Here is a 57,671-nt window from a genome sequence, read left to right as displayed (position 1 = left end):
CCCCCGCCGCCTCCAGCAGCGCGGCCCCCTGGCAGTCGGTGACGAAGAGGTCCGGCTCGCGCCACGCCACCACCACCCGCGGCACGCCCGCCGCGATGAGCAGCCGGGCGCACGGCACCGGCCGCGAGGCCCGTCGGCCGCACGGTTCCAGCGAGCTGTACACGGTCGCGCCGCGCAGCCGCGGGTCGTCGGCCGGGAGCTTGCCGAGGGCCGCCTCCTCGGCGTGGGCGTGCGCGTCGACCTCCCGGCTGTAGCCCTCCGCCAGCACCGAGCCGTCGGCGCCGACGATCACCGCGCCGACCGAGAAGGCGGTCTCGGACGGCGGGCAGCTGCGGGAGAGTTCGACGGCCCGGCGCAGGTGGTCGAGGTCGGTGGTCACGCGGCGGACTCCTTCGGGGCGTACCTGAGCAGGACGACGTCGCCCACCGTACGCGCCTCCAGCAGGCGCATCCTCCGGGCCGGTCCGCCGGGGAAGGCGGCCGGGCGGACGAACCGCGGCGCCCCGGCCTGGCCGACCAGCAGCGGGGCGACGGCCAGCTGCAGTTCGTCGGCAAGCCCCTGCGCGAGGAACTGGGTGTGCACCCCGCTGCCGCCCTCGACCATCAGCCGGCGCACCCCCCGCGCGCCCAGGTCGTCCAGCACCGTGCCGAGGTCCACCGACCCGCCGAGCGCCACCACGTCGGCCAGGCCGTCCAGGCGGGGGCGCAGCACCGCCGCGCCGGCGTCGGTGGTGTAGGCGAGCTTGGCGCCCCCGGTGTGCCAGAAGCGCAGGCCGGCGTCGAGGGCGCCGCTCGCGCTGAGCGTCACCTTCAACGGGTACGCGGGGCGGCCGGCCGCGAGCCGGGCGGCCCGGCGGTCGGGGTCGTTGACCAGCAGGCGCGGGTTGTCGGTGCGCAGCGTGTTGCCGCCGACCAGGACCGCGTCGGCGGCCGCGCGCTCCGCGTCGACCCGGTCGAAGTCGGCCCGGTTGGAGAGCAGCAGGCGTTCGGGGGAGGCGTCGTCGAGGTGTCCGTCGAGCGACACGGCGGCGCTCAGCAGGACGAAGGGGCGCTGGCCGGGCATGGCGGGTGACCGTTCTGTCGGGTGGGCCTCCACGGTACGGCCGGCGTGGGTGCCGGGGCGGTCGAGTGTTCGAGGAATGAGACGAATCTTCTCGGAATGTGGATGACCGGCTAGCGTTCGGAGTGTCGCGGAACCGACCACGTCCCAGGGGGGATCCCATGACCGGACAGCAGCCCGTCGTCTACACCCACGGTCACCAGGAGGCGGTGCTGCGCTCGCACCGCTCCCGGACGGCGGCCGACTCCGCCGCCTACCTGCTGCCCGAACTGCGCCCGGGGCAGGTCCTGTTGGACATCGGTTGCGGCCCCGGCACGATCACCGCCGACCTGGCCGAACTGGTCGGCCCGACCGGGCGGGTGGTGGCCGTCGACACCTCCGCCGAGGTGCTGGCGCAGGCCGCCGGGTACGTGGCCGAACGCGGCCTGGCCAACGTCGTCTTCGAGGTCGCCGACGTGCACCGGCTGCCCTTCCGGGACGGCGGGTTCGACGTCGTGCACGCCCACCAGGTGCTGCAGCACGTGGCCGACCCGGTCACCGCGCTGCGGGAGATGCGCCGGGTGGCGGCGCCGAGCGGCGTGGTCGCGGCCCGGGACGTCGACTACGCCTCGATGACCTGGTTCCCCGAGGCGCCGGCGCTGGACCGCTGGCTGGAGCTGTACGAGCGGATCGCCCGGGCCAACGGCGGCGAGCCGGACGCCGGGCGGCGGCTGCTGTCCTGGGCCCGGGCGGCGGGCTTCGCCGACGTCACGGCGGGCGCGAGCACCTGGACGTACGCGACGCCCGGGCAGCGGGCCTGGTGGGGCGGGATGTGGGCGGACCGGGTGACGGGCACGGCGATCGGCCGGGCGGCGGTGGAGCGGGGGCTGGCGGACCGGGCCGAGCTGGAGTCGATCGCGGCCGGCTGGCGGGAGTGGACCGCCGAGGACGACGGCTGGTTCTCGATGCTGCACGGCGAGATCCTGGCGCGCGGCTGACGACGCGGCTGACTGCGTGGCCGGCGGCGCGGCGGGCCGGGCGGGTGCTCCCGCGGTCGACGGGTGGCGGCCGTCGGCCGCCCGGTGCGCGGTGGACCGGGGAAAACGTTCGCGCGGACGTTCGGAAAGATCGGATAAAGTCGCGCGTCCGCTCGACCCGGACTCCTTCGGGCCGCTCCGGCCCGCTGCCGGGGGCGGGCCGACGAGTCGCACTGCCGAGCTGATGCCCGTACCGGCGGGCCGGGGGAGTCCACGTGTCCAAGCCTGAGTCCGAGCCGCCCGTGTCGGGGCCGGAGCCCGCCGCGGTGGACCTGCGCAAGCCGGCCGACGCGGCACCCGCCCAGCCCGCCCCGCCCGTGCCCACCGCTGCCCCGGAGCCGTCCCCGTCCGCCGACGCGCCCGCCGACCCGTGGGCCGCGCCCGCCGGGCCCCCCGCACCCGCCGTGCCCGCCGCGCCGTGGCCGGCCCCCCAGCCCGCGCCCACGCCGCCCACCCGTGGCGGCTGGGCCGCGGTGCCCCCGGCCGCCCAGTCCGGCTTCCAGCCCGGCTTCGCCTATCCCCAGGCCGCCCCCGCCACCAACGGCTTCGCGGCCGCCTCCCTGGTCACCGGCCTGGTCCTGGTGGCGCCGCTGGCCCTGCTGTTCGGCATCATCGGGCTGGTCCAGATCAACCGCCGCGGCGAGCGCGGCTTCGGGATGGCGCTGACCGGCCTGGTGCTCGGCGGGGTCGGGACGGCGCTGATGTCCCTGGCCGTCGTCGGGCTGTCCGTCGACGGCCCGGACGACCGGTCGGGCCGGCCCCCGAAGGCCCCGGCCGGCTCGGTCGCCTGGGCCGCGCTGAAGTCCGGGGACTGCTACAACACCCCCGAGAACGGCAGCCGGAGGGATCCCGCGGGCGGCGACGAGACGCTGTTCTGGGTGCGCCGGGTGCCGTGCTCCGCCCCGCACCACGGCGAGGTGGCCGGGACGGCCATGATCCCGTCCCCCCACGGTCCGTCCTACCCGGGCGAGAGCCGGGTCCGCGAGGTGGCCGCCGAGCTGTGCCGCAAGGTGCTCGACGACTACGCGCTCGACCAGTGGGCCGTCCCGGACGGCATGGACGACGTCTACCTCTACCCGACCCAGGGCAACTGGAAGTCCGGCGAGCGCTACGTGACCTGCGCCTTCGAGGACCGCGAAGGGGACCACCTGGGGACGGTCCGCACCGACCGGAGCAAGCTGACCCCCGCCCAGCTGGCCTACCTGGACGCCGTCCGCGGCTTCAACGACGTCTACGGGAAGCAGCCGAAGAAGTCCGTCGCCGACGCGCCGTCCGAGTACCGGGACTGGGCCCGGCTGATGGCCCTGGCCTCGCACGCCGAGGCTACGGCGCTGGGCAAGGACTCGACCGGGTGGCCGGCCGAGGTCAAGCCGACGGTCGACCGGCTGGCCGCCGCCCAGCGGGCGGCCGCCGGCTCCTGGGACGCCGCGGCCGCCGGCGCCGACCTGGAGGGCGACGTCCGCCGGGCCAGGGCGCTGGTGACCAAGACGGTGCCGCTCAGCGTGGAGATCCGGCGCGGGCTCGGCCTGTCCACCGGCGAGCAGGTGCCCGACCTCCAGGTCTGAGACGCCGCCCGCCCGCGGCGGATTCGGTTACCCGCCGTTAACACCGCCCGTACTCGCCGGTAGCGCGCCGCGCGTAGCCTCGCGGCGGCGGATCCCCGGCCAGACCCCCACGCCGGCCGGGGATACGCTCCCGCCATGGACGCCTTTCGGGTGATGCGCCAGGACGACAACGGCAACCGTTACCTCGTCGCCGGGGGGCTGGAACGGGCCGAGGCGGAACGGCTGGCGGCCGAGTTCGAGGCCCGCGGCCACAAGCAGCTGTACTGGGTCGAGGACGAGGCCGCGGGTGCGCCCGGGGGCGACCGGGGCCCGGGCCGGCCGGGGGCGGGCGCGCCCACGCCGTAGGGTCGGGGCCATGGACCAGGCCAGCGGGACCCCCACCGGAACCAGGATCGTCGTCGGCGGCGCGCTCATCCACCGCGGGCGGGTGCTCGCCGCCCGGCGCAGCGCGCCCGCGTCGGTGGCCGGGCGCTGGGAGTTCCCGGGCGGGAAGGCCGAGCAGGGCGAGACCGAGGCGCAGGCGCTGGAGCGGGAGCTGCTGGAGGAGCTGGGCGTCCGGGCCCGGGCGCTGCGGCGGCTGCCGGGCGCCTGGACCGTCCGGCCGGGCCTGGAGCTGCGGTTCTGGGCGGCCGAGCTGCTCGCCGGTGACCCGCGTCCGCTGGAGGACCACGACGAGCTGCGCTGGCTCGGGCCCGCCGAGCTGGAGGGCGTCGACTGGATCGACCACGACCGGGACGTCCTGCCGCACGTCGCCCGGTTGCTGGCCGGCTGACCCGACGGACCGACCGGTGCGCCCGCCCGCGTGTCGGGGTGCGACGCGCTGGGCACGGGGTAGGTCAATCGGACAAGACGACCCGCCGTCCGGGATAGCCTGGGTCCTGCTGGGTATGTCACGTTTCGGGACCATTCGTCACCATCGGTGAGCCGCCCCAGCCGGCGACGCCGATCCCGACCAGAGCCGGAGGCCCCGTCGGTGTCGAGTACCGGGAACGGCGGCGCGGGAGCACGGCGGCCGGGCGCCGCAGGGAGCGCCGCCGCCCGCGCCCGGCTGCGCCGGGGCACCCCGCCCGGCACCCCGCAGCCCCCGGTCGGCCGCCGCCGGCGGGAGACCGGCGAGGGCCCCGACGTCCCGGGCCCCGAGCAGCCGGGCCCCGCCCTGGCCGTGCCCGACCCGGGCGCCCAGCCCGGCCTGCGCAGCCGCCCCGGCCGGCCCTTCCCCGGCGGCCCCTCGGACGCCCCGCGCGGCACCGGCGCACCGACCGAGGGCAGCCTGCTGGACATGCTGAAGGTCGCCATCGCGATCCTGGACACCGCCGGGCGGGTGGTCCTCTGGAGCCCGGCCGCCGAGGAACTCCTCGGCTGGCCGAACGAGCTGCTGGTCGGCCGCCGGATCGAGGAACTGATCCCCGACCAGGAGCAGGTCTCCCGGATCCGTTCCGCGGTCCAGGACACCCTGCGCAACGGCCGCTGGGCGGGCAACGCCGAACTGCGCGACCGGGACGGCGCACCCGTCGCCGTCGAGGCCCGGATCTCCCTCCTGGTGGACGGCGACGGCACCCCGTTCCTGCAGGTCAGCCTGGCCGAGGCGGCCGCCGTCCGGGCCGTCGAGCGGGACCTCGCCGTCCGCGACGCCCTGTTCGAGCAGTCCCCGCTGGGCATCGCCATCCTGGACACCGACCTGCGCTACACCGCCGTCAACCAGACCCTCGCCGAGATGAACGGCGTCGCCACCGACGACCACGTCGGCCGGACCACCGGCGAGACCCTCCCCGAACGGGCCGCCGACGAGATCACCGCCATCCAGCGCCAGGTGCTGGCCACCGGCGAGCCCGTCATCGACGTCACCCTCGCCTCCCCGGTCACCGCCCGCTCGGGCTACCGCTCGATCTCCTACAGCCGGATGACCGACCGTGCCGGCCGGGTGCTCGGCATCTCCGGCACCGTGATGGACGTGACCGAGCGCTACCGGGCCGTCGCCAAGGTCGAGCACGCCCGGCGCCGGCTCTCGCTGCTCAACGAGTTCGGCTCCCGGGTCGGCGACCTGCTCGACGCCTCCCGGATCGCCCAGGAACTCGCCAGCTCCGTCGTCCCCCGCCTCACCGACCACTCCGCGGTGATCCTGCTGCAGGCCGTCGCGCACGGTGACGACCTGCCCCGGCACGGCCACGACCGGCGCACCTCGCTGCTCCAGCTCGGCACCGCCTCCGTCCAGGACGGCCCCGAGGTCGAGGTGATGCTCCGCCGCGGCGCCCGGATCACCTTCGCCGAGGACTCCGCCTGCGGGCGGGTGCTGCGCACCGGCGTCCCCGAGCTGCTCTCCGGAGCCGACCAGCTCGACGACGTCACCTACCCGGGCGATCCGAAGATGCAGGCCGCGCACGACCTGGGCGTGCACTCGATGCTGGTCGTGCCGCTGCGCGCCCGCGGCATCGTGATCGGCCTGCTGCTGGTCAGCCGGGCCGGCTACCGCGAGGGCTTCGACCGGGACGACCTGGCCTTCACCGTCGAGCTGGCCGACCGGGCCGGCAGCTCGCTCGACAACGCCCGCCTCTACGCCCGTGAGCGCACCGCCGCGCTCACCCTCCAGCGCACCCTGCTCCCGCAGCAGGTCCCGCAGCCCACCGGCGTCGAGGTCGCCTACCGGTACGTGCCCGGCAGCAGCGGCACCGAGGTCGGCGGCGACTGGTTCGACGTCATCCCGCTGCCCGGCGACCGCACCGCCCTGGTGGTCGGCGACGTGATGGGCCACGGCCTGCGGGCCGCGGCCACCATGGGCCGGCTGCGCACCGCCGTCCGGGTGCTGGCCGCCCTCGACCTGCCGCCGGACGTCCTGCTGCGGCACGTCCACGAGCTGGCCGACGACCTGGCCCAGGGGCCGGACGAGGCCCTGCTCGCCACCTGCGTCTACGCCGTGTTCGATCCGGGGACGGCCAGGCTCACCGTCGCCAAGGCCGGACACATCCCGCCCGTCCTGGTGGTGCCGGGCGAGGAGGGCGAGGAACCGACCCGGACCGGCGGCCCGCTGCCCGGCGGCACCGGACGGATCCTCGACCTGCCCTCCGGCGCCCCGCTCGGCGTCGGCGGCGTCCCGTTCGAGTCCGTCGAGCTGAAGATCCCCGAGGGCAGCCTGCTCGCCCTCTGCACCGACGGCCTCGTCGAGTCCCGGGACAAGGACCTCGACGTCGGCCTCGGCCGGCTGGTCACCGTGCTCCAGGCCCCGCACGCCTCCATCCAGGCCGCCTGCGAGGCGGTGCTGGACACCATGGAACAGGGCCGCGAGCCCGACGACGTGGCGCTGCTGCTCGCCCGGCTCGGCCACGGACAGGCCGGCACCCCGACCGCGGGCTGGACCCTGCCCGCCGAGCCCACCGCCGTCTCCCGGGCCCGCCGGCTGGTGCGCTCCACCCTCGCGGAGTGGGGCGTCGAGCAGCTCACCGACGTCGCCGAGCTGCTGGTCAGCGAGCTGGTCACGAACGCCGTCCGGTACGCCAGCGCCCCCATCGGGGTGCGCCTGACCCTCGGCGAGACGCTGCTGGTCGAGATCTCCGACCCGCTGCCCGACCCGCCCCGGGAGCGCCACGCGGCCGAGGCCGACGAGGGCGGCCGGGGCCTGGAGCTGGTCCGCCGGCTGGCCCTGCGCTGGGGCGCCCGGGCCGAGGGGATCGGCAAGGTGGTCTGGTTCGAGCAGGCGCTGCCGGGTAATGAGCCCGACGGGTCGTGAGCGGGGCGCGGCGAGCGGACCACCGAGGGTGTGCGCGCCGGGCCGGAGACGAGGAGAACAGTGCGGCACGTGCCGGTAGGCGGCCGGGGGGAGCGCGCGCTCCGGAAGGGGGCGCGGGCGTGGCATTGTGGTTGCGCGGGCGGTAGGACAAAAACCTTCGCCCGATCTGATGTTGTGATGTTGAGGGCGTGTGAACGTACCCCTCGATGATGAATACTCGGTCTTCTCGACATCCGGACGGTCGCGGGTTGGAGGGGTCGGTCCGTTGAACAGCACCCCGGCGCGGAACGCGCCGAGCAGCAGCGGTCATGCCGCCGTGCCCGGGCAGGTCGGCGCACCACAGCTGCCCGTGCGCGCCGCCCAGGCGGGCGGCGACGGCGCGAGCCGCATCCGCACCGGCCGCCCGGCGGCCGACGGCCACCCGTGGGGTGCCGGCGACCCGGGCTCGATCTACGACTACATCCGGGTCGCCACCTTCGCGATCGGCCCCGACGGGCGGATCAGCCAGTGGAGCGAGCGCGCCGCCGAGTTCTTCGGCGTCCCCGCCCCCGACGCCGTCGGCGCCGACCCGATCACCACCTTCGTCCCCCGCGAACTCTGGCAGCGCGGCCGCGCCCGGCTGGAGCGCACCCTGGCCGGCGAGGAGTGGGTCGGCACCACCCCCTACCGGGACGCCGCCGGCGGCGAGGGCCTCGCCGAGCTCTACCTGATGCCCGACAGCGCCCTGCCCACCGCAGGGGCCACCTGCCTCGCCGTCGACCTCGGCCGGCTGCGCCGCATCGAGACCGACCTCGCCGCCTCCGAGGCCGTCTTCGGCCAGACGCCCACCGGCTTCATCCTGTTCGACGACCGGCTGCGCCTGCAGCGGGTCAACGACGCCTTCGCCTCCGGCATGGGCCTGGCCCCCACCGACCTCGAGGGCCTCACCCCGCACGACCTCTTCCCGCCCTCCGAGGCCGACCGGCTCACCGCCGCCCTGCGCAAGGTCCTCGCCACCGGCGAACCCGTCTTCGACCTGCGCTTCCACGGCGCCGTCCCCACCCGCGAGGGCAACCGGCTCTGGGCCGTCTCGCTGTACCGGCTCAACGGCACCGCCGGACAGCCCATCGGCGTCGCCGGGCAGGTCTCCGACGTCACCAGCCGGCACGTCGCCGAGCGCGAGGCCGACGGCGTGCGCCGCAACCTCGCCCTGCTCAACGAGGCCAGCGCGCACATCGGCTCCACCCTCGACCTGGAGACCACCGCCAAGGAACTGCTCGACGTCGTCGTCCCGCCGTTCTGCGACCTCGCCACCGTCGACCTCTACACCGCGCTGCTCTCCGGCGAGACCGTCCCCAGCGCCGGCCGCCTGGGTGACACCGTGCTCACCGACGGCAGCGGCGAACTGCGCCGGGTCGCCGTCTCCAGCGTCGTCGGCGGAGCCTCCTCCGTCCTCGGTTCGGTCACCGGCCTGCCCATCGCCGAAGCCGGCGGGACCCTCTGTTACCCGCGCCGCTCCCCGCACGCCAGGGCGCTGCGCACCGGCCGCAGCGTCATCCCCGAGCCCGGCCCCGACCCACTGCTGCGCTCCACGCTGATCGTCCCGCTGGTCGCCCGCGACCAGGTGCTCGGACTCGTCCAGCTGTCCCGCGCCATCGGCAGCGAGCCCTTCGACGCCCGCGACGTCGCCATCGCCGAGGAACTCGTCGCCCGAGCCGCCGTCTGCATCGACAACGCCCGGCTCTACCGCCGCGAGCACGAGCGCGCCCTGATCCTCCAGCGCAGCCTGCTGCCCCCGGGCAACCCGGCCGCCAGCGGCCTGGAGATCGCCTGCCGCTACCTGCCCAGCAACAACAACACCGAGGTCGGCGGCGACTGGTTCGACGTCATCCCGCTGCCCGGCAACCGCACCGCCCTCGTCATCGGCGACGTCATGGGCCGCGGCCTGCGCGCGGCCGTCGCCATGGGGCAGCTGCGCACCGCCGTCCGCACCCTCGCCATGCTCGACCTCGACCCCGCCGAGGTGCTCGGCGCCCTCGACGAGATCGCCCGCGGCCTCGGCGACGACTCCGCGCCCGCCAGCCCGCCCACCCAGTACGGCCGGCTCACCTCCACGGCCGACGAGGAGGCCCGCGAGGTCTACCTGGCCACCTGCGTCTACGCGGTCTACGACGCCGTCACCCGGCGCTGCGTCTTCGCCAACGCCGGCCACCTGCCGCCCGTCCTGCTCAGCCCCGGCGAACCCGCCCGGATGCTCGACGTACCGCCCGGCCTGCCGCTCGGCGTCGGCGGCGAGCCCTTCGAGGAGGTCGAGCTGACCCTCCCCGACGGCGCCGTCCTCGGCCTCTACACCGACGGCCTGGTGGAGAGCCGCAAGCACCAGCTGGACGAGGGCCTGCGCGCCTTCCGCACCGCGCTCTCCGCCGAGGGCCGGAGCCTGGAGAACCTCTGCGACCACGTCCTCGGCGAGCTCAACCCGCACCACGGCGAGGACGACATCGCCCTGCTGATGGCCAAGGTGCACGCCTTCCCCGAGGACGCCGTCGGCAACTGGTTCCTGCCGCCCGAGCCGACCTCCGTCGCCAAGGCCCGAGAACTGGCCTGCAGCTGGCTGCTCGCCCGCGGCCTGGACGAGCTCGTCGACACCACCGAACTGCTGGTCAGCGAACTCGTCACCAACGCGCTCAAGCACGGCCGGGGCGAGATCCGGCTGCGACTGCTGCGCGAGCGCAGCATGGTCTGCGAGGTCTGGGACGACGGCTACGCCCAGCCCCGGCAGCGGCGCGCCCAGGAGACCGACGAGGGCGGGCGCGGCCTGCAGCTGGTCAGCCTGCTGGCCGAGCGCTGGGGCAGCCGGCGCACGCCCAAGGGCAAGATCGTCTGGTTCGAGCTGGGGCTGTAGCCGGATCGGCCGTCCGGGTGCAGTCGCCCGGCGGCCGCCGTGTCGGCCCCGGGCGGGGCGCCCGGTCGGCGTTCCATGGCCGCCATGCGCGTCCGCCAGCTCACCGCCGCAGCCGCCGCGCTGCTGCTCGCCGCCGTCCTCGGCGGCTGCTCCGAGGACCAGGCCCCGGCCCGCACCCCGGCCCCCGCCCCCGCACCCACCTCGGCCGACCCGACCACCAGCACCGGGGACGTCCGGCCCGCCGACCGCACCGACGTGCGGGACGGCGGCACGCTGCGCTGGGCCGTCGACGGCGTCCCGGCCACCCTCGACGTCTACCAGGACGCCGCGACCGCCGACTCGGCGCTGATCGCCCACGCCCTCTACCCCTCGCTGTTCCGGCCCGACGAGCACGGCCGGCTCGTCCCCGACCCGGACTACCTGGAGGGCGCCGAGTCCACCCCGCCCGGGCGGCTGCCCCAGGTCGTCACCTACCGGCTCAACCGGCACGCCGTCTGGAGCGACGGCACCCCGCTCTCCGCCGCCGACCTCACCGCGCAGCGGGCCGCCCTCTCCGGCCTCGACCCCGCCTACCGGGGCGCCCACCCGGCCGGGTACGACGCCATCGACTCGATCACCGCGGGCGCCGACCCGCACGAGGTCAGGGTCACCTTCCGGCGGCCCTGCGCCGAGTGGCGCGCCCTGTTCGGGCCGCTCTACCCGGCCGCCGAGACCGCCACCGCGGACGCCTTCAACCGGCCGCTGACGGGCGGGCCCCACCCGACCGCCGGTCCGTACGCGGTGTCCCGCTACGACGCCGCCGGCGGGACGGTCACCGTCGTCCGCAACCCGCTGTGGTGGGGCGACCGGCCGAAGAGCGACCGGATCGACTTCCTCGCCACACCGCCCGAGCGGCGCCTCGACGCCCTCGACCAGGACCGGCTGGACATCGCCCCGCTCACCGCGGCGGTCGACCGGGCGGCGCCCGCGCCCGCCACCGCCCCGGCCGGGCTCACCCCCGTACCCGTCCCCGGCGCGGTGCCGCCCGCCCCCGTGCCGCCCGCCGCCGCACCGGAGGCGGCGGCGCGGGCCCTGCGGCGGGCCGAGGCGCTGCCCGGCGTCACCGTCCACCGGGCCGCCGCCGCCTCGCTCACCCAGCTCACCCTCAACGCCGCCCGCGCCCCGCTCACCGACCCGGCCCTGCGCCGCGCCCTCGTCCGCGCCGTCGACCGTCGGCGGATCGCCGAGGCGGCACTCGGCCCGCTCGGTCTGCCCGCCGCCCCGCTCGGCAGCCACCTGCTCGCCGGCGACCAGGACGGCTACCGCGACAACAGCGCGGCCGCCGGCCCCGACGCCGCCGCCCGGCTGCTCGACCGGGCCGGCTGGAAGCGCCCCGGCGCCGGCCGCACCCGGGCCAAGGACGGCCGGGAGCTCGCCCTCACCCTGCTCGTCCCGGCCGGCTCCGCGACCGCCGGGCGCACCGCCGAGGCGCTCACCGCCGACCTCGCCGAGTCCGGCGTGGCGGTGCGGGCGGTCACCGCGCCCGCCGACACCTTCGTCCGGGACCACCTCGCCGCCGGGGACTACGACCTCGCCCTGTTCTCCTGGCCGGCCGGCGCCAGCCCCGCGGGCGAGCAGCGGCCCGCCTACGCCAAGCCCCGGCCCGACGCCGACGGCGCCCTCGACCCCGGCGGCAACTACGGCCGCAGCGGCACCGAGGAGATCGACCGGCTCTTCGACCGCGCCGCCGCCGAACTCGACCCCGCCGCCCGCCTCGACCTCCTCCAGGAGGCGGACGTCCGGATCTGGCAGCTCGGGCACTCGGTGCCCCTCTACCAGCGGCCCGAGCTGGTCGGCGTCCGCACGGACCTCGCCGGCGCCGGCGCCTGGGGCTTCGCCTGGCCGCGCTTCCAGGACATCGGCCGGAACGCCTAGGACGGGGCCCCGGACGTGATCCAGCTGTGATCTTGATCCCGCCCGACCTGGTCGTTTCTGCTCACCTGGGCGGTTCCCCGTACGATAGGAGGAAGCCGAGGCATGTCCATATGCCCGGCGGGTGGACCGGTAGTAGCAGGCGGAACGGGCGGCGGCGATCAACAGGGATCGCAGGTCGGCGTCTCGCGGCCGGGCGCCGCAACCCACGATTCCGGGAGAATCAGCTAGGCATGCCCACGCGCAACGACATCCGCAACGTCGCCATCGTCGCCCACGTCGACCACGGCAAGACCACCCTGGTCGACGCCATGCTGAAGCAGGCCGGCGCCTTCGCCGCCCACCAGCAGCTGGACGACCGGATGATGGACTCGAACGACCTGGAGCGCGAGAAGGGCATCACCATTCTCGCGAAGAACACCGCCGTCAAGTACCACCCCAAGGACGGTGGCGCGCCGATCACCATCAACATCATCGACACCCCGGGCCACGCCGACTTCGGTGGCGAGGTCGAGCGCGGTCTGTCGATGGTGGACGCGGTCGTCCTGCTGGTCGACGCCTCCGAGGGTCCGCTGCCGCAGACCCGCTTCGTGCTCCGCAAGGCGCTCACCGCGCGCCTGCCCGTCATCCTCTGCATCAACAAGACGGACCGCCCGGACTCCCGGATCGACGAGGTCATCAACGAGACCTACGACCTGTTCCTGGACCTGGACGCGGACGAGGACCAGATCGAGTTCCCGATCGTCTACGCCTGCGCCCGTGACGGCGTCGCCTCGCTGACCAAGCCGGAGAACGGCACCGTCCCGGCCGACAGCACCAGCCTGGAGCCGTTCTTCTCCACCCTGCTGGAGCACGTCCCCGCGCCGACGTACGAGGAGGACGCGCCGCTGCAGGCCCACGTCACCAACCTCGACGCCGACAACTTCCTCGGCCGCATCGCGCTGCTGCGCGTCGAGCAGGGCGAGCTGCGCAAGGGCCAGACCGTGGCCTGGATCAAGCGCGACGGCTCGATCCAGAACGTCCGCATCTCCGAGCTGCTGATGACCGAGGCGCTCACCCGCAAGCCGGCCGAGGTGGCGGGCCCGGGTGACATCTGCGCCGTCGCCGGCATCTCCGAGATCATGATCGGCGAGACCCTCGCCGACACCGAGAACCCGATCGCCCTGCCGCTGATCACGGTGGACGAGCCGGCCATCTCGATGACCATCGGCACCAACACCTCGCCGCTGGTCGGCCGCGGCGGCAGCGGCAAGGGCGCGGACGCCAAGTCCGGCGCCAAGGTGGACCGCAAGGTCACCGCCCGCCAGGTGAAGGACCGCCTGGACCGCGAGCTGATCGGTAACGTGTCGCTGCGCGTGCTGGACACCGAGCGCCCGGACGCCTGGGAGGTGCAGGGCCGCGGTGAGCTGGCGCTGGCCATCCTGATCGAGACCATGCGCCGCGAGGGCTTCGAGCTGACCGTCGGCAAGCCGCAGGTGGTCACCAAGGAGGTCAACGGCAAGACCCACGAGCCGGTCGAGCGACTGACCGTGGACGTGCCGGAGGAGCACATGGGCGCGGTCACGCAGCTCATGGGCGTCCGCAAGGGCCGGATGGACAACATGTCCAACCACGGCTCGGGCTGGGTCCGGATGGAGTTCGTGGTGCCGTCCCGCGGCCTGATCGGCTTCCGCACCGAGTTCCTGACCAGCACCCGCGGCACCGGCATCGCGCACTCGATCCACGAGGGCCACGAGCCGTGGTTCGGCCAGCTGTCCACCCGCAACAACGGCTCGCTGGTCGCCGACCGCGCCGGTGTGGTGACCGCCTTCGCGATGACCAACCTGCAGGAGCGCGGCGTGCTCTTCTGCGAGCCGGGCACCGAGGTGTACGAGGGCATGATCGTCGGTGAGAACTCGCGCTCCGACGACATGGACGTGAACATCACCAAGGAGAAGAAGCTCACCAACATGCGGTCGTCGAACGCCGACGTCGCGGAGTCGATCGTCCCGCCGCGCAAGCTCTCGCTGGAGCAGTCGCTGGAGTTCTGCCGCGAGGACGAGTGCATCGAGGTGACCCCGGAGACGGTTCGCATCCGTAAGGTCGTGCTGGACCAGAAGGACCGCGGGCGCACCGCTTCGCGCGCCAAGAAGGCGTGATCAGGTCGTCCTGAACGGCCTTTGGCCGAAAGTTCGCCCCCCTTTCCGATGGAGAGGGGGGCGAACTTTTTCAACTACCGCAAGTTGTCGACGCGCGTATAAACGGAATATCGCTTACCACAGCCGGGTGTCCGCTGAGCGAACACGACACTCCGTCATGCATGACGACTGTCCGTTTGGTACCTGTCTGGCTATGTCTCTTATGTCCGGTTTTCGAAACTTACCGACCGTTCATGTGACCTAATTGAGATCGGCATTGGTCACTTTCGTGTCCGTGCGTGACGGATAGTGGAGCCAGTCAGGCTCGGGTCAAGGGTTAACGCGCAGGGGTGCGCGCCGAAACCACGAGCGCGGACGGCACAGCGGATCCGGTATCAACCTTCCGCGGTGCTCTCCTCGTTGGATAGTCGATTTCAGGAGGCATCCCCCATGCGCGGTGCAACCACGACCAAGTGGGTTGTCGCGGCTACCGCGATCGCCCTTGCGGCGACCGCTTGCAGCACGAGCTCGAAGAGCAGCGACAAGGCCGCGTCCGGCGGCGGCAGCATCGCCGTCCAGCTCGGTGAGCCGCAGAAGGGTCTGATCCCGCAGAACACCGCCGAGTCCGAGGGCAACCAGGTCCTCTACGCGCTGTTCACCGGTCTGGTCGACTACGACAAGAAGACCAACGCCCCGCGCCTGCAGGTGGCCGAGTCGATCGAGACCACGGACTCCAAGGTCTGGACGATCAAGCTCAAGGACGGCTACACCTTCCACAACGGTGAGAAGGTCACCTCCAAGTCCTTCGTGAAGGCCTGGAACTGGGGCGCCAACCAGGACAACGCCGCCGAGGGCATGCCGTTCTTCGACAAGATCGAGGGCTCCGAGCAGCTGGCCCCGGGCAAGGACAAGAAGCCCACCGCCACCGAGCTGTCGGGCCTGAAGGTCGTCGACGACAAGACCTTCACCGTCACCCTGAAGAACCCGTTCTCCCAGTTCAAGACCATGCTGGGCTACAGCGCGTTCTACCCGCTGCCCGACGCGTTCTTCGCCGACCCGAAGGCCTTCGGCGAGAACCCGATCGGTGACGGCCCGTTCCAGATGGACGGCGCCTGGGAGCACAACAAGCAGATCAAGATCAAGCGATTCGACAACTACGGCGGCACCAAGGCCAAGCTGCAGAACGTCACGTTCAAGATCTACGACAACCTGGACACCGCGTACAACGACCTGCGCGCCGACAACATCCAGGCCACCAACAAGCTCCCGATCTCCGCCATGTCCTCCGTGGCCAGCGAGTTCGGTGACCGCTACATCAACAAGCCGGAGTCGGGCGTCGGTTACATCGGCTTCCCGATCGCCTACAACCCGGCCTACGCCAAGCCCGAGATCCGCAAGGCGATCTCGATGGCGATCGACCGGGACCAGATCACCAAGACGATCTTCGCCGGCACCCGCGTCCCGGCCTCGGACTTCATCAGCCCGCTGATCAACGGCTACCGCAAGGACGCCTGCGGCGACGCCTGCAAGTACGACCCGGCGAAGGCCAAGGACCTCTTCACCCAGGCCGGCGGTCTGCCGAACAACACCCTGGAGCTCGGCTACAACGCCGACGGCGGCCACAAGGAGTGGATCGAGGCCGTCGGCAACCAGCTGAAGAAGAACCTCGGCGTCGAGGTCACCTTCAAGCCGTTCGAGAAGTTCGGCAAGATCCTGGACGCGCTGCAGGCCAAGCAGTACCAGGGCGCCTTCCGCATGGCGTGGCAGATGGACTACCCGTCGATCGAGAACTACCTCCGTCCGATCTTCTCGAAGGTCGCGATCGAGAGCGGCTCGAACTACGGCGGCTACGTTAACGAGGACTTCGAGAACCTGCTGAACCAGGCCGACCAGGCGAAGACCGAGGACGAGGGCATCAAGCTCTACCAGCAGGCCGACGACATCCTCATCAAGGAGATGCCGTACATCCCGGTCTACAGCTACCAGGCCTCGGCGGCGTACACGAAGAAGATCAAGAACTTCGACACCGACGCCCAGTCGCGTTACAACCTGGCCGAAGTCGAGCTGGCCGGCTGATCCGGTAGTCAGACGAATGGGGGCGGGTGGACCGGACCACAGTCCGGCTCTGCCCGCCTCCCTTCCTTGTCCGAAAGTATGGAGGTCTGATGGGCCGCTATGTGATCCGCCGACTGATACAGGCAATCCCTGTCCTGCTCGGCGCGACGCTGCTGATCTACGCGCTCGTCCACTACCTGCCCGGTGACCCGGTGCAGGCCCTGGCGGGCGAGAAGCGTGCCGACCCGATCGTGGCGGAGATGATCCGTCAGAAGTACCACCTGAACGACCCGTTCCTCGTTCAGTACTGGAACTACATCTCGGGCGTCTTCCAGGGCAACCTGGGTGAGAGCCTGACCGGTCGCTCGGTGAGCGAAATGATCGGCGACGCGTTCCCCTACACCATGAACCTCGCCCTGGTGGCATTCATCATCGAGGCGGTCGTCGGTGTGGCGGCGGGCGTCATGGCGGCCCTTCGCAAGGGCAAGTTCCTCGACCAGCTGGTCCTCATCAGCACGCTGCTGGTCATCTCCGTCCCGGTCTTCGTCACGGGCTTCATCCTCCAGCTGGTGCTCGGCGTCCAGCTGAAGAACTCGTACGGCATCGACTTCTTCTCGGTCTCGTTCAACGAGGACGACGGCCTGCGGGCCTACCTGCTGCCGGCCTTCGTGCTCGCCTCGCTCTCGCTGGCGTACGTCGCCCGTCTGACCCGCACCAGCCTGATGGAGACCATGCGCGCGGACTACGTCCGCACCGCGGTCGCCAAGGGTCTGAAACGCCGTCGGGTGATCGGCCGTCACGCCCTGCGCAACGCGCTGATCCCGATCGTCACGTTCCTCGGCGCCGACCTCGGTGGCCTGATGGGCGGCGCGGTGATCACCGAGAAGATCTTCAACATCCACGGCATCGGCGGTCTGCTCGCCCAGGCCGTGTACCAGAAGCAGGGCACGATCATCGTCGGCGTCGTCACGCTGCTGGTGATGATCTACCTCGTGACCACCCTGCTCGTGGACATGCTGTACGCCGTGCTCGACCCGAGGATTCGCTATGAGTGAGACCATCACCAAGGACGCCTCGGCGCCGGCCGGGGACAACAGCCCGAAGGCCGCGCCGGCGAAGGCGAAGCCGGAGCGCGTCGCCAGCCTCTGGTCGGACGCCGTCCGCGACCTGCGCCGCAACCCGCTGTTCATCATCGGCGGCGTGCTGGTGCTGGCGCTGATCGTCATCTCGATCGTGCCGCAGTGGTTCACCGACGGCAGCCCGTTCTCCAACGGCGCGTGCGACCTGTCGCACTCGCTGGAGCGTCCGAGCGCCGAGCACTGGTTCGGTTACGACGTCCAGGGTTGCGACAACTACACCCGCACCATCTGGGGTGCCCGCAACTCGATCATCGTCGGCATCCTGACCACCACCACGGTCACCCTGGTCGGCTCGCTGCTGGGCCTGCTGGCCGGTTGGAAGGGCGGGGTGATCGACTCGATCCTGTCCCGCTTCACCGAGATCTTCTTCTCGATCCCGACCCTGCTCGGCGGCATGCTGATCATGTCGATGCTCGGCAAGGGCAACGCCTACACCGTCTCGCTGGTGATGGCCGTCCTCGGCTGGCCGCAGATCTTCCGCATCATGCGCGCCTCGGTGCTGGCCAACAAGAACAACGACTACGTGATGGCCGCCCGCGCCCTGGGCGCCGGCGCCGGCCGGATCACCTTCCGGCACATCCTGCCGAACGCCATCGCGCCGGTCATCGTCGTCGCCGCGATCAGCCTGGGCGTCTACATCGGTGCCGAGGCCGCGCTGTCCTACCTGGGCATCGGCGTCCAGTCCCCGGAGATCTCCTGGGGCCTGATGATCAGCGACGCCCAGGTGCGCTTCCTGGCGGCCCCGCACGTGCTGCTCTTCCCCGCTGCGGTCCTGAGCGTCACCGTGCTGGCCTTCATCATGCTCGGCGACGCGGTCCGCGACGCCCTCGACCCGAAGCTCCGCTGAGAGAAGAGGTGACGACCCGATGACCACCGTGATCGAGAAGAACCAGAAGAGCGGCCGGCTCGAAATCGGCACCCCGCTGCTGGAGGTCAAGGACCTCCACGTGGAGTTCCACACCCGGGACGGCGTCGCCAAGGCCGTGAACGGCGTCAACTACTCCGTGGCCGCCGGCGAGACCCTCGCGGTGCTCGGCGAGTCCGGCTCCGGCAAGTCGGTGACCGCCCAGACCATCATGGGCATCCTGGACATGCCGCCCGGCAAGATCAGCCAGGGCCAGATCCTCTACCGCGGCCAGGACATGCTGGCCATGAAGGAGGAGGAGCGCCGGCTCATCCGCGGCCAGAAGATCGCGATGATCTTCCAGGACGCGCTGTCCTCGCTCAACCCCGTCATGACCGTCGGCGCCCAGCTGGGCGAGATGTTCCGGGTGCACCGCGGCGCCTCCAAGAAGGAGGCCCGGGAGAAGGCCGTCGAGCTGATGGAGCGGGTGCGCATCCCCGCCGCCAGGCAGCGCGTCGGCGACTACCCGCACCAGTTCTCCGGCGGCATGCGCCAGCGCATCATGATCGCCATGGCGCTCTCCATGGAGCCCGACCTGATCATCGCGGACGAGCCCACCACCGCCCTGGACGTCACCGTCCAGGCCCAGGTGATGGACCTGCTCGCCGAGCTGCAGGCCGAGTACAACATGGGCCTGATCCTGATCACCCACGACCTCGGCGTCGTCGCCGACGTCGCGGACAAGATCGCCGTGATGTACGCGGGCCGGATCGTCGAGACCGCCCCGGTGCGCGAGCTGTACGCCAACCCGGCGCACCCGTACACCAAGGGCCTGCTCCGCTCGATCCCGCGCCTGGACCAGAAGGGCCAGGAGCTCTACGCGATCAAGGGCCTGCCCCCGAACCTGCTGAAGGTCCCGGCCGGCTGCGCGTTCAACCCCCGCTGTGACGTCGCCACCGACCTGTGCCGCACGGAGATCCCGGCGCTGCACCAGGTGACCGACAAGGACGGCAAGGAGCTCACCGGCCGCCGCAGCGCGTGCCACCTCTGGAAGGAGACCCTCCATGGCTGAGCCCATCCTGGAGGTCAAGGACCTGGTCAAGCACTACCCGCTGACCCAGGGCATCCTCTTCAAGAAGCAGGTCGGCGCGGTCAAGGCGGTCGACGGCATCTCCTTCGACCTGATGCGGGGCGAGACGCTCGGCATCGTCGGCGAGTCCGGCTGTGGCAAGTCCACGCTGGCCAAGGTGCTGATGAACCTGGAGCGGGCCACCTCCGGCCAGGTGCTCTTCAAGGGCGAGGACATCTCCAAGCTCAGCGGTGCCGGCCTCAAGGCCGTCCGCCGCAACATCCAGATGGTGTTCCAGGACCCGTACACCTCGCTGAACCCGCGCATGACGGTCGGCGACATCATCGGGGAGCCCTTCGAGATCCACCCCGAGGTGGCGCCCAAGGGCGACCGCCGCAAGGCCGTCCAGGACCTCCTGGACGTCGTGGGTCTGAACCCGGAGTACATCAACCGGTACCCGCACCAGTTCTCCGGCGGCCAGCGCCAGCGCATCGGCATCGCCCGCGGCCTCGCGCTCAAGCCCGAGATCATCATCTGCGACGAGCCGGTCTCCGCCCTGGACGTCTCCGTCCAGGCGCAGGTGATCAACCTGCTCGAGCAGCTGCAGAGCGACTTCGAGCTCTCCTACATGTTCATCGCGCACGACCTCTCCATCGTCCGGCACATCTCCGACCGCGTCGGCGTGATGTACCTCGGCAAGATGGTCGAGATCGGCAGCGACGAGGAGATCTACGAGAACGCCACCCACCCGTACACCCAGGCGCTGCTGTCCGCCGTGCCGGTGCCGGACCCGACCGCGCGCGAGTCGCGCGACCGGATCATCCTGAGCGGCGACATCCCCTCGCCGGCCAACCCGCCGTCGGGCTGCCGCTTCCGCACCCGCTGCTGGAAGGCCGAGGAGCGCTGCTCCACCGAGGTCCCGCTGCTCGCGGTGCCCTCGGTCCTGGAGGGCCCGGCCGCGCACCAGTCGGCCTGTCACTTCGCCGAGGTCCGGGAGACGGCCGCCGCCTGATCCCCGCTCCTCACGAGGCACCCGGAAGGGCCCGCGGCCACGCGCCGCGGGCCCTTCCGTCGTTCCGTCAACTCGGCGGGCGGGGTCCTGCACCCGTCCGGGGGTACCCGACTCGCGCCGTCGCCGGGGCGCGCTTCTCATGGGGTGTGATGCGACACACACCATGAGGAGGGACCTCCATGCCCGTAGCCGCCCGCGCTCGTTGGGTCCTCGCCGCTGCGACATCCGTGGTCCTGGTGGCCACCGGGTGCAGCAGCGGCGGCGGAGGCAGCAGCTCGTCGGACACCAGCAAGACCTTCAGCTACCAGAGCAGCGAGCCGCAGAACCCGTTGCAGCCCGCCAACGCGAACGAGGTCGGCGGTGGTCGCATCATCCAGAACCTCTTCAAGGGGCTCGTGGACTACGACCCGAGCAACGCGAAGATCCGCATGCAGGTGGCGAAGTCGATCGACACCAGCGACTCGCAGACCTTCACGGTGACCCTGAACGACGGCTGGAAGTTCCACGACGGCACCCCGGTGCACGCCAAGAACTTCGTCGACGCCTGGAACTGGGCGGCGACCGCCAGCAACAACCAGATCAACAGCTCCTGGTTCTCGGACATCGAGGGCTACAAGGACGTCCACCCGGCCAGCGGCCAGCCGACCACCACCAAGATGTCCGGCCTGACCGTCACCGGTGACCTGGGCTTCACCATCAAGCTGGTCAACAAGGTCTCGTACTTCGAGTACAAGCTCGGCTACATCGCCTTCTCGCCGCTGCCGGACGGCTTCTTCAACGACCCGGCCGGGTACGGCCAGAAGCCGGTGGGCAACGGCCCGTACCAGTTCGTCAGCTGGTCGCACAACCAGCAGGTGGTCACCAAGACCTTCCCGGACTACCAGGGCGTGGACAAGCCGAAGAACGGCGGCGTCGTCTTCAAGATGTACAACACGTCCGAGGCCGCCTACGCGGACCTGCAGTCCAACAACCTCGACGTGATGGACCAGGTGCCGCCGTCCGCGCTGGCCACCTACAAGAGCGACCTCGGGGACCGGGCGATCGACTCCCCGCAGGGCGCCATCCAGAACATCGGCTTCCCGCTCTACCAGGCCGACTGGGCCCCGCCGGAGAAGGCCAAGGTGCGCCAGGGCCTGTCGATGGCGATCGACCGCAACACCATCACCAAGACGGTGCTGCAGGGGTCGCGCGCGCCCGCCTCCGCCTGGGTGGCCGACGGCGTCGAGGGCTACAAGGCCGGCACCTGCGGCGACTTCTGCAACTTCGACCCGGCCAAGGCCAAACAGCTGATCACCGAGGGCGGCGGTGTCCCCGGCAACAAGCTGACCATCACGTACAACGCGGACGGCGGCCACAAGGAGTGGGTCGACGCGGTCTGCAACTCGATCCGGCAGAACACCGGCGTCGAGTGCACCGGGGACCCGAAGCCCGACTTCAAGACGGCCCGGGCGGCGATCACCGGGCACCAGGTCACCGGCGCCTTCCGGACCGGCTGGGTGCAGGACTACCCGCTGAACGCCAACTTCCTGTCCGACGTCTACCGCACCGGCGCCGCGTCCAACGACTTCGGCTACAGCGACCCGCAGTTCGACGCGGACGCCACCAAGGCGGACGAGGCCCCCAACATCTCCGACACGGTGACCGGCTACCAGCAGGCCGAGGGGGTGCTGCCGAGCGGGATGCCCGCCATCCCGCTCTGGTACTACCGCACCAACTCGGGCTACTCCACCAACGTGCAGAACGTCATGTTCGACTCCTTCGGCAACCCGGCCTGGACCCAGGTCGAGGTCAAGGGCTGACCAGGCCCCCCGCGCCGGCCCCGCCCTCCCCGCACGGAGGGCGGGGCCCGGCCCTCCCGGCCGACCGTCCCGGCCGGTCGCGCACCTAGGAAGGAGGCTCGGATGGGCAGTTACGTACTGCGGCGGGTGCTGCAGATGATCCCGGTGTTCTTCGGCGCCACGCTGTTGATCTTCCTGATGGTCTACACGCTGCCGGGCGATCCGGTCTCGGCCCTGTTCGGCCAGAAGGCCGCCGACCCCGCGGTGGTGGCCAGCATCAAACACAAGTACTACCTCGACCAGCCGGTCTGGAAGCAGTACCTGCACTACATGGGCAACCTCTTCCAGGGCGACTTCGGCACCAGCTTCACCGGCCGCCCCGTCACCGACATCATGGCGGACGCCTTCCCGGTGACCATCCGGCTCGCCCTGCTGGCCTTCGGCTTCGAGGTGATCTTCGGCCTGCTCCTCGGCGTCGTCTCCGGCCTGCGGCGCGGCAGCATCCGGGACACCGCGGTGCTGGTCCTCACCCTGCTGGTGATCTCGATCCCGGTCTTCGTGCTGGCCTACATCGCCCAGACGATCTTCGCGACCAACCTGGGCTGGGTCACCCCGACCGTGCAGGACTCCACCGACATCTCCCAGCTGATCCTGCCCGCGATCGTGCTCGGCTCGCTCTCGCTCGCGTTCGTGGCGCGGCTCACCCGCACGTCCATCGGCGAGAACCTGCGGGCCGACTACATGCGCACGGCGGTCGCCAAGGGCCTGCCCCGGCGGACCATTATCACCCGCCACCTGCTGCGCAACTCGCTGATCCCGGTGGTCACCTTCCTCGGCACGGACCTCGGCGCGCTGATGGGCGGCGCCATCGTCACCGAGGGGATCTTCAACGTGCAGGGCATCGGCAACGTCCTGTACCGGGCGATCAACCAGAAGGAAGGCCCGACGGTGGTCGGCATCGTCACCGTCCTGGTGATCGTCTACCTCGTCGCCAGCCTGCTCGTCGACCTGCTCTACGCGGTCCTGGACCCGAGGATCCGCTATGCCTGACATCCACGACGAGGACTCGTACGAGCCGCACCCCAAGCCCGGGGTCTCGCACCTCGACTTCGCCGGCGAGCAGGGCATGGCGGTCGAGCAGGAGACCCTGATCGAGGCCGACCCGGCCAAACGGGAGGAGGCCCGCAGCCTCTGGGGCGACGCCTGGCGCGACCTGCGGCGGCGGCCGGTCTTCCTGATCTCGACCGTCCTGATCCTGCTGCTGATCATCATGTCGATCTTCCCGTGGGCGTTCACCGACGCCGACCCGCGCAAGGCCGACCTGGTGCACGACTACCTCAAGCGCCCGGACTGGACCGACTTCTTCGGGGCCGGCTGGTTCGGCTACGACGCCCAGGGCCGCTCGATCTACGCCCGGGTGGTGTACGGCGCCCGCGCCTCGATCACGGTCGGCATCTTCGTGACCGCCGGCGTCACCCTGCTCGGCGGGCTGACCGGCATGGTCGCCGGCTACTTCGGCGGCGCCGTGGACGCGGTGCTCTCCCGGATCATCGACATCTTCTTCGGCATCCCGCTGCTGCTCGGCGCCCTGGTCCTGCTGAACGGCTTCTCCAGCCGCACGGTGTGGGCCGTGGTCTTCGCCCTGGTCGTCCTCGGCTGGACCCAGATCGCCCGCGTGATGCGGGGCGCCGTGCTGACCGTCAAACAGGCCGACTACGTGGTGGCCGGGCGGGCGCTCGGCGCGGGCACCGGGCGGCTGATGCTCCGGCACATCCTGCCGAACGCCGTGGCGCCGGTCATCGTGGTCGCCACCATCGCGCTCGGCGGGTACATCGCGACCGAGGCCACGCTGAGCTTCCTCGGCATCGGCCTGCAGGACCCGACCATCTCCTGGGGCATCGACATCTCCTCCGCCCAGAAGGTGATCCGCACCGCGCCGTACGTGATGTTCTTCCCGGCCGCGGCGCTCTCCGTCACCGTGCTGGCCTTCATCATGATGGGCGACGCGGTGCGCGACGCCCTCGACCCGAAGCTTCGCTGAGCGAGGGGAACGCATCGTGACTACAGCTGTGGACGCCACCAGGCCCGCGCGCGAGGCGCCGTACGAGGGGCCGCTGCTCGACGTGCGGGACCTGCACGTCGAGTTCGTCACCCGGGACGGCGTCGCCAGGGCGGTGAACGGGGTCAACTACAGCGTCCGGGCCGGGGAGACGCTGGCGGTGCTGGGGGAGTCCGGCTCGGGCAAGTCGGTGACCGCGCAGGCGATCATGGGGATCCTGGACATGCCGCCGGCCCGCATCCCGCGCGGTGAGATCCGCTTCCGCGGCCAGGACATGTTGAAGATGGGCAAGGAGGAGCGGCGGAAGATCCGCGGGCAGAAGATCGCGATGATCTTCCAGGACGCGCTCTCCTCGCTCAACCCGGTGCTGACGGTGGGCTTCCAGCTCGGCGAGATGTTCCGCGCCCACCACGGGACGTCCCGCAAGGACGCCAAGGACAAGGCCGTCGAGCTGATGGACCGGGTGCGCATCCCCGCCGCCAAGCAGCGCGTCAACGACTACCCGCACCAGTTCTCCGGCGGCATGCGCCAGCGCATCATGATCGCCATGGCGCTGGCCCTGGAACCGGACCTGATCATCGCGGACGAGCCCACCACCGCCCTGGACGTCACCGTCCAGGCCCAGGTGATGGACCTGCTCGCGGAGCTGCAGGCCGAGTTCCACATGGGGCTGATCCTGATCACCCACGACCTCGGCGTGGTCGCCGACGTCGCGGACAAGATCGCCGTGATGTACGCGGGGAGGATCGTCGAGACCGCCCCGGTGCACGAGCTCTACGCCCGGCCCGCGCACCCGTACACCCGCGGCCTGCTGGACTCCATCCCCCGGCTGGACCAGAAGGGCCAGGAGCTCTACGCGATCAAGGGCCTGCCGCCCAACCTGCTGCGGATCCCCAAGGGCTGCGCGTTCAACCCGCGCTGCCCGCGGGCGCAGGACCGCTGCCGGGCCGAGGTGCCGGAGCTGTTCCCCGTCACCGACGACGACGGCGCCCCGGTGACCGGGCGGGGCAGTGCCTGCTTCTTCTGGAAGGAGACCCTCCATGAGCAGCGCTAACGGAGCCAGCGCACTGGGTGCGGTGCCCGCGGAGGCCGCCTTCGCCCAGGCCGTGCCGCGCGGGGAGCCGATCCTGGAGGTGCGGGAGCTGGTCAAGCACTTCCCGCTGACCAAGGGGATCGTCTTCAAGAAGCAGGTCGGCGCGGTGAAGGCGGTCGACGGGGTCAGCTTCGACCTGATGCAGGGCGAGACGCTGGGCATCGTCGGCGAGTCCGGCTGCGGGAAGTCCACGCTGGCCAAGGTGCTGATGAACCTGGAGCCGGCCACCGGCGGGTCCGTGAAGTACAAGGGCGAGGAGATCTCCCGGCTGTCCGGGGCCGGGCTGAAGGCGGTGCGCCGGAACATCCAGATGGTGTTCCAGGACCCGTACACCTCGCTGAACCCGCGGATGACGGTCGGCGACATCATCGGGGAGCCCTTCGAGATCCACCCCGAGGTGGCACCGAAGGGGGACCGCCGCAAGGCCGTCCAGGACCTGCTGGACGTGGTCGGGCTGAACCCGGAGTACATCAACCGGTACCCGCACCAGTTCTCCGGCGGCCAGCGCCAGCGCATCGGCATCGCCCGGGGGCTGGCGCTCAAGCCGGAGGTGATCATCTGTGACGAGCCGGTCTCGGCGCTGGACGTCTCCGTCCAGGCGCAGGTGATCAACCTGCTGGAGCAGCTGCAGGGCGACTTCAACCTGTCGTACATGTTCATCGCCCACGACCTCTCGATCGTCCGGCACATCTCCGACCGGGTCGGGGTGATGTACCTCGGCAGGATGGTCGAGATCGGCAGCGACGCGGAGATCTACGACCACGCCACCCACCCGTACACCCAGGCCCTGCTGTCGGCCGTCCCGGTGCCCGACCCGACGGCCAGGGAGTCCCGGGACCGGATCGTGCTCACCGGGGACGTCCCCTCGCCGGCCAACCCGCCGTCGGGCTGCCGCTTCCGCACCCGGTGCTGGAAGGCGCAGGACCGCTGTGCGACCGAGACGCCGCTGCTGACCTCGCCGTCGTGGCTGGAGGGGGCGGCGCGGCACGACTCGGCGTGTCACTTCGCGGCGGAGCGCGAGAACGGGCAGGGCGCGGCGGAGCGCGAGAACGGGCAGAGCGCGGCGGAGCGCGAGAACGGGCAGGGCGCGGCGGAGCGCGAGAACGGGCAGAGCGCGGCGGAGCGCGAGATCGGGCAGGGCGCGGCGGAGCGCGGCGAGGGGCCGGGCGGGCAGGGCCCGCAGGACGAGCCGGGCCCGCAGGGCGGGGAGGACGGGCCGGGGAGCGGTCCGCCCGGGTAACGATTCGGTTGACGCCGCCGGCGCGGCGAGGCATCCAGGGCGCGTCCTCGATCGAGGGCGCGCCCTCGCGTTGTGCTGCGGAAATACCGCCGGAAAGATCATTACTCCTCGTAAACGCGCGAATAACGGCATCCGGTGTTCGCTATTCGGCGCTCGGAGCGGGTGATTCCGTTTTCGATATGCGGGAATTTGGCGAGCATTGTCCGGCCTGGCCTGAGCATGTAATTGAAAAGAGACGTGACGTGGATTCCGCAAGGGGGGTCGGTTGATCGATAGTTGCTCTGCGCGTATCAGCGGTCACCTCGCCAACTGTGTGGATCGGCCCTGATGTCGACCTCCGCCATGCCCGGCACACCGAGTGGCGGGGCGCCGTTCGTTCGTAAGCCCCTAAATCGAGGAGCAGTTGAATGAGGCTCACCAAGACGATGCGTCTGACCGCGCTCGCGGCGTGTGCGGCACTGGCGATCTCCGCGTGCAGCACCGGCAGCGACAAGAAGTCCTCGGAGCAGGCGAGCGGCGGCACGGGCAAGACCGGCGGCTCGATCAGCATCGAGTCGGGTGAGCCGCAGAACGGCCTGATCCCGCAGAACACCGCGGAGTCCGAGGGCGCGCAGGTGGAGTTCGCGCTCTTCGCCGGCCTCGTCGAGTACGACCCCAAGACCACGGCGCCCAAGCTGCGCGTCGCCGAGTCGATCGAGACCCAGGACGCCACCGTCTGGACCATCAAGCTCAAGGACGGCTACACCTTCCACAACGGCGAGAAGGTCACCGCGCAGTCATTCGTGGACGCCTGGAACTGGGGCGCCAACCAGGACAACGCCGCGCAGGGCCTGCCGTTCTACGACAAGATCCTCGGCTCCGAGGACCTCGCCCCGGGCAAGGACAAGAAGCCGACCGCGACCGAGCTCAAGGGCCTGAAGGTGGTCGACGACAAGACCTTCACCGTCACCCTCAAGGCGCCGTTCTCGCAGTTCAAGACCATGCTCGGGTACAACGCCTTCTACCCGCTGCCGAAGGCGTTCTTCGCGGACCCGAAGGCGTTCGGCGACAAGCCGATCGGAAACGGTCCGTTCCAGATGGACGGCGCCTGGGAGCACAACAAGCAGATCAAGATCAAGCGGTACGACAACTTCCCGTCCTTCGACCGAAAGGCGAAGCTGGATTCGGTCACGTTCAAGATTTACGACAAGCTGGAAACCGCGTACAACGACCTCCGCGCGGACAACATCCAGATCACCAACAAGCTGCCGATCTCGGCGCTCGCGACGGTCTCCCAGGAGTTCGGCGACCGGTACATCTACCGGCCGGAATCCGGTGTCGGCTACCTCGGATTCCCGATCTCGACCAACCCGGCGTTCAAGAGCGCGGACCTGCGCAAGGCGATCTCGATGGCGATCGACCGCGACGCGATCTGCAAGACGATCTTCTCCGGCACCCGCGTGCCGGCCTCGGACTTCATCAGCCCGATCATCCCCGGCTACCGCCAGGGCGCCCTCGGCGACGCCGCCAAGTACAACCCGGCGAAGGCCAAGGAGCTCTACACCCAGTCCGGCGGCCTGCCCGGCAACAAGCTCGAGATCGGGTACAACGCGGACGGCGGCCACAAGGAGTGGATCGAGGCCGTCGGCAACCAGCTGAAGAACAACCTCGGCATCGAGGTCACCTTCAAGCCGTTCGAGAAGTTCGGCAAGATCCTCGACGCCCTGGGCAAGAAGGAGTACTCGGGCGCCTTCCGGATGGCCTGGCAGATGGACTACCCGTCCATCGAGAACTACCTGCGCCCGATCTTCTCCAAGGTCGCCATCGAGAACGGCTCCAACTACGGCGGCTACGTCAACGAGGACTTCGAGGCGCTGCTCGCCAAGGCCGACGGCGCGAAGACCGACGACGAGGGCATCAAGCTCTACCAGCAGGCCGACGACATCCTGATCAAGGACCTCCCGTACATCCCGGTCTACACCTACATGCTCTCCTCGGCCTACACGAAGGCCGTGAAGAACGTGATCGTGGACGCGCAGAACCGGATCGACCTGGCCAGCGTCGAGCTCGCCTGATCCGACGTCACCCTCCCGCCCCCGGCGGGCGGGAGGAGCCCACGACCGGCACCACCGATGGGCGGTGAGGGAAACCCCCGCACCGCCCGTCAGTGGCGTGCCCCCAACCGTGAGGAGGCCGCATGGGCCGCTATGTGGTCCGCCGGGTCATCCAGGCCCTACCCGTGATCCTCGGCGCGACGTTCCTGATCTACGCACTGGTCTTCCTGCTGCCTGGCGACCCCATCCAAGCGCTGGCCGGTGAGAAGCGCGCGGACCCCACCGTGGTGGCGATCCTGCGCGACCGGTACCACCTGGACGACCCGTTCTTCGTCCAGTACTGGCACTACCTGATCGGGCTGTTCAAGGGCGACTTCGGTGAGGACTACCGCGGCAACGCGGTGGTCGACGTGATGACGCGGGCCTTCCCGTACACGATCAACCTGGCGCTGACCGCGCTGGGCGTGGAGATGGTCATCGGCATCGTGGCCGGCGTGGTCGCCGCGCTGCGGCGCGGGCGCTTCATCGACAACCTGGTGCTGATCTCGACCCTGATGGTCATCTCCATCCCGACCTTCGTGATCGGCTTCGTGCTCCAGCTGCTGCTCGGGGTGAAGCTCAACCGCGACTACGGCATCGACTTCTTCCCGGTCTCCTTCAACGAGGACGCCGGGTTCCGCTCGTACCTGGTGCCGGCCTACGTGCTGGCGTCCACCTCGCTCGCGTACATCGCCAGGCTCACCCGGACCAGCCTGATCGAGGTGATGCGGGCCGACTACGTCCGCACCGCGGTGGCCAAGGGCCTGAGTCCGGTGCGGGTGGTGGTGCGGCACGGGCTCCGGAACGCGCTGATCCCGATCATCACCTTCCTCGGCATGGACCTGGGCGGACTGATGGGCGGGGCGGTGATCACCGAGGGCATCTTCAACATCCCCGGGATCGGCCACCAGCTGTTCCAGTCCGTCTACCTGCGCGAACGGACCATCGTGGTGGGCGTGGTGAGCGCCCTGGTGATGGTCTACCTGTTCACCAACCTGGTGGTCGACCTGCTCTACGCCGTTCTTGACCCGAGGATCCGCTATGAGTGAGCCGACGAAGCACGAGGACGTGAAGGTGTCGATCCCCGCGCAGGCCGGCGGGGACGTCGCGGCCCCGGCCGCCCCGGCCGCGGCCGGCAAGGAGCGGGTGGCCAGTCTCTGGACCGACGCCTGGTACGACCTACGGCGCAACCCGCTGTTCATCATCGGCGGCCTGCTGGTGCTGTTCATGGTGGCGCTGGCCGTCGCCCCGCAGCTGTTCACCGACCAGGACCCGAACTCGGCCGGCTTCTGCGAGCTCTCCTCCTCGTTGAAGCGCCCCAGCGCCGACCACTGGTTCGGCTTCGACGTCCAGGGCTGCGACATCTACACCCGGACGGTCTGGGGCGCCCGCAACTCGATCATCGTCGGCCTCCTGACCACCTCGCTGGTGGTCCTGGTCGGCGGGACCCTCGGTCTGCTGGCGGGCTGGCTGGCCGGCTTCTGGGACAGCCTGCTCTCCCGGGTCACCGAGATCTTCTTCGCGATCCCGCTGCTGCTCGGCGGCATGCTCATCATGTCGACCTGGCAGAAGGGCAACGCCTGGACGGTCTCGGCGGTGATGGCGGTGCTCGGCTGGCCGCAGATCTACCGGCTGATGCGCTCGGCGGTGATCTCCAACAAGCACAACGACTACGTCGTCGCGGCCCGCGCGCTGGGGGCCGGCACCCGGCGGATCGTCACCCGGCACATCCTGCCGAACGCGGTGGCCCCGGTGATCGTGGTCTCCACCATCAACCTCGGCGTCTACATCGGCGCCGAGGCGGCGCTGTCCTACCTGGGCATCGGCATCCAGTCCCCGGCGATCTCCTGGGGCCTGATGATCAGCGACGCCCAGTCCCGCTTCCTGAACGCCCCGCACGTGCTGCTCTTCCCGGCGGCCGTGCTGAGCATCACCGTGCTGGCGTTCATCATGCTCGGCGACGCGGTCCGCGACGCCCTCGACCCCAAACTGCGCTGAGGAGGGCCGCGAACCATGGCTGACCTGACGAAGCCGTCCGGGAGCAGGGACGGCGGGCCGCGGATGGACGCGGTCCAGGTGATCGGCGGCGGACGGGAGCACCTGGTGCCCGGCACGCCGCTGCTGGAGGTCGACGACCTGCACATCGAGTTCCACACCCGGGACGGCGTCGCCAAGGCCGTCAACGGGGTGAGCTACTCGGTGTCGGCCGGCGAGACCCTGGCGGTGCTGGGGGAGTCCGGCTCGGGCAAGTCGGTGACCGCGCAGGCGATCATGGGCATCCTCGACATGCCGCCGGGGCGGATCACGGCGGGCCGGATCCTCTTCCGTGGTCAGGACCTGCTGACCATGGGCGCCAAGGCCCGGCGGGCGGTGCGCGGCCGGAAGATCGCGATGATCTTCCAGGACGCGCTCTCCTCGCTCAACCCGGTGCTCAGCGTGGGCTACCAGCTCGGCGAGATGTTCCGGGTGCACCAGGGGGCCACCCGCAAGGAGGCGAAGGAGAAGGCCGTCGAGCTGATGGAGCGGGTGCGCATCCCCGCCGCCAGGCAGCGCGTCGGCGACTACCCGCACCAGTTCTCCGGCGGCATGCGCCAGCGCATCATGATCGCCATGGCGCTCTCCATGGAGCCCGACCTGATCATCGCGGACGAGCCCACCACCGCCCTGGACGTCACCGTCCAGGCCCAGGTGATGGACCTGCTCGCCGAGCTGCAGAACGAGTTCCACATGGGGCTGATCCTGATCACCCACGACCTCGGCGTGGTCGCCGACGTCGCGGACAAGATCGCCGTGATGTACGCGGGCCGGATCGTCGAGACCGCCCCGGTGCACGAGCTCTACGCCCGGCCCGCCCACCCGTACACCCGCGGCCTGCTCACCTCGATCCCGCGGCTGGACCAGAAGGGGCAGGACCTCTACGCGATCAAGGGCCTGCCGCCGAGCCTGCTGCGGATCCCGCAGGGCTGCGCGTTCAACCCGCGCTGCGACCGGGCGCGGGACCGCTGCCTGACCGAACTCCCGGCGCTGGTCCCGGTGCTGGACGCCGACGGGGCCGACCTGCCGGGCCGCCGCAGCGCCTGCCACTTCTGGAAGGAGACCCTCCATGGCTGAGCCGATCCTGGAGGTCCGGGACCTGGTCAAGCACTACCCGCTGACCCAGGGCATCCTGTTCAAGCGGCAGGTCGGCGCGGTGAAGGCGGTCGACGGGGTCAGCTTCGACCTGGTGAAGGGTGAGACGCTGGGCATCGTCGGCGAGTCCGGCTGCGGGAAGTCCACGCTGGCCAAGGTGCTGATGAACCTGGAGCGGGCCACGGCCGGCCGGGTGCTCTTCAAGGGCGAGGACATCACCCGGCTGTCCGGGGCCGGGCTGAAGGCGGTGCGCCGGAACATCCAGATGGTGTTCCAGGACCCGTACACCTCGCTGAACCCGCGGATGACGGTCGGCGACATCATCGGGGAGCCCTTCGAGATCCACCCCGAGGTGGCGCCCAAGGGGGACCGCCGCAAGGCCGTCCAGGACCTGCTGGACGTGGTCGGGCTGAACCCGGAGTACATCAACCGGTACCCGCACCAGTTCTCCGGCGGCCAGCGCCAGCGCATCGGCATCGCCCGCGGCCTCGCGCTCAAGCCGGAGCTGATCATCTGTGACGAGCCGGTCTCCGCCCTGGACGTCTCCGTCCAGGCACAGGTGATCAACCTGCTGGAGCAGCTGCAGGGCGACTTCGGGCTCTCCTACATGTTCATCGCGCACGACCTCTCGATCGTCCGGCACATCTCCGACCGGGTCGGCGTGATGTACCTCGGCACGATGGTCGAGATCGGTACGGAGGAGGAGATCTACTCCTACCCGACGCACCCCTACACCCAGGCCCTGCTGTCGGCCGTCCCGGTGCCCGACCCGACCGGGCGGGAACAGCGCGAGCGCATCCTGCTCAGCGGCGACCTGCCCTCACCGGCCAACCCGCCGTCGGGCTGCCGCTTCCGCACCCGCTGCTGGAAGGCGGAGGAGCGCTGCTCCACCGAGGTCCCGCTGCTCGCGGTGCCCGCGCTGCTGGAGGGCCCGGCCGCGCACCAGGCGGCCTGCCACTTCGCCGAGGTCCGGGACGTGATCGGGACGGGCTGACACCGGCCCGCGCGAGCGGCCGGGCTCCGGGGGCGAACGGCACCCGGGGCCCGGCCGGTTCGGCGGTGTGCGCGTCGGCCGCCCCGGCCGGGCTCAGCGCTCGAAGCCGACGTTCTCCCAGACGATGTCGGACAGCCCCTGCGCGCCGATGTTGGCGAGGTTGGCGCGGGCGCCGTACAGCTGCGGGCGCTGGTAGAGCGGGAGCACGCCGGCCACCTTCCACAGTTCGCCGTCGGCCTGGTTGATCGCCTCGGACGCGGTGGCGGCGTCCGGTGCCGCGGCGGCCCGGTCGAGGGCGGCGTCCACCGCCTGGCTGCCGGCGCCGACGTGGTTGGTGCCGCCGTTCTGGACGAAGTTGGCGCGGTTGCCGCTGGCGGGGAAGGGCGTGCCGAGCAGCGAGTAGGCGGTGATGTCGAAGTCGTCGCGGTTGACGTACCGGTCGAAGAACTCGTTGGCGGCGGCGGTCACCGTGGTGACCTTGACGCCGACGTCCTTGAGCATCCTGGTGGTGGTGGCGGCCTCGTTCTGGGCCTGGGTGACGCCGGCCGGGATGACCATCCGCAGGTTCAGCTCGCGGCCGTCCTTCTTCCGCACGTCGCCGTCGAGCTTCCAGCCGGCCGCGTCCAGCTTGCGGGCGGCCTCGGCGGGGTCGTAGCGGCTGAGGCCGAGGGAGTTGTCCCGGTACGCGTTCTGGTTGGCGACCAGCAGGTGGTTGTTGAGCGGGACGGCGGGCCAGTCCAGACCGTTGAGGTCGGCGCGGATGACGGCGTCCCGGTTGATCGCCTGGAAGACGGCCTGGCGGACGGTCGCGTCGCTGAGCGCCGGGGTACGGGCGTTCAGCGTGAACTGGCGGAAGTCCGGCCCGCCGGCCCGGCGCACCGCGGCGCCCTTGGTGTTCCTGATCGTCTGGTAACCGGCCACGTCGGGGCCGTTGTTGAAGAGGTCGATCTCGCCCTTGGCGAAGGCGGCGGCCATGGCGTTGGGCAGCATCGCGTGGAACACGATCCGGTCCAGCACCGGCTTGTCGCCCCACCAGCCCGGGTCGGCGACCAGGGTGACGGTCTGCGCGGCGCGGTCCAGCTGCTCCACCTTGAACGGGCCGGCGGTGACCGGGATCGCGTCCAGGTAGGCGGAGTTGAACTGGTCCGGGGTGGCGACCCGGCTCGCCGGCAGCAGCGGCGCGTTGGCGGCGCCGTTGAACATCGACTGCCACTCGGAGAACGGGCGGTCGAAGGTCATCACGGCCTGGAAGTCGTCCTTGCCGCGCTCGACCGAGGAGACCAGCTCGAAGCCGGTGCTGCTGGACGACTTGTAGGCCGGGTCCTTCCCGTTCAGGGCGCGCCAGTTGGCCTCGATGTCGCGCCACGTGATCGGGGTGCCGTCGGACCAGTGGGCCTTCGGGTTGAGCGTCCAGACGACCACCTGCCGGCCGTCCCGCTGCTCCGCGTGGGCGTCCTGCAGGTAGGCCGGGTTGACGGTCTGGGTGCCGGCCGCGTCGGAGCGGAAGAAGGTCGGCAGCAGGGGCTTGGTGACGCTGATCGTCGAGGACTCGCTGCCGTCGGCGTGGATCGGCGACCACTGCCGGGAGAACTGCGCGATCGCCAGGTTGAGGGTGCCGCCCTGACGCAGCTGGGCGCGGTCACGCGGGTTGACGTCGATCGAGGTCAGCTTGGGGGTGCCGGCGGCCGGCAGCCCGTCGGCGGAGCCGCCGCCCTGACCGGACGCGCACGAACAGAGCGCCAGCGAGAGGGAGAGGGCGGTGAGACCGGCGAGTACGGCCGTCCGGTGGTGGAGGCGGCGGCTCATCGGCGTGCTCCCGAGGTGGCTGTGGCGGAAGGTGTGGCGTCACATCTTGCTGACCGGGAGGTGGAGTTGTCGAGGGGCGGGCCGGCTCCCTCCGGATCGGAGGGAGCCGGCCCGCCCCTGGACGGGTGCCGCTCGGCGTCAGGCGGCGGTGAACTTGAAGGTGCGGTCCTTGTCGCCGCTCTTCTCGAGCAGCGGGGTGAGGGCGTCCGCGACGTCCTGCGGGGTGAGCACGGCGGTCTGGCCGTTCTTCTTGACCTTCACCTTGTCGAACACGCCGTCCAGCTGGGCCTTCAGCGCGTCGAGGTCCCACTTGGGCACGATCTTGCCGGAGGCGTCCGGGACGAGCGTCAGCGCCTTGGCGGCGCTCTTCGGCCCGAAGTCCCACTTCTTGACGCCGACCAGGACGTGGATGTTGCCGTTGACCGCGGACTTGCCGAGGCTGTCGGCGGCGGCCTGCAGCGCCTGCGCGGAGGTCTTGGGCTGGGCGGCCGTCACCGCGAGGGCGACCGGCTGGTCGGGCTTGCCGGCCGCGCGGTCGCGGTAGGCCTGCTCGACCACGTCGAGGGCGCTCGCCGAGTCCACGGCCTGGCCGGCCCGGCCGGGCACGACGACCGGGTCGCCGTTGTCGGCGAACTTGACGTAGCCCTCCTGCAGCCCGGAGCCCGAGCCGGCGGCCAGGGTGTCCAGGGCGGCCTTCAGCTTGGCCCGGTCGACCTTGACCTCCGGGGCGACGGCCTTGGTGCCGCCCTGGAGGGACTTGATGACGTCCACCGGGTTGTAGCTGTGCTGGGCGAGGCCGTCCACGGTGCCGGTGGTGTCGAAGGCGAGCCCGGCCACGGTCGGGTCGAGGTCCAGCACCTGGTCGCCGACCTTCAGCTTGAGCGGCTGCTGACCGGCCTTGCCGACGGTCTCGTCGAGCTGGTGGATGGCCTGGTCGCGGCTGCTGCCGCCGATGTCGGTGCCGAGCACGACGGTCCCCTTGGGGATGTCGGACTGGTTGAGCATCAGGCCGGTGCCGTACGCGGCGGCGCCGAGGAACAGCACCCCGCCGACGCCGTAGACGGCCAGCTTGACGAGCTTCTTGCCGGAACCGCCGCGCTTGCCCTTGGCGGGCTCGGCCTTCGCCGGCTGCGGCGCCGGCTTGGCCGCCGCCGGACCGGCCGGCGCGGGCCTGCCCTGGGCCGGGTGCGGCTGGGCGCCGTCGGGGCGCGGGCCGGGAGTCGGCAGCGGGGTGAACTCGGTGGCCTCCGGGTCCTGGCCGGCCTGCTGCGGGCGGCCCGGGGCCGCGCCGGGCGCTCCCGGGAAGAGTCCGCCGGGGGCCGGGGCGGCGAAGGCGTCCTGGCCGGGGTGCTGCGGGGCGAAGGCGTCCTGGCCCGGGCGCTTGGTGGCGAACGGGTCGGCGCCGGCCGGGGCCGAGGCGAACAGGCCGGGCTGCGGGCGGGTCTCGCCGCCGTGCGCGGCGCCGTTCTGCGGCAGGCCGGATATGGCGCCGGGCGGCGGAGTGTTCTCGCGGACCGGCCGGAAGCCGTCGACCGAGGTGTCCTCCGGGTTGGCCTCGCCGGCCGCCGGGCCCTGCGGGTGGGCGCCGGGGCGCGGGCCCTGCTGCGGGCCGCCGGCCGGTCGGCCGCCCCGAGGGGCGCCGTTGGGCCGCGCGCCGTTGGGCTGCGCGCCGTTCTGCGGGCGGGCGCCGCGCTGGCCGCGGGCACCGGCCTCGGGTGCCGCCGGGGCGAACGGGTCGGCGACGGGGGCGGCGGCCTCGTAGACGCCGGGCTCCTCCGCGGGGGCCTGCGGACCGGCCGGGTTCGACGCCTGCGCGGGCACCGGACGGCCGTTCGGGCGGGCCGCGCCCTGGGCGGCCGCGGGGCGGGAGCCGCCCGGCCGGGCGGCGGCGGCCGGGGCGGCCTTCGCGCGCGGCTCGGCGCCGGCGGGCGCGGCCGGGGCCTCCGCGGTGCCCGGGGCGCCGGCGGCGACGGCGGCCGGGGCCGGCTCGCCGGCCTTCTTCTGCCGCGGCCGGAACCAGGCACCGGTGGACTCGGACTCGGAGGTCGCCGGCGGGATCGGCGGGATCTGCCACTCCGGCGGCAGGTTCGGCGGGGTGGCCGTGCGGGTGTCACCCTCCATCACCCCGAGGACGGGGGAGGCGGGCGCGGAACGGTGCCGCGGGCCGCCCGGCTCGGCGGCCGCCGGGGCGTCCTCGCCGGAGCCGCCGTCCTCGTTCTTGACGGTGCTGCGGACCACGACCGGCGGGATCGGGCGCGAGCCCGGGATGTTGATCCGGACCCGGGTGGTCAGCGTGGTCTCGGTCTTGGGGCCGTCGTCCTCGGCGCCCGACGCGGCGCCCTGGGCGGCCGCGGCCCGGTCGCCGCCGGGGAGCCCCGGTGTGCCGTAGGGCGGGGTGCCCGACGGGTAGGCGTCCGGCCCCGTACGCCGCGGCGTCGGGTGGGCGTTGTCAGATTCGCGGCTGCTCAATGCTGCTCTGCTCCGGGTTCGCGGGCGGGCCGTGCGGCGCGACCGCGGTTCGTGGTCGCCGGGCCTGGGCGGGCGGCGGTCGGGTACGGCGTTCTGCGGGACCACCATACTGGGAAGAACTGAGCGGCGAACGGCTTCGGACAGATCCTGATACGTCCGGTTCCTCCGTTATGAGAGTACGGCCGTGTGGTCCTGACTGCGCGTCGTGCGCAGCCCCGTTCGCGCCCCGTGGGCGGGGTCAGCGCGGTGGCGCCGGCACGCCCGGGAACCAGCTCGTGCGGGTGGGCAGGGTGGCGCAGATCACGCCGAGGACGGAGCCGGCGAACAGCCAGGCCAGCGAGGTGGCGTTGGACCACAGCACGTTGTCGCCCTCGGGCCGGGGCACGATCAGCAGCAGCATCGCCAGGAACCAGCCGGCCGCGGGCATCGCGGCGCCGAGCCGGGTGCCGGTGACCCGCAGGCCCGCGTAGAAGGTGGCGCCGGTCGCGGCGAGTGCCAACAGGACTCCCACGGGCGGCCACAAGGCCTGCACAAAGGATCCGCAGACCGACACCGCGATGCCCAGCAGGAAGAACAGCAGGTAGGCCGCGATGCGGGCGGCGCGCGGGGGCTGAGGCTCGGCCAGCCGCTCGTCGCGGGTGCCGAGGACGATCGCCGGGATCGAGCGGCGCGGCGCCCGGGCGGTGGCGGGCTCGGTCATCGGGTGCTCTCCTCTGCGGTGGTGTGCAGCGGCTCGGGGTCGGGCGCCAGGCCCGCGAACAGGTCGTCCTCGGGTCGGCCGGGGCCGGCCTGGCCGCGAACCAGCTGGTAGTACTCGGTGGCGACCAGCGGCTGGCCGAGGTCGTTGGAGAGCGCGAAGAAGGGGCCGGCCACGGTGATCTGGGTGGCGTGGGCGGCCATCGCGGCCGCCTTGCGCCCGGCGTGCGCGGCGCCGTCCAGGACGGTGGTGACCAGCTCGTCGGCCACCACCCCCGGGACGTCGGCCGGGGCGGCCACGCCGGGGAACGGCGCCCGGGCGGCCGTCTCGGCGAGCCCGGCCTCGATCACCGAGCGGGGCATCCGGTTCCAGTACACCTTGGCGATCCGCCAGGCCGGGCCGAGCTCCGGGCGGTGGGCCGGGTCGGCCGCCAGCTCGTACCCGCGCATCGCGACCCGGTGCGCCTGGACGTGGTCCGGGTGCCCGTAGCCGCCGTCCTCGTCGTAGGTGACCAGCACCTGCGGCCGGACCTCGCGGATCACCGCGACGAGGTGGCCGGCCGCCTCGTCCACGTCGGCCTGCCAGAAGCAGCCGGGCACGTCGTTGTCGGGCACGCCCATCATCCCGGAGTCGCGGTAGCGCCCCGGGCCGCCGAGGAAGCGGAAGTCGGTGACGCCGAGGGCGCGCATCGCCTCGGTGAGCTCGCCGATCCGGTACGTGCCGAGGGTGTCGTCCCGATCGGCCGTCAGGTGGGCCAGCTCGGGGGGGATCACCTCGCCGCCCTCGCCGAGGGTGCAGGTCACCAGGGTGACGTGGGCGCCCTCGGCGGCGTACCGGGCCATGGTGGCGCCGTTGCCGATCGACTCGTCGTCGGGGTGGGCGTGCACCAGGAGCAGGCGGCGGCCGGTAGTCGCGGTCATGGGATGAAGCCTAACGACCGGCCGGTCGCGGGTCGGGCCGGGCGGGGGTCAGAGCTTCAGGCCGTTGATCATCCCGGCGAGGTTGCTGGTGAACTGGCTGATCGACGGCGCGATCGAGCTGGACGCCAGGTAGAAGCCGAGCAGCGCGCAGACGATCGCGTGCGCGAGCTTCAGCCCGGAGCGGCGGATCAGCACCACCACGATGACCAGCATCAGCATGGCTGCGGAGACGGACAAAGCCATGTCGGCTCACACCCCTTCTCGGGTGCGCCGCCCCCGGGGAGGGCGGCGGTGGGACCGTGCGGGACTTGCGGTCGGGTGACCGGGGCCCGGGACGGGGCCCGACGATCACTCGCCTGAGCCAGTCTTACCCGATGGGTAAGGGGAGCATTACATTCAGTGAGTCCCCGCGCGCCGGGGCACGGTGGCACCGGTGGGGCGCACGGGCCGGTCGGAGGGGGTGCGGGGCCCTCCGGGGCGTCCTCGGCGAGGATGCTCCGAACGAGTGATCACCGGGCTTCCGGCGGGCGGGAGTCCGCCGTCGTAGGGTCTGGTGCCATGACCACCCACACCCCTGCGGACACCTTCCCCCGGCAGTACGCGCGCACCCTGCGCTACACCGTCGGCGCGCCCCGCTCCTTCTCCGTCGCACCCGACGGCTCGCGGGTCGTCTTCCTGCGCTCCCGCGCCGGCGGCGATCGGGCCAACCTGCTCTGGAGCCTCGACACCGGCACCGGCGAGGAGCGGATCGCCGCCGACCCGGCCGTGCTGCTCGGCGGCGGCGAGGAGGACCTCTCGCCCGCCGAGAAGGCCCGCCGCGAGCGCAGCCGCGAGGGATCGGCCGGCATCGTCGGGTACGCGCTGGACGCGGCCGGCCGGCTGGCCGCCTTCGGGCTCTCCGGCCGGCTGTTCACCGCCGACCTGACCACCGGCGACACCGCCGAACTGCCCGCCGCCGGCCCGCTGCTGGACCCGCGGGTCTCCCCGGACGGCGTCCACGTCGCCTACGCCAACACCGCCGGCGAACTGCGGATCACCCGCACCGACGGCACCGGCGACCGGGTGCTCGCCGAGCCCGACGGCCCGAACGTCACCTGGGGCCAGGCCGAGTTCATCGCCCAGGAGGAGATGGACCGCGACCGCGGCTTCTGGTGGTCCCCGGACGGCGACCGGCTGCTGGTCGAGCGCGCCGACGACTCCCCGGTGCGCCGCTGGTGGATCGCCGACCCGGCCAACCCCGAGCGCGAGCCCGCCGAGGTCGCCTACCCGGCCGCCGGCACCGCCGACGCCGAGGTCGGCCTCTGGCTGGTCGACCTGGACGGCGACCGCACCGAGGTGCGCTGGGACCGCGCGGCCTTCCCGTACCTGGCCCGGGTGCACTGGTCCGCGGGCGGCGCGCCGCTGCTGCTCGTCCAGGCCCGTGACCAGCGCAGCCAGCTGCTGCTCGGCCTGGACCCGGCCACCGGTGCCACCGAGGTGCTGCTGGAGGAGCGCGACGACGCCTGGCTGGAGCTGTTCCCGGGCGTCCCGGCCTGGACGCCGGACGGCAAGCTGGTCCGGATCGCCGACGTCGGTGAGGCCCGTGCGCTGGTGATCGGCGAGGAGACCGTCACCGGGGCCGACCTGCACCTGCGGTCGGTCGTCGCGGTCACCGACGACGAGGTGTTCTTCACCGCCTCCGGCGGCGCCGCGGAGACCGACCCGGAGCCCGGCTGGATCGCCGTCGGCCGGATCAGCCACGACGGCAAGCGGCTCGGCTGGGAGTCCTCCAACGGCCGGCCGTTCACCTCCGTCACCAGCGCCGTGCACGCCGGCGGGATCACCGTGCGCGCCACCGCCGAGCCCGACCTGCCCGGCAGCCTGGTCACCGTCGCCCGGGACCTGCCCGAGGGCGTGGTCGTCGACGAGGTCGCCGTCATCGCCTCGTACGCCGAGACCCCGGTCATCACCGCCCGCCCGGTCTTCCGTTTCGCGGGCGAGCGCCGCATCCCGGCCGCCGTCTTCCTGCCCACCGGCTACGACCGTGAGCGGGACGGCCTGCTGCCCGTCCTGATGGACCCGTACGGCGGCCCGCACGGCCAGCGCGTCGTCCAGGCGCACAACCCGCACCTCAACTCGCAGTGGTTCGCCGACCAGGGCTTCGCCGTGGTCGTCGCCGACGGGCGCGGCACCCCCGGGCGCGGCCCGGCCTGGGAGAAGTCGATCGCCTTCGACTTCGCCGGAGCCACCCTGGACGACCAGGTGGACGCGCTCCATTCGCTCGCCGGGGAGTTCCCGCTGGACCTCGGACGGGTCGCGATCCGCGGCTGGTCCTACGGCGGCTACCTCTCCGCGCTCGCCGTGCTGCGCCGCCCGGACGTCTTCCACGCGGCCGTCGCCGGCGCGCCCGTGACCGACTGGGAGCTGTACGACACCCACTACACCGAGCGCTACCTCGGCCACCCCGCCGAGCGGCCCGAGGTGTACGCCGCCAACTCGCTCACCGGGTACGCCGCCGCGCTGGAGCGGCCGCTGATGATCATCCACGGTCTGGCGGACGACAACGTGGTGGCCGCGCACACCCTGCGGCTCTCCTCCGCACTGCTCGCGGCCGGCCGCCCGCACACCGTGCTGCCGCTGTCCGGCGTCACCCACATGACGCCGCAGGAGGAGGTCGCGGAGAACCTGCTGCTGCTCCAGGTCGACTTCGTGAAGCGCTCGCTGGGGCTGTGAGCGGATGAGGGGGAGCGGGGTCGGAACAGGGCGCCGGGGCCCTTCGCGTACGGTGCCGCGGGGCCCTGCCGCTCCCCCCTGGCCGCGTGTGCCCGGACGGGCGACCAGTCCGGCCTCGACGTGACCACACGCTAGCCCCCGGTACCGACAGGGGGCCGCCGAACGGCGCAACGGTGGCCGGCACCCCGCCCGGGGTGCCGGCCACCGGCATGACATCCGTCATGTCGAAGCCGGGACGGCGCACACTGCCGACCACCCCCGCCCGCGCGGGACTCTGAAGCGGTGCGAACGACAGTGACACCACCAGGGGAGAGGAGCCGGGCGATGGGCACCGAGGTGGCAGCCTTCCGCGGCGTCGGGAAGAGCTACGGCCGGGTACGCGCCGTGGACGACCTCGACCTCGTGCTGAGGGCGGGCGAGACCGTCGCCCTGCTCGGCCCGAACGGCGCCGGCAAGTCCAGCAGCCTGGACCTGCTGCTCGGCCTGCGCGACCCCGACCAGGGCAGCGTCACGCTGTTCGGCGGCACGCCGCGGGAGGCCGTCACGGCCGGCCGGGTCGGCGCGATGCTGCAGAGCGGCGGGCTGATGGCCGACGTCAAGGTCCGCGAGCTGGTCCGGCTCGCCTGCGACGTCCACCCGCGCGGCCGGTCGGTCACCGAGGTGCTGACCGACGCCGGGATCGCGGACATCGCGGAACGGCGGGTCGACAAGCTGTCCGGCGGCCAGGAGCAGCGGGTCCGCTTCGCCCTCGCGATCGCCGGGGACAACGACCTGATCGTCCTGGACGAACCCACCACCGGCATGGACGTGACCGTCCGGCAGGCGTTCTGGGCGAGCATGCGGGCGCAGGCCGACGCCGGGCGCACGGTGCTGTTCGCCACCCACTACCTGGAGGAGGCGGACTCGATCGCCGACCGCGTCCTCGTGCTGCACCGCGGCCGGCTGATCGCCGACGGCAGCTCCGCCGAGATCAAGGCGCGCGCCGGGGCCCGCCGGATCGCCTTCGAGCTCCACGACGCGGACCTGACGGAGGCCGCCGCCCGCTTCGACGAGGGCGTGCTGCGCACCCTGCCGGGCGTCCGGTCGCTGGACGTCACCGCCCGGGTCCCGGGGGTGCGGACCGTCCGGATCCGGACCGCGGACGCCGACGCCAGCGTCGCCGGGCTCTACCGGGCGGGCCTGTACCCGCGCGGGCTGGAGGTCACCGGCCTCGGCCTGGAACAGGCCTTCCTGACCATCACCGGCGAGCAGGACCAGCACGAGGCCGCGAAGGAGAACGCGCGATGACCACCCTGATCCGGCTGGAGATCCTGCGGACCCTCCGCAACCGGCGCTACCTGCTCTTCACGATCGCCTACCCGGCGCTGATGTACTTCTTCTTCATCCACGCCTACGGCTCCACCGCGCAGGCCGGCGGCCTGCCGGTGAAGACCTACTTCATGGTCTCGATGGCCACCTTCGGCGCCGTCGGGGCGGTGCTGACCGGCAGCGCGCAGCGGATCTCGCTGGAGCGCAAGAGCGGCTGGGTGCGCCAGCTGCGACTGACCGCGCTGCCCGGCCGGGCGTACACCCTCGGCAAGATCGCTGCGAGCTCGGTGACCACGCTGCCGGCGATCCTGGTGGTCTTCGCGGTCGGCGCGAGCCAGGGCGTGTCGCTGGGCGCGGCGCAGTGGGTCGGCCTGGCGGCCGCGCTGTGGCTGGGCAGCTTCGTGTTCGCGGCGCTCGGGGTGGCGCTCGGGTACGCCGCGGCGCCGGACTCGGTGCAGACCATCGTGATGATCACCTACATGGTGATGGCGCTGTTCGGCGGGACGTGGTTCCCGGTGAGCGGCTCGCTGGAGAGGTTCGCCCGGTTCAACCCGGTCTACCTGTACAACAAGCTGGCCACCTTCACCCAGCCCGGGCACTCCCTGGACACCGCCGCGGTCGCCGGGCTGCTCGCCTTCCTCGCGGTGTTCGTCGCGGCCGCGGCGGCCCTGTACCGCCGCGACACCCGACAGGCATGATGACCGCCATGAACGACACGCGCCAGGCCCACCCGTCCGACGAGACCCCGGACGCGGGCCCGGCGCGCGCGTCGTTCATGAACGTCCCCGGCTCCCCGGTCGAGACCCGCCGGCAGCTGCTGGTCAAGGTCGCCTGGATGCTGCTGTGGATGATCTACCTCGCCTACCCGGTGGGCGACCTGCTGCACGGCGGCCACGGCCCGGCCGGCAAGGTGCTCGGCTGGGGCTGCCTGGCGTTCTTCGTGGCGGGCTACGTCCTGCTGGTGATCTTCCGCTCGACGGCCGGGATGCGGCCGCGGGCCTGCCGGGCGATCGTCGCGGTCATGGTGGCGCTCGCGACCGCCTCCTCCTTCGTGCTCGGCGGAGCGTTCCTCACCCTCTTCATCTACGCCTCGGTGTGCGTCGCGATCGTCACCCCGCCGCGCTACGCGCTGCCCGCGCTCGGCGGCATGGCCGGCCTCACCGCCGTGGTCGGACTGCTGATCCACGCGGGCGTCGACAACGTCTCGACCTTCACCCTCAGCGCCTTCCTCTCCGGCGCCGCGATGACCGGCCTGCAGCGGCTGGTCGCCACCATGAAGGAGCTGCGCGAGGCGCGGGCCGCGGTCGCGCACCTGGCCGCCTCCGAGGAACGGCTGCGCCTGGCCCGCGACCTGCACGACCTCCTCGGGCACTCGCTGTCGCTGATCACGCTGAAGAGCGAGCTGGCCGGGCGCTTCCTGGACGCCGGCAAGGACGAGGCGGCGCGGACGCAGGTCGCCGACATCGAGCAGGTCGCCCGGCAGTCGCTGATCGACGTCCGGGAGGCGGTCACCGGCTTCCGCCGCCCCACCATGCCGGTCGAACTCGCCGCCGCGCGCACGGCGCTGGCCGCCGCGCAGGTCCGGCTGGAGGCCGCGCCGGAGCTCGTCGACGCCTGGCCCGGGCTGGCCGACGAGGAGGCCGGCGCGCTGGCCTGGGCGCTGCGCGAGGCCGTCACCAACATCGTCCGGCACGGCGAGGGCGCCACCGTCTGCACCGTCACCGCCGACGAGAGCTGGGAGGGCGGCGGCGAGCGCTACGCCGTCCTGGAGATCGCCGACGACGGGCGCGGACCGGGCAAGTCCCAGGCCGGGAACGGGCTCTCCGGGCTGGAGGAGCGGCTGGCCCTGGTCGGCGGCCGTCTGCGGACCGGCCCGGGGCCGCGCGGCAGGGGGTTCCGGCTGCGGGCCTCGGTGCCGCTGCGCACCGTCGCCGTCGTCCCCGAGGCCTCCGAGAGGGCGTAGCGCGGGCCCGGAACCGCCCCTACGGGCGGGGCCGCGCAAGCCCTAAGGTCGGGGCATGAGTGACATTCAGAACGGGGCCCCGATCCGGGTGCTGCTGGCCGAGGACCAGGGGATGGTCCGGGAGGCGCTGGCGGCCCTGCTCGGCCTCGAGGGGGACATCGACGTCGTCGCGCAGGTCGGCCGCGGGGACGAGGTGGTGGCGGCGGCGCTGGCGAACGACGTGCAGGTCGCCGTGCTGGACATCGAGATGCCGGGGCTGACGGGCATCGAGGCGGCCGCCGAGCTGCGCCGGGCGGCGCCGGGGACGCGGGTGGTGATCGCGACGACCTTCGGCCGGCCCGGGTACCTGCGGCGGGCGATGGAGTCGGGCGCGGACGCCTTCCTGGTGAAGGACGCGCCGGCCTCGGAGCTGGCGGAGGCGATCCGCCGGGTGCTGCGCGGGGAGCGGGTGATCGATCCGGTGCTGGCCGCGGCCGCGCTCGCCGAGGGGGCGAACCCGTTGACCGCACGGGAGCGCGACGTGCTGGGCGCGGCCGCGGACGGCGCGGTGAACGCGGACATCGCGCAGCGGCTGCACCTGTCGGAGGGGACGGTCCGCAACTACCTCTCGATGGCGATCCAGAAGACCGCGGCCCGCAACCGCACCGAGGCGGTCCGGATCGCCCGCGAGAAGGGCTGGCTGTAGGGCCCGGCCCCGGCCGGCCGCGTCAGTTGAGCCGGTGGCGGGCCGCCCGGGCCTCCTGGCGGACCTTGACGGCGGTGTCCGGGTCGAAGGCGTCCAGGATCTGCGCGTAGGCGTCCATCTCGGCCGAGCCGCCGAGGAAGTCGCCGGTCCGCACCAGCAGTTCGGCGCGTTCGAGGCGCAGTTGGGCGGGGTGGCGGGGCAGCAGCAGGGCGAGTTCGGTGGCCCAGAGCTGGGTACGGGCGTGTTCGGGGCGGTCGGCGGCCCAGGCGCGGATGTTGCCGAGCACCCGCAGCACGATGTCGAGCGGCTGGGCCGGGGTGAGCAGGGCGGGGCTGAAGTCCTGCCCGGCGGCGGCGACCAGCCGTTCGGCGTCGTCGGGATCGAGCAGCCGCCCGCCGTGGAAGGGGTCGGCGAGCACGTACTCCTCGCCGCCGCCGGGGGAGCCGACGGCGACGATGAAGTGGCCGGGCAGGGCGATGCCGTGGACGGCGAGCCCGGCCCGCCGCCCGACCGCCGTCCACACCAGCGACAGCATGATCGGCAGTCCGCGCCGCCGCCGCAGCACGTCGGGCAGCAGGGAGGACTCCAGCCGCCGGTAGTCGGACTGCCGTCCGTGGAACCGCTCCCGCCCGCCGAGGACGGCGGCGAGCAGGGCGGCGGTCTCCTCGGGCCCGGTGGGGGCGCGCTGGGCGACGGCGAGCCGGACGGCGCTCGCGTGCCGGTCGAGCGCGGCCTCGCAGGCGGCGAGCAGGGCGTCCACGCTCGGCGGTTCGCCGGGGTCGTCCGGGTCGAGGACCGGGCCGTGTTCGGCCGCGGCCAACAGGCAGAGCAGCACCGGGTCGGGGTGCTCGGAGCGGGCGACGGTCCGGAAGCGGTCTCTGCTCTGCTCGGTCACGGTGACGGCGACGGCTTTCGTACGGCGGGCGGGCAAGCGGACGGACGGGCGGGTCGAACGGCGCGGGCTACTCGGACGGGTGGTGCCGGCCCTCGGGGAGCAGGGTGTAGTGGTAAGTGTGACTGGTCGTGAAGCCGAGTCCGTCATAGAGCGCGATCGCCCCGGTGTTGTCGGCCTCGACCTGCAGGTACCCGCCGGCGGCCCCCTCCTCCGCGGCCCGGGAGGCGAGCACCGCCATCACGGCCGTGGCCAGCCCGGCCCGCCGGGCGCGGGGCGCGACCTCGACCGCGCCGAAGCCCGCCCAGGGTCCGTCGACGACGCAGCGCCCGATCGCCAGCGGCGGCTGCCCGGGGGCGCCGGGCACGGTGGCGAACCAGACCGACGGGCCGCCGTGCAGCACCCGCGACGCGGCCTCCTCCAGGGCCTGGTCCCCGGTCACCCGCCGGTACAGCGAGAGCCACGCCGCGTCGGCGGTCCGGGAGAGCCGCACCCGGTCGTGCCCGGACCCGGCCCGGGCGAGGCCGGCCAGCGGGACGGTGCGGACCAGGGTGGGCGCGTGCCCGGCGCCCAGCCGGTCGAGTTCGGCGCGCAGGTCCTGCGGTGCGCCGGGTTCGACCACCTCGACGTGGGCGGGCAGCCCGCGCGCCGCGTACCAGTCGCGGACGGCCGCGAGCGCGTCCGCGGTGGGCAGCCCCGGGTCGCCGAGGGCCTGGACGGAGTTGGCCCTGCGGGTGAACCCGGCCGAGGCGCGCAGCGTCCACTCGCCGAGCGGCTCCTGTTCGACGGCGGGCCAGCCGCGCGCGGCGGTCCGCTGGAGTTCGATGGGGCCGGCGGCGGGCAGCGGGGCGCGGCGGGCCGGGAAGAGGGGCACGACCTTGCCCGCGACCAGCAGTTTCTCGGCGAAGGCGACCGGCTCGCCGGTGCGCGGAACGACCGTCAGTCCATGATCGTCCCACGATGTGAGCACGCCGATCGAATCCCGGAACACCGGGCGGCCGTCGACGAACTCCGAGAGGCGCCGGACGGACACGCGTCGTCCCACGTCAGAGCGGTCTATCCGGACCTCCGGACGGTCCTGGACCGGGCCGCCTGCCGTCATCTGGGCACCTCCTGTGCATTTGCCGTCTCCGACCCGCGATACTAGGGGCGGGCATCGACGACGCCGCGCTCACCGCGCACGCGAGCAGAACAGAACGGGCCGCCACGGCGGCTCTTCCGAGGAGGAACGACAGCGTGACCTACGTCATCGCGCAGCCTTGTGTCGACGTGAAGGACAAGGCGTGCATCGAAGAGTGCCCGGTTGACTGCATCTACGAGGGCGAGCGATCGCTCTACATCCACCCGGATGAGTGTGTCGACTGTGGCGCTTGCGAGCCGGTCTGCCCGGTCGAGGCGATCTTCTACGAGGACGACACTCCCGAGGAGTGGAAGGACTACTACAAGGCGAACGTCGAGTTCTTCGACGACCTGGGTTCGCCCGGTGGCGCCTCGAAGCTGGGCCTGATCGAGCGAGACCACCCGTTCATCGCCGCTCTGCCGCCGCAGAACGCCGACCACTGACGATCGGTGGCAACTGAGCTGTGAGCACCAACAGCACGCGCGCGCCGTTCCCGGGCCACCCGGGGGCGGCGCGCCGCGTTTCAGACCTCCTCCCGGTCTTCCCCTGGGACAAGCTGGAGCCGTACAAGGCGACCGCCCTGGCCCACCCGGACGGCCTCTGCGACTTCTCCGTGGGCACCCCGGTGGACCCGGTCCCCGAGGTGGTCCAGAAGGCACTGGCCGCCGCCACGGACACGCCCGGCTACCCGACGGTCTGGGGCCCGGTGGAGCTGCGCGAGGCGATCGCCGGCTGGCTGCACCGCCGCTGCGGCGCCGAGATCGGCCCGCAGGCCGTCCTGCCGACCGTCGGCTCCAAGGAGCTGGTGGCCTGGCTGCCGACCCAGCTCGGCCTCGGCCCCGGCGACCAGGTCGCCTACCCGCGGCTGGCCTACCCGACCTACGAGGTCGGCGCGCGGCTGTGCGGCGCGGAGCCCGTCGAGTACGACTCGGTGGACGAGCTGGACGGCTCCCGGGTACGCCTGATCTGGGTGAACTCGCCGTCCAACCCGACCGGCCGGGTGCTGTCCGCGGACGAGCTGCGCCGCACGGTGGAGTGGGCCCGGGAGCACCGGGCGCTGCTGGTCAGCGACGAGTGCTACCTGGAGCTGGGCTGGTCCGCCGACCCGGTCTCGGTGCTGCGCCCGGACGTCTGCGGCGCGGACCACGAGGGCCTGCTGGCCGTCCACTCGCTCTCCAAGCGCTCCAACCTGGCCGGCTACCGCGCCTCCTTCGTGGCGGGCGACCCGGTGGTGGTCAGGGAGCTGCTGGAGGTGCGCAAGCACGGCGGCATGATCGTGCCCGCCCCCGTCCAGGCGGCGACCGTCGCGGCGCTGGCGGACGACGCGCACGTGGCCGATCAGCGCGAGCGGTACGCGGCCCGGCGCTCGGCGCTGCGGACGGCACTGGAGGCCTACGGCTTCCGGATCGAGCACTCGGAGGCGAGCCTCTACCTGTGGGCGACGCAGGACCGCCCGTGCTGGGAGACGGTGGCCGAACTGGCCGCGCTGGGCATCCTGGTGGCGCCCGGTGACTTCTACGGGCCGGCCGGTGAGCGCTTCGTCCGGGTCGCGTTCACCGCGACCGACGAGCGGGTCGCCGCCGCGGTGGCGCGCCTGGACGCGGCGCGCTGATCCCACGCGGGAGGGGGCCGGTGTCGATCCGACACCGGCCCCCTCTGCGCTTCCCCCGCGGTGCGGAGGGACGGACTACAGCGGCAGGCCGCTGATGCTGCCGCCGTTGACGCCGCCGAGCAGGCCGCCGACCGGGCCGAGGGCGTTGGTGAGGCCGGAGAGCGGGTTGTTCGGGCCGAGGTCGGCGCCGCCCAGGCGGTTCGCCGAGCCGTGCTCGGCCAGCCCCAGGACGTCCGTGGCGGGCAGGGCGGGCAGCGCGCGCTCGACGGAGCCGAGCGGCAGCGCGTCGGTGACGGCGTTGGTGCTCGGGACGGCCTGGGTGAGCTGGCCGGCGCCGGGCAGGCCCTGGGCGACGGAGCCGGACTGGGCGAGCCCGCCGACCGGGCTGGCGGCGGCGCTGCGGGTGCCCGCACCCTTGCCGGTGACGGCCTCGCCGAGCTTGCCGGCCAGTGCGGAGGCGACCTTCGGGGTGACGGCGGACAGCTGGCCGGTGGTGGCCGCGGTCTGGTCGACCGGGGCGGTCAGCGAGCTGGCCTTCTCGTTCGCCTCGGGGAGCTGGTGGGCGACGATGTTGCCGGCCGCGTCGGCGGAGGCCGGTACGCCCGCGGCGACGGTGGCGGCGCCGGTGGTGCCCGCGGCCTGGCCCAGCTGGTGGGTGGTGTGCTGGAGCGTGGAACCGGTGTCGGTGTTGGTCAGCTGGCCCAGCGGGGCGGCGAGGTCGCTCTTGGGCAGCAGGGCGTCGCCGCCCAGGGCGGACGCGGAGCCGGCCGCGACCAGCGGGGTCGCGCCGGCCGCCACGAGCAGCGCGGCCTGGGCGATCCGGCGCGTGAGGGGGTGAGACATGGGGCTCCTCGAAGGGTCTGGGTCCGTCCCGTCCGCCGGGCGGACGACGGTGTTACCGCTCGAGGAGCCGGAAGGTTTCGGCCCGGGTGAGGAAAGTTTCTGGCTGACCATCGGATCGTAGGACTGCGCGGGTCGGGCCTGGCGGAGCCCCCGCGGGGCCGTGGACCCGGCGCGGGGCAAGGGGAGTGACGGTTCTCCACCGGGGCCCGCCGGGGGCGGAGCCGGTCCACCGGGGTTGACCAACTTCACCCGTCCGGCGGCAACCCGTACGTCAGTGCGTCAACCCTTGTCCGGCGCGGCGAGGGTGACCTGAACGAGCTTGGTCGACGTCCCGGAGGTCTGCGGCTGCCAGCCGTCCGCCGACTTGCTCTTGCGCCAGATCTTCCCGTCGTAGGCGACCGTCGCCACGCCCAGCTGCTGGGCCTGGGCCACCGCCCAGTGGGCGACCTCCCAGCCGCTCGCCCGCTCGGCGCTCACCCCGCCGTCCGTCACGGCGTCCGCCGAGGAGGTCAGCGCGGCGGTGGCCGGGTCCGGCGTCAGCGAGACGGCGTTCTCGGCGCCCTTGATGGTCGAGGTGTAGCCGGTGGCCGGGGTGACGGTGCGGCCGAACTCCCGGCGCACCCGGTCGGACAGCACCTGGGCCCGGTCCGGCGCCGCGGCCGGGGTGGCGGAGGCGCCCGCCGTGGGGGAGGCGGAGTCCTCCGGGTCGGGCTTGGTGTAGTCGTGCACGATGCAGGAGAACGACGCGGGCTCCCGGCCGGCCAGCGCCGAGGTGAGCAGGGTCGCCTTGGTCTCGTGCTTGGCGTACGCCTGCGGGTAGCCGCTCTTCTGCACCGCCTGCGCGGCGTCGGTCAGCGGCAGCCGGGTGTAGCCGGGGACCTTCACCAGGCCGTCCAGGAACTTGTTGGTCGCGTACACCGGGTCTGCGATCTGCGCCGGGGTGCCCCAGCCCATCGACGGCCGCTGCTGGAACAGGCCGATCGAGTCCCGGTCGCCGCCCGCGAGGTTGCGCAGCTTGGACTCCTGCATGGCGGTCGCCAGCGAGATCGCGGTGGCCCGGTCCGGCAGCCCGCGCGAGCGCGACACCGCGGCGATCGTCGCGGCGTTGGCGGCCTGCGGCAGCTCCAGGGTGCCGCTGCCGGCCGCGGTCTTCACCGTGCAGCCCTCGGACTCGCCCGGCTTGAAGCCGAACCACCAGATGCCGACCACGGCCAGGCCCGCGACCAGCGCCAGGCCGAGCAGTCCGACGATCACCAACAGCAGCGCGCGCAGCGGCCCGCGGCGGGCGGGCGCCGCCTCGTCGCCCGGCTCCTCGCTGCTCCTCTTCCTGGCCACCGTCGCCCCTCTCGCGCCTGCACCTTGATCCGACACCGTACCCACTCGGACGGGTGTGCGGCGCCCCCGGTTGCCGTTCCGCCCCGGTTGCGCGTCACGGAACCACCACGGAACGACCACGGACGGCCACGGACGGGCACGGGGCCGCCGCGCGGTACGGCCTAGGCTGGCGGCATGAGCAGCTCGAACCCGATCCCCCTGGACCTCACCCTCGACGGCGGTGCGCTGACCGCCCGGCTCGTCGACTTCCCGTCGGTGAGCGGCGACGAGCAGGCGCTCGCCGACGCCGTGGAGGCCGCCCTGCGCGGCCACCCGCACCTCACCGTGGACCGGTACGGCAACAACGTGGTGGCCCGCACCACCCTCGGCCGGTCGGAGCGCGTCCTGCTCGCCGGCCACCTGGACACCGTGCCGATCGCCGACAACGTGCCCTCGTACGTCGAGGGCGACCTGCTCTACGGCTGCGGCACCTCGGACATGAAGTCCGGCGTGGCCGTCCAGCTGCGCCTCGCCGCGACCCTGACCGACCCCAACCGCGACCTGACCTACGTGTTCTACGACTGCGAGGAGGTGGAGGCCCACCGCAACGGCCTGGGCCACCTCGCCAAGGAGCACCCGGACTGGCTGGCGGCCGACTTCGCGGTGCTGATGGAGCCCAGCGGCGCGGTCGTCGAGGGCGGCTGCCAGGGCACGCTGCGGGCGCAGGTCCGGCTCACCGGGGTGCGCGCCCACGCGGCCCGCAGCTGGCTCGGCGACAACGCCATCCACCACGCCGCCGAGGTGCTCACCCGGCTCGCGCAGTACCGGCCCCGCCGGGTGGAGATCGACGGCCTGGAGTACCGCGAGGGCCTGAACGCGGTGCGGATCGACGGCGGCGTGGCCGGCAACGTCATCCCGGACGAGTGCGTGGTGACGGTCAACTTCCGCTACGCGCCGGACCGCAGCGAGGCGGACGCGGAGAAGCACGTGCGCGAGGTCTTCGACGGCTTCGAGCTGACCGTGACCGACTTCGCCCCGGGCGCCCTGCCCGGGCTGTCCCAGCCCGCCGCGCGGGCCTTCCTGGCGGCCACCGGCGGCCAGGCCCGGGCCAAGTTCGGCTGGACGGACGTCGCCCGGTTCAGTGCGCTCGGCGTCCCGGCGGTGAACTACGGCCCCGGCGACCCGAACCTCGCGCACAAGCGGGAGGAGCACTGCTCGCTGAGCGCCATCGCCGAGGTCGAGGACCGGCTGCGGGCCTGGCTGACCAGCTGAACGGACGGACCGACGAGCGGCTGGTCGGACCGGCCGCTCATCGGTCGGACGCCATCTTCCGGTCGTCCAACCGACCTTCCCCCGTTGCCTGAAAACGGGGATCTCCGGGCGTAGGGTTTCGTCATGACAGGCACAGGAGACGAGAAGAGCTACGGACACGGCCCCGAGCAGGTCGGCGCGCCGCGGAAGAAGAAGGCCTGGCCCGAGAAGCAGAAGGGTCCGGTGCTGGTGCGCCGGGACCAGGTCGGCACGAGCACCACGGACCAGCGCCTGCTGGACACCACCGGTCCGACCGACTGGCTGCACACCGATCCGTGGCGGGTGCTGCGGATCACCTCCGAGTTCGTCGAGGGCTTCGGCGCCCTCGCCGAACTCCCGCCCGCGATCAGCGTCTTCGGCTCGGCCCGGACCCCGGCCGACTCGCCCGAGTACGAGGCCGGCGTGGCCATCGGCCGGGCCCTCGCCGAGGCCGGCTACGCGGTGATCACCGGCGGCGGCCCGGGCGCCATGGAGGCCGCCAACCGCGGTGCCTCCGAGGCCGGCGGGCTGAGCGTCGGCCTCGGCATCGAGCTGCCCTTCGAGCAGGGCCTCAACGAGTTCGTCGACCTCGGGCTGAACTTCCGTTACTTCTTCGTCCGCAAGACGATGTTCGTGAAGTACGCCCAGGGCTTCGTGGTGCTGCCCGGCGGGCTCGGCACGCTGGACGAGCTGTTCGAGGCGCTCACCCTGGTGCAGACCAAGAAGGTCACCCGCTTCCCGGTGATCCTCTTCGGCAGCGCGTACTGGGGCGGCCTCTACGAGTGGCTGAAGAACACCCTGGTCGCCCAGGGCAAGGCGGCCCCGCACGACCTGGAGCTCTTCCACATCACCGACGAGATCGACGAGGTCATGAAGATCCTCGCCGACGCCCGCCGGCCGGTGAACGAGATCTAGCAGCTGCACATCCAGCCCCCGCCCGGCGGGCGGTGCCCGTCGGGCCCCGGGCGGCACCCCGCCCGCGCGGGCCGCGCCCCCCGGGGCGAGGGCTCACGCCAGGCCCCGGCGGGCGACCGCCGGGGGGCGGGTGCCCCGGATCGAGGCGACCATGTCCAGCACCTGGCGGGTCTCGGCGACCTGGTGCACCCGGTAGATCCGGGCGCCCAGCCAGGCCGAGACCGCCGTGGTCGCCAGGGTGCCGAGCAGCCGCTCGTTCACCGGCCGGTCCAGCGTCTCGCCCACGAAGTCCTTGTTGGACAGCGAGACCAGCACCGGGAAGCCGGTGGCGGTCATCTCCGGCAGCCGCCGGGTCGCCTCCAGCGAGTGCCGGGTGTTCTTGCCGAAGTCGTGCCCGGGGTCGATGACCACGGCGTCCCGCCGCACGCCCAGCTCCACCGCGCGCTCGGCCAGCCCGACCGTCACCCGCAGGATGTCCGCCATCACGTCCTCGTACCCGACCCGGTGCGGGCGGGTGCGCGGCTCCGCGCCGCCCGCGTGGGTGCAGACCAGCCCGACGTCGTGGCGCGCGGCCACCTCGGCGAGCTTCGGGTCGACCCCGCCCCAGGCGTCGTTCAGCAGGTCGGCGCCGACCTCGCAGACCGCGTCGCCGACCTCGTGCCGCCAGGTGTCCACGCTGATCACGGCCCCGGGGTGGCGCTTGCGCAGCTCGGCCACGAACGGGACGGTGCGCCGCAGCTCCTCCTCCACCGTGACCTCGTCACCGGGCCCGGCCTTCACCCCGCCGATGTCCAGGATCGCCGCGCCCTCGGCCATCGCACGGTCGGCGGCGGCGAACGCGGCCTCGTCCGCGAAGGTGGCGCCCTTGTCGAAGAACGAGTCCGGCGTCCGGTTGACGATCGCCATGATCACCAGCTCGTCGTCGCCGAATTCCCGCGGTCCCAGGCGCAGTGCCACCGATGTCTCCTCCACAGCTCCTGCGGGTGCGATGATGGCCCCCGGCCTCACTAGGGACCATGCTGTCATGATCAGTTTGGTAATCGGCACCCTGACGAGGAGCGGCCGGAAGTTCGGGAGGACAGCTCGTGTTCTGGGTGATCGTGGTCGCCATGGCCGTGGTGGTGGGTGGCGCCGCGCTGGTGGCGCTCGGCGGGGGCGGCTCGATGCCGGAGGCGGTGCCCGACCGCCTCGCGGCCCGCCTGCCGCAGGACCGTCCGCTGAGCAAGGCGGACGTCGACGACCTGCGGCTGCCGATGGCCGTCCGCGGCTACCGGATGGACGAGGTGGACGACGTCCTGGACCGCCTCGGCGCCGAACTCGCCTACCGCGACTCGCGGATCGCCGAACTGGAGGCCGCCGCCCACCTGCGCGGCGCGGTCGAGGCGACCAACGGCCCGGACGCCGGCGCCGAGCCGCTGCCCGGCCTGGAGGAGTTCGCGAAGGTCGTCGAACCGGTCGTCGTGCTCACCAAGGACGAGCCCGAGGACGCGAAGCCGGTGAAGGACCAGTGACCACCCCCGCGCAGGGGGCGGTGCTCGGTGCGGACGGCCTGCTCCGCTGCGGCTGGGGCGACTCCACCGACGACTACCGGGTCTACCACGACACCGAGTGGGGCCGCTCGGTGCACGGGGACGACGCCCTGTTCGAACGCGTCTGCCTGGAGGCCTTCCAGTCCGGGCTCTCCTGGCTGACCATCCTGCGCCGCCGGGAGGGCTTCCGCGCGGCGTTCGCGGGCTTCTCCATCGCCGAGGTCGCCGGGTTCGGGGAGGCCGACGTGGAGCGGCTGCTCGCCGACGCCGGCATCATCCGCAACCGCGCCAAGATCGAGGCGGCCATCGCCAACGCCCGGGTCGCCCGCGACCTGGACGGCGGCCTGGACGCGCTGATCTGGCGGTTCGCCGCCGCCCCGGACCGGCCGGCCCCCCGCACCCTGGGGGAGGTGCCGGCCGTCACGCCCGAGTCGACGGCGCTCGCGAAGGAGCTGAAGCGGACGGGCTTCCGCTTCGTCGGCCCGACCACCGCCTACGCCCTGATGCAGGCCTGCGGCCTGGTCGACGACCACCTGGCGGACTGCCACGTCCGCACCGGGGCCGCCGCCGGAGCGGCGGCGGGACCCGGCGGGTCCTAGGGGGTGTCTTGTGGATCACTGCCGGGGTCGCGACGCCAGGGCACGCACTCCCCCAGCCTTCGGCCGGGGGTACCCCCACGCCGCGTTGTCGTCGGTCGCCGATGGCCCCCAGCCTGGCGGCCGGGAGGTGCCCCCACCGCATGGACTCTCCCCCAGCCTTCGGCCGGGAGGTGCCCCCATCCTCCGCCTTGCGATGCACGCACCCTGACGCCGCAACCTAACCGACAAGATCCACAAGACACCCCCTAGCGGCCCAGGTAGGTCGGCTTCTCCTTGGCGATGAAGGCGCGGACCGCGATCCGGTGGTCCTCGCTCTCGCCCGCCAGGGTCTGCAGCTCGTCCTCCTTGTCCAGCAGCTCGTCCAGCGAGTGCGCGGCGCCGTACGCCAGCGACTCCTTGACGGCGCCGTAGGCCACCGTCGGGCCCTCGGCCAGCTCCCGGGCGAACACCCGGGCGGTGGCGGCGAGTTCCTCGGCGGGGACGACCTTGGTGGCCAGGCCCAGCTCCATCGCCTCGGTGGCCTTGACCGTCCGCGGCAGCATCAGCAGCTCGGTGGCCTTGGCGTGCCCGACCAGCCGGGGCAGCGTCCAGGAGGCGCCCGAGTCGGCGGTCAGGCCGATCCCGGTGAAGGCGGTGTTGAAGCCGGCCCGGTCGGACAGGATCCGGAAGTCGCAGGCGAAGGCCAGCGAGGCGCCCGCGCCCGCCGCCACCCCGCCCACCGCGGCGACGGTCGGCTTGCGCATCCCGGCCAGCGCCCGCACCAGCGGGTTGTAGTGCTCGGCGACGGTGCGCAGCGCGCCCTCGCCGGTCTCGTCGGCGCGCTTCAGCATCGTCAGGTGCTCGTTCAGGTCCTGCCCGACGCAGAACGCGCGCTCGCCGGCGCCGGTCAGCAGCACCGCCCGCACCGCCGGGTCGGCGGCCGCGGCGGTCACGGTGTCCCGCAGCGCGACCTTGGTCGCGACGTCCAGGGCGTTCATGGCCTCCGGGCGGTTGATGGTGATGACGGCCAGGCCGCCCTCGAGCTCGTACAGCACGGAATCGGACATGGGCGAGGGGCTCCCTTGTGATCGTCTCGGTGTCGGTCGTGTGCCAGGATGCCGGAGCACCCGTCCGGCTGGGGAGTGTGAGGTATCGCACCTTCCGGTGGCGTGCGCACGGCCGCCACGCCGGGGCTTATGACGGCAATTGCGGTGCTTGGGGGCGGTCCGGCCGAGGTTGCACCGAGAGTGATGTTGGTCATCAGGCCGTGGCATGCGGGATAATGGCTTCCGATCAATGCGTTCGATACCGGCGGTGGACGGACTGCCGGTGCGTAGCTGAGCGGTTGCAGGAAGGGGAACGAGCATGGCGGCCATGAAGCCGCGGACGGGTGACGGCCCGCTCGAAGTCACCAAAGAGGGACGGGGCATCATCATGCGCGTTCCGCTCGAAGGCGGCGGACGCCTGGTGGTGGAGCTCACGCCTGACGAGGCCGACGCCCTCGGCGAGGCCCTGAAGAAGGCCTGCGGCTGACCGCAGCAGGTGCTCGCCATCTCCTGGAGATGTGCCGCCGGGCCCGGGTACGACGTCATGTCGCCCGGGCCCGCGCGTTTCCCCGCCGCGACCGGCGGCGGGGCGCGGTCCGGTCCCCGGCGTCCGACGGGGTCGGCGCGTTCGACGGCCCTGGCGTTCGACGGCCCCGGCGCCTTCGACGGCCCTAGCGTTTGACGGCGCAGAGCAGCCCGTCCGAGACCGGTAGCAGCGCCGGCAGCAGCGCGTCGCTCTCCCGGACGTCCCGGACCAGTTCGCGCACCGCGTGCGTCTGCGGGTCCTGCAGCTCCGGCTCGGCCAGCCGGCCCTCCTGGAAGACCCCCTCGAAGCAGACCATCCCGCCCGGCCGCAGCAGCCGCAGCGCCTCCGCCAGGTACTCCCGGGACTCGGCCGGGTCGCCGTCGCAGAACACCAGGTCGTACTGGCCGTCGGCGAGCCTCGGCAGGACGTCCAGCGCCCGCCCCGGTATGAACCGCGAGCGGTTGGCGGCGAACCCGGCCGCCTGGTAGGCCTCGCGGGCCAGCTGCTGGTGGACCGGCTCCGAGTCCACCGTGGTGAGCACGCCGTCCGGCCGCATCCCGCGCAGCAGGTAGACGCCGGAGACGCCCGTCCCGGTGCCGATCTCGGCCACCGCCTTGGCGTCCAGCGCGGCCGCCAGCAGCCGCAGGCAGGCCCCGCCGCTGGGGCCGATCGACCGTATCCCGGTGCGCGCG

The 57,671-nt window shown here is 72.5% G+C and carries 47 protein-coding genes and 1 pseudogene (2 of these 48 cut by a window edge); 35 read left to right on the top strand and 13 right to left on the bottom strand.

Annotated elements, in window-relative coordinates; all coding sequences use genetic code 11:
- Window positions 1-1,062, bottom strand: a pseudogene (locus AB0N04_RS13475) (dihydrofolate reductase family protein); it reaches 68 nt to the left of the window's first position.
- A gap of 158 nt (window positions 1,063-1,220) precedes the next feature.
- Between AB0N04_RS13475 and AB0N04_RS13470 the strand changes: the two are divergent.
- The 23 genes from AB0N04_RS13470 to AB0N04_RS13360 all read left to right on the top strand — a co-directional run bounded on the left by AB0N04_RS13470 (window position 1,221) and on the right by AB0N04_RS13360 (window position 32,754).
- Window positions 1,221-2,036, top strand: coding sequence for a methyltransferase domain-containing protein (locus tag AB0N04_RS13470; RefSeq protein ID WP_360210838.1), 816 nt, complete (start codon window positions 1,221-1,223; stop codon window positions 2,034-2,036).
- 254 nt (window positions 2,037-2,290) lie between these two features.
- Window positions 2,291-3,640, top strand: coding sequence for a DUF4190 domain-containing protein (locus AB0N04_RS13465; protein WP_360210836.1), 1,350 nt, complete (start codon window positions 2,291-2,293; stop codon window positions 3,638-3,640).
- Between the two features lie 135 nt (window positions 3,641-3,775).
- Window positions 3,776-3,985 (top strand): SPOR domain-containing protein, encoded by a 210-nt coding sequence (locus AB0N04_RS13460; protein ID WP_360210834.1) that lies wholly within the window; start codon window positions 3,776-3,778, stop codon window positions 3,983-3,985.
- Window positions 3,986-3,995: 10 nt separating this feature from the next.
- The gene (locus AB0N04_RS13455; RefSeq protein ID WP_360210832.1) at window positions 3,996-4,412 is read left to right on the top strand and encodes an NUDIX domain-containing protein; all 417 of its coding nucleotides are present in this window, start codon (window positions 3,996-3,998) and stop codon (window positions 4,410-4,412) included.
- Between the two features lie 201 nt (window positions 4,413-4,613).
- Complete coding sequence (locus tag AB0N04_RS13450; RefSeq protein ID WP_360210830.1) at window positions 4,614-7,361, top strand: SpoIIE family protein phosphatase; 2,748 nt, start codon at window positions 4,614-4,616, stop codon at window positions 7,359-7,361.
- Window positions 7,362-7,749: 388 nt separating this feature from the next.
- A complete protein-coding gene (locus AB0N04_RS13445) occupies window positions 7,750-10,242 on the top strand; it encodes a SpoIIE family protein phosphatase (protein ID WP_360210970.1) in 2,493 nt (830 codons plus the stop codon).
- A gap of 84 nt (window positions 10,243-10,326) precedes the next feature.
- Window positions 10,327-12,156 (top strand): ABC transporter family substrate-binding protein, encoded by a 1,830-nt coding sequence (locus tag AB0N04_RS13440; protein WP_360210828.1) that lies wholly within the window; start codon window positions 10,327-10,329, stop codon window positions 12,154-12,156.
- A gap of 230 nt (window positions 12,157-12,386) precedes the next feature.
- A complete protein-coding gene (typA, locus tag AB0N04_RS13435) occupies window positions 12,387-14,291 on the top strand; it encodes a translational GTPase TypA (protein ID WP_360210826.1) in 1,905 nt (634 codons plus the stop codon).
- 429 nt (window positions 14,292-14,720) lie between these two features.
- Complete coding sequence (locus AB0N04_RS13430; RefSeq protein ID WP_360210824.1) at window positions 14,721-16,346, top strand: ABC transporter substrate-binding protein; 1,626 nt, start codon at window positions 14,721-14,723, stop codon at window positions 16,344-16,346.
- Window positions 16,347-16,435: 89 nt separating this feature from the next.
- Window positions 16,436-17,380 (top strand): ABC transporter permease, encoded by a 945-nt coding sequence (locus AB0N04_RS13425; protein WP_360210822.1) that lies wholly within the window; start codon window positions 16,436-16,438, stop codon window positions 17,378-17,380.
- Window positions 17,373-18,311 (top strand): ABC transporter permease, encoded by a 939-nt coding sequence (locus tag AB0N04_RS13420; RefSeq protein ID WP_360210820.1) that lies wholly within the window; start codon window positions 17,373-17,375, stop codon window positions 18,309-18,311. Before AB0N04_RS13425 ends, AB0N04_RS13420 begins: the two co-directional genes overlap by 8 nt.
- 19 nt (window positions 18,312-18,330) lie before the next feature.
- Entirely contained in the window at window positions 18,331-19,380 is a 1,050-nt protein-coding gene (locus AB0N04_RS13415) for an ABC transporter ATP-binding protein (protein ID WP_360210818.1), read from the top strand.
- Complete coding sequence (locus AB0N04_RS13410) at window positions 19,373-20,389, top strand: dipeptide ABC transporter ATP-binding protein (RefSeq protein ID WP_360210816.1); 1,017 nt, start codon at window positions 19,373-19,375, stop codon at window positions 20,387-20,389. Before AB0N04_RS13415 ends, AB0N04_RS13410 begins: the two co-directional genes overlap by 8 nt.
- Before the next feature lie 179 nt (window positions 20,390-20,568).
- On the top strand, window positions 20,569-22,188 hold the full coding sequence (locus AB0N04_RS13405) for an ABC transporter substrate-binding protein (RefSeq protein WP_360210814.1): 1,620 nt from the start codon (window positions 20,569-20,571) through the stop codon (window positions 22,186-22,188).
- 102 nt (window positions 22,189-22,290) lie between these two features.
- Window positions 22,291-23,217, top strand: a complete 927-nt coding sequence (locus AB0N04_RS13400; RefSeq protein ID WP_360210812.1) for an ABC transporter permease — start codon at window positions 22,291-22,293, stop codon at window positions 23,215-23,217.
- Between the two features lie 76 nt (window positions 23,218-23,293).
- On the top strand, window positions 23,294-24,208 hold the full coding sequence (locus AB0N04_RS13395) for an ABC transporter permease (protein WP_360210968.1): 915 nt from the start codon (window positions 23,294-23,296) through the stop codon (window positions 24,206-24,208).
- A gap of 16 nt (window positions 24,209-24,224) precedes the next feature.
- The gene (locus tag AB0N04_RS13390) at window positions 24,225-25,280 is read left to right on the top strand and encodes an ABC transporter ATP-binding protein (RefSeq protein WP_360210810.1); all 1,056 of its coding nucleotides are present in this window, start codon (window positions 24,225-24,227) and stop codon (window positions 25,278-25,280) included.
- Window positions 25,267-26,559 (top strand): dipeptide ABC transporter ATP-binding protein, encoded by a 1,293-nt coding sequence (locus AB0N04_RS13385; RefSeq protein ID WP_360210808.1) that lies wholly within the window; start codon window positions 25,267-25,269, stop codon window positions 26,557-26,559. Before AB0N04_RS13390 ends, AB0N04_RS13385 begins: the two co-directional genes overlap by 14 nt.
- Window positions 26,560-26,966: 407 nt before the next feature.
- The gene (locus tag AB0N04_RS13380; protein ID WP_360210806.1) at window positions 26,967-28,613 is read left to right on the top strand and encodes an ABC transporter substrate-binding protein; all 1,647 of its coding nucleotides are present in this window, start codon (window positions 26,967-26,969) and stop codon (window positions 28,611-28,613) included.
- Window positions 28,614-28,735: 122 nt separating this feature from the next.
- Window positions 28,736-29,680, top strand: a complete 945-nt coding sequence (locus AB0N04_RS13375; RefSeq protein ID WP_360210804.1) for an ABC transporter permease — start codon at window positions 28,736-28,738, stop codon at window positions 29,678-29,680.
- On the top strand, window positions 29,673-30,629 hold the full coding sequence (locus AB0N04_RS13370) for an ABC transporter permease (protein WP_360210802.1): 957 nt from the start codon (window positions 29,673-29,675) through the stop codon (window positions 30,627-30,629). Before AB0N04_RS13375 ends, AB0N04_RS13370 begins: the two co-directional genes overlap by 8 nt.
- Window positions 30,630-30,692: 63 nt before the next feature.
- A complete protein-coding gene (locus AB0N04_RS13365; protein ID WP_360210966.1) occupies window positions 30,693-31,742 on the top strand; it encodes an ABC transporter ATP-binding protein in 1,050 nt (349 codons plus the stop codon).
- Complete coding sequence (locus AB0N04_RS13360) at window positions 31,735-32,754, top strand: dipeptide ABC transporter ATP-binding protein (RefSeq protein WP_360210800.1); 1,020 nt, start codon at window positions 31,735-31,737, stop codon at window positions 32,752-32,754. The genes AB0N04_RS13365 and AB0N04_RS13360 overlap by 8 nt, the downstream gene beginning before the upstream one ends.
- Window positions 32,755-32,847: 93 nt before the next feature.
- Here the strand turns inward: AB0N04_RS13360 and AB0N04_RS13355 are convergent, their stop codons facing one another.
- The 5 genes from AB0N04_RS13355 to AB0N04_RS13335 all read right to left on the bottom strand — a co-directional run bounded on the left by AB0N04_RS13355 (window position 32,848) and on the right by AB0N04_RS13335 (window position 38,889).
- Window positions 32,848-34,560 carry an ABC transporter family substrate-binding protein gene (locus AB0N04_RS13355; RefSeq protein ID WP_360210798.1) on the bottom strand — a complete coding sequence of 571 codons (1,713 nt, stop codon included), beginning with the start codon at window positions 34,558-34,560 and terminating at the stop codon, window positions 32,848-32,850.
- 138 nt (window positions 34,561-34,698) lie between these two features.
- Entirely contained in the window at window positions 34,699-37,029 is a 2,331-nt protein-coding gene (locus AB0N04_RS13350) for a peptidoglycan binding domain-containing protein (RefSeq protein WP_363364238.1), read from the bottom strand.
- 238 nt (window positions 37,030-37,267) lie between these two features.
- Complete coding sequence (locus AB0N04_RS13345; RefSeq protein WP_360213779.1) at window positions 37,268-37,729, bottom strand: DUF6113 family protein; 462 nt, start codon at window positions 37,727-37,729, stop codon at window positions 37,268-37,270.
- Window positions 37,726-38,646 carry an N-acetyl-1-D-myo-inositol-2-amino-2-deoxy-alpha-D-glucopyranoside deacetylase gene (gene mshB / locus AB0N04_RS13340; protein WP_360213781.1) on the bottom strand — a complete coding sequence of 307 codons (921 nt, stop codon included), beginning with the start codon at window positions 38,644-38,646 and terminating at the stop codon, window positions 37,726-37,728. Before mshB ends, AB0N04_RS13345 begins: the two co-directional genes overlap by 4 nt.
- 48 nt (window positions 38,647-38,694) lie before the next feature.
- Window positions 38,695-38,889: a DUF2304 domain-containing protein gene (locus AB0N04_RS13335; protein WP_360213783.1), complete on the bottom strand. Its 195-nt coding sequence runs from the start codon at window positions 38,887-38,889 to the stop codon at window positions 38,695-38,697.
- A 315-nt stretch (window positions 38,890-39,204) separates the two neighbouring features.
- On the opposite strand from AB0N04_RS13335, the gene AB0N04_RS13330 reads away from it, so the two are divergent.
- From AB0N04_RS13330 to AB0N04_RS13310, 5 genes are all read left to right on the top strand, one after another.
- Window positions 39,205-41,358, top strand: coding sequence for a prolyl oligopeptidase family serine peptidase (locus AB0N04_RS13330; RefSeq protein WP_360213785.1), 2,154 nt, complete (start codon window positions 39,205-39,207; stop codon window positions 41,356-41,358).
- A gap of 324 nt (window positions 41,359-41,682) precedes the next feature.
- Window positions 41,683-42,645, top strand: coding sequence for an ABC transporter ATP-binding protein (locus tag AB0N04_RS13325; RefSeq protein WP_360213787.1), 963 nt, complete (start codon window positions 41,683-41,685; stop codon window positions 42,643-42,645).
- A complete protein-coding gene (locus tag AB0N04_RS13320; RefSeq protein ID WP_360213789.1) occupies window positions 42,642-43,364 on the top strand; it encodes an ABC transporter permease in 723 nt (240 codons plus the stop codon). Before AB0N04_RS13325 ends, AB0N04_RS13320 begins: the two co-directional genes overlap by 4 nt.
- An 8-nt stretch (window positions 43,365-43,372) precedes the next feature.
- Entirely contained in the window at window positions 43,373-44,629 is a 1,257-nt protein-coding gene (locus AB0N04_RS13315; RefSeq protein WP_360213791.1) for a histidine kinase, read from the top strand.
- 55 nt (window positions 44,630-44,684) lie between these two features.
- The gene (locus AB0N04_RS13310; protein WP_360213793.1) at window positions 44,685-45,314 is read left to right on the top strand and encodes a response regulator transcription factor; all 630 of its coding nucleotides are present in this window, start codon (window positions 44,685-44,687) and stop codon (window positions 45,312-45,314) included.
- Between the two features lie 22 nt (window positions 45,315-45,336).
- Here the strand turns inward: AB0N04_RS13310 and AB0N04_RS13305 are convergent, their stop codons facing one another.
- A complete protein-coding gene (locus AB0N04_RS13305; protein ID WP_360213795.1) occupies window positions 45,337-46,209 on the bottom strand; it encodes a transglutaminase-like domain-containing protein in 873 nt (290 codons plus the stop codon).
- A gap of 67 nt (window positions 46,210-46,276) precedes the next feature.
- Window positions 46,277-47,308, bottom strand: a complete 1,032-nt coding sequence (locus tag AB0N04_RS13300) for a GNAT family N-acetyltransferase (RefSeq protein ID WP_360213797.1) — start codon at window positions 47,306-47,308, stop codon at window positions 46,277-46,279.
- 134 nt (window positions 47,309-47,442) lie between these two features.
- On the opposite strand from AB0N04_RS13300, the gene fdxA reads away from it, so the two are divergent.
- Together fdxA and dapC are read left to right on the top strand one after the other, a co-directional pair.
- Window positions 47,443-47,769 carry a ferredoxin gene (fdxA, locus tag AB0N04_RS13295; protein ID WP_030061559.1) on the top strand — a complete coding sequence of 109 codons (327 nt, stop codon included), beginning with the start codon at window positions 47,443-47,445 and terminating at the stop codon, window positions 47,767-47,769.
- A 20-nt stretch (window positions 47,770-47,789) separates the two neighbouring features.
- On the top strand, window positions 47,790-48,938 hold the full coding sequence (gene dapC, locus AB0N04_RS13290; protein WP_360213799.1) for a succinyldiaminopimelate transaminase: 1,149 nt from the start codon (window positions 47,790-47,792) through the stop codon (window positions 48,936-48,938).
- Window positions 48,939-49,013: 75 nt separating this feature from the next.
- Here the strand turns inward: dapC and AB0N04_RS13285 are convergent, their stop codons facing one another.
- Both AB0N04_RS13285 and AB0N04_RS13280 read right to left on the bottom strand, forming a co-directional pair.
- Window positions 49,014-49,781 carry a hypothetical protein gene (locus AB0N04_RS13285; protein WP_360213909.1) on the bottom strand — a complete coding sequence of 256 codons (768 nt, stop codon included), beginning with the start codon at window positions 49,779-49,781 and terminating at the stop codon, window positions 49,014-49,016.
- Window positions 49,782-50,060: 279 nt separating this feature from the next.
- Window positions 50,061-51,116 (bottom strand): hypothetical protein, encoded by a 1,056-nt coding sequence (locus AB0N04_RS13280; protein ID WP_360213801.1) that lies wholly within the window; start codon window positions 51,114-51,116, stop codon window positions 50,061-50,063.
- Window positions 51,117-51,290: 174 nt separating this feature from the next.
- Between AB0N04_RS13280 and dapE the strand changes: the two genes are divergently transcribed.
- A complete protein-coding gene (dapE, locus tag AB0N04_RS13275) occupies window positions 51,291-52,367 on the top strand; it encodes a succinyl-diaminopimelate desuccinylase (RefSeq protein ID WP_360213803.1) in 1,077 nt (358 codons plus the stop codon).
- A 123-nt stretch (window positions 52,368-52,490) separates the two neighbouring features.
- A complete protein-coding gene (locus tag AB0N04_RS13270) occupies window positions 52,491-53,300 on the top strand; it encodes a TIGR00730 family Rossman fold protein (RefSeq protein WP_360213805.1) in 810 nt (269 codons plus the stop codon).
- A 93-nt stretch (window positions 53,301-53,393) separates the two neighbouring features.
- Here the strand turns inward: AB0N04_RS13270 and folP are convergent, their stop codons facing one another.
- On the bottom strand, window positions 53,394-54,206 hold the full coding sequence (gene folP / locus AB0N04_RS13265; RefSeq protein ID WP_360213897.1) for a dihydropteroate synthase: 813 nt from the start codon (window positions 54,204-54,206) through the stop codon (window positions 53,394-53,396).
- A 179-nt stretch (window positions 54,207-54,385) separates the two neighbouring features.
- On the opposite strand from folP, the gene AB0N04_RS13260 reads away from it, so the two are divergent.
- Entirely contained in the window at window positions 54,386-54,811 is a 426-nt protein-coding gene (locus AB0N04_RS13260) for a DivIVA domain-containing protein (protein ID WP_360213807.1), read from the top strand.
- On the top strand, window positions 54,808-55,428 hold the full coding sequence (locus AB0N04_RS13255) for a DNA-3-methyladenine glycosylase I (protein WP_360213809.1): 621 nt from the start codon (window positions 54,808-54,810) through the stop codon (window positions 55,426-55,428). The genes AB0N04_RS13260 and AB0N04_RS13255 overlap by 4 nt, the downstream gene beginning before the upstream one ends.
- Window positions 55,429-55,673: 245 nt before the next feature.
- Here the strand turns inward: AB0N04_RS13255 and AB0N04_RS13250 are convergent, their stop codons facing one another.
- Entirely contained in the window at window positions 55,674-56,474 is an 801-nt protein-coding gene (locus AB0N04_RS13250; RefSeq protein WP_360213811.1) for an enoyl-CoA hydratase-related protein, read from the bottom strand.
- Between the two features lie 298 nt (window positions 56,475-56,772).
- Between AB0N04_RS13250 and AB0N04_RS13245 the strand changes: the two genes are divergently transcribed.
- Window positions 56,773-56,940, top strand: coding sequence for a DUF3117 domain-containing protein (locus tag AB0N04_RS13245; protein WP_014137929.1), 168 nt, complete (start codon window positions 56,773-56,775; stop codon window positions 56,938-56,940).
- Between the two features lie 184 nt (window positions 56,941-57,124).
- Here the strand turns inward: AB0N04_RS13245 and AB0N04_RS13240 are convergent, their stop codons facing one another.
- On the bottom strand, window positions 57,125-57,671 hold the 3' portion of the coding sequence (locus tag AB0N04_RS13240; RefSeq protein WP_360213813.1) for an O-methyltransferase. It continues 62 nt past the right edge of the window; only the last 547 of its 609 coding nucleotides appear in the window; the start codon falls outside the window, past its right edge; the stop codon is at window positions 57,125-57,127.

It is taken from the genome of Kitasatospora sp. NPDC051702 (genome assembly GCF_040681575.1).
Classification (GTDB): domain Bacteria; phylum Actinomycetota; class Actinomycetes; order Streptomycetales; family Streptomycetaceae; genus Kitasatospora.
This window is presented reverse-complemented; position numbering and strand designations above follow the sequence as displayed.

What these genes read in the sequence shown, in the direction of transcription:
- AB0N04_RS13425 (WP_360210822.1), top strand. Translation starts at nt 16,436, where the DNA reads ATGGGCCGCTATGTGATCCGCCGACTGATACAGGCAATCCCTGTCCTG.
- AB0N04_RS13310 (WP_360213793.1), top strand. Translation starts at nt 44,685, where the DNA reads ATGAGTGACATTCAGAACGGGGCCCCGATCCGGGTGCTGCTGGCCGAG.
- AB0N04_RS13285 (WP_360213909.1), bottom strand. Translation starts at nt 49,781, where the DNA reads ATGTCTCACCCCCTCACGCGCCGGATCGCCCAGGCCGCGCTGCTCGTG.
- AB0N04_RS13245 (WP_014137929.1), top strand. Translation starts at nt 56,773, where the DNA reads ATGGCGGCCATGAAGCCGCGGACGGGTGACGGCCCGCTCGAAGTCACC.
- AB0N04_RS13430 (WP_360210824.1), top strand. Translation starts at nt 14,721, where the DNA reads ATGCGCGGTGCAACCACGACCAAGTGGGTTGTCGCGGCTACCGCGATC.
- AB0N04_RS13440 (WP_360210828.1), top strand. Translation starts at nt 10,327, where the DNA reads ATGCGCGTCCGCCAGCTCACCGCCGCAGCCGCCGCGCTGCTGCTCGCC.
- AB0N04_RS13400 (WP_360210812.1), top strand. Translation starts at nt 22,291, where the DNA reads ATGGGCAGTTACGTACTGCGGCGGGTGCTGCAGATGATCCCGGTGTTC.
- AB0N04_RS13385 (WP_360210808.1), top strand. Translation starts at nt 25,267, where the DNA reads ATGAGCAGCGCTAACGGAGCCAGCGCACTGGGTGCGGTGCCCGCGGAG.
- AB0N04_RS13405 (WP_360210814.1), top strand. Translation starts at nt 20,569, where the DNA reads ATGCCCGTAGCCGCCCGCGCTCGTTGGGTCCTCGCCGCTGCGACATCC.
- AB0N04_RS13395 (WP_360210968.1), top strand. Translation starts at nt 23,294, where the DNA reads ATGGCGGTCGAGCAGGAGACCCTGATCGAGGCCGACCCGGCCAAACGG.
- AB0N04_RS13325 (WP_360213787.1), top strand. Translation starts at nt 41,683, where the DNA reads ATGGGCACCGAGGTGGCAGCCTTCCGCGGCGTCGGGAAGAGCTACGGC.
- AB0N04_RS13375 (WP_360210804.1), top strand. Translation starts at nt 28,736, where the DNA reads ATGGGCCGCTATGTGGTCCGCCGGGTCATCCAGGCCCTACCCGTGATC.
- AB0N04_RS13355 (WP_360210798.1), bottom strand. Translation starts at nt 34,560, where the DNA reads ATGAGCCGCCGCCTCCACCACCGGACGGCCGTACTCGCCGGTCTCACC.
- AB0N04_RS13365 (WP_360210966.1), top strand. Translation starts at nt 30,693, where the DNA reads ATGGACGCGGTCCAGGTGATCGGCGGCGGACGGGAGCACCTGGTGCCC.
- AB0N04_RS13360 (WP_360210800.1), top strand. Translation starts at nt 31,735, where the DNA reads ATGGCTGAGCCGATCCTGGAGGTCCGGGACCTGGTCAAGCACTACCCG.
- AB0N04_RS13410 (WP_360210816.1), top strand. Translation starts at nt 19,373, where the DNA reads ATGGCTGAGCCCATCCTGGAGGTCAAGGACCTGGTCAAGCACTACCCG.
- AB0N04_RS13315 (WP_360213791.1), top strand. Translation starts at nt 43,373, where the DNA reads ATGAACGACACGCGCCAGGCCCACCCGTCCGACGAGACCCCGGACGCG.
- AB0N04_RS13330 (WP_360213785.1), top strand. Translation starts at nt 39,205, where the DNA reads ATGACCACCCACACCCCTGCGGACACCTTCCCCCGGCAGTACGCGCGC.
- AB0N04_RS13455 (WP_360210832.1), top strand. Translation starts at nt 3,996, where the DNA reads ATGGACCAGGCCAGCGGGACCCCCACCGGAACCAGGATCGTCGTCGGC.
- AB0N04_RS13345 (WP_360213779.1), bottom strand. Translation starts at nt 37,729, where the DNA reads ATGACCGAGCCCGCCACCGCCCGGGCGCCGCGCCGCTCGATCCCGGCG.
- AB0N04_RS13300 (WP_360213797.1), bottom strand. Translation starts at nt 47,308, where the DNA reads ATGACGGCAGGCGGCCCGGTCCAGGACCGTCCGGAGGTCCGGATAGAC.
- AB0N04_RS13370 (WP_360210802.1), top strand. Translation starts at nt 29,673, where the DNA reads ATGAGTGAGCCGACGAAGCACGAGGACGTGAAGGTGTCGATCCCCGCG.
- AB0N04_RS13335 (WP_360213783.1), bottom strand. Translation starts at nt 38,889, where the DNA reads ATGGCTTTGTCCGTCTCCGCAGCCATGCTGATGCTGGTCATCGTGGTG.
- AB0N04_RS13380 (WP_360210806.1), top strand. Translation starts at nt 26,967, where the DNA reads ATGAGGCTCACCAAGACGATGCGTCTGACCGCGCTCGCGGCGTGTGCG.
- AB0N04_RS13270 (WP_360213805.1), top strand. Translation starts at nt 52,491, where the DNA reads ATGACAGGCACAGGAGACGAGAAGAGCTACGGACACGGCCCCGAGCAG.
- typA (WP_360210826.1), top strand. Translation starts at nt 12,387, where the DNA reads ATGCCCACGCGCAACGACATCCGCAACGTCGCCATCGTCGCCCACGTC.
- AB0N04_RS13460 (WP_360210834.1), top strand. Translation starts at nt 3,776, where the DNA reads ATGGACGCCTTTCGGGTGATGCGCCAGGACGACAACGGCAACCGTTAC.
- dapE (WP_360213803.1), top strand. Translation starts at nt 51,291, where the DNA reads ATGAGCAGCTCGAACCCGATCCCCCTGGACCTCACCCTCGACGGCGGT.
- AB0N04_RS13250 (WP_360213811.1), bottom strand. Translation starts at nt 56,474, where the DNA reads ATGTCCGATTCCGTGCTGTACGAGCTCGAGGGCGGCCTGGCCGTCATC.
- AB0N04_RS13415 (WP_360210818.1), top strand. Translation starts at nt 18,331, where the DNA reads ATGACCACCGTGATCGAGAAGAACCAGAAGAGCGGCCGGCTCGAAATC.
- AB0N04_RS13420 (WP_360210820.1), top strand. Translation starts at nt 17,373, where the DNA reads ATGAGTGAGACCATCACCAAGGACGCCTCGGCGCCGGCCGGGGACAAC.
- AB0N04_RS13320 (WP_360213789.1), top strand. Translation starts at nt 42,642, where the DNA reads ATGACCACCCTGATCCGGCTGGAGATCCTGCGGACCCTCCGCAACCGG.
- AB0N04_RS13470 (WP_360210838.1), top strand. Translation starts at nt 1,221, where the DNA reads ATGACCGGACAGCAGCCCGTCGTCTACACCCACGGTCACCAGGAGGCG.
- folP (WP_360213897.1), bottom strand. Translation starts at nt 54,206, where the DNA reads ATGGCGATCGTCAACCGGACGCCGGACTCGTTCTTCGACAAGGGCGCC.
- mshB (WP_360213781.1), bottom strand. Translation starts at nt 38,646, where the DNA reads ATGACCGCGACTACCGGCCGCCGCCTGCTCCTGGTGCACGCCCACCCC.